We start from the raw sequence: 40,400 nt of genomic DNA, 5'->3' as shown, positions 1-40,400 counted from the left end.
CCAATAATTGTAGTTACGAATTACGAGTTACGAATTTTAAATTGATGTGTTAAATGCGCTAAAACTTATAACCTTTATGCATGTTGTGGATATGATAAAAAGTGGCTTGCACATAATCACCTTCGGCGCCGCCATTGTTTTGGTTATAAACACCCGCTTTAAAGTACATATACTGGTTACTAGCACTGTAACCACTATCTTTCATATCGTAGTACTTAGTAATATTAGGCTTACCTTCCCTGATTATAGTGACGAACAACACTTCATCTTCGACGGAAATTTTATAAGAGAATTTTTCGTTTAAGGCGATTCCGTCATCAGGGTCTGACAAAGTATGTGAACGTGAGCCAATCATATTTATCCAAATATCATCACCATCATTTATTTCATGGGCAAAATAAATAGCCCCTTTCGAGTTGGCTGGTAATTTTCGATAATATAAACGAATAGGTTCGTCATCCGTCGCGTGAATTTGCCCGATGACCACGCGTCCAACCTTTTTTTTATCACCTGTGGTAGATACTCGGTTTATTGCCAACGTCCCTTCCAAACTGCCTTCAACACCCCCAGACTTAGCTTTCGCCGAACCATGCGCATTGCTGAAAACCCAGTTATTTTTAGTCAGGCCACGAGTTTTTATTCTGCTATTACCTCTACGTAGCATTTCGCGTAGTTCGGTTCTCGCATATTTTGTATTTTTTGAGGTCTTGGCACCTACGTTTGGGCAAGCGAATACCAAACCACCATCATCTGCTGTATAAAAAAATGGCTTTAAGTTAAAGCCTTTACCTAATGATTTCTCATAGACGGTATCAGCTTTTTTATCTTTGTTGAGATCGGTTGGCAACGTTAACGACCAATCGAGTAAGTCAAAATTTTCACCTGGCTTTTTAAGCGGATCGAGTTTTGACAAATCCCCCAGTAAAACACCTTCAGCAAGACTAGTGTGTGACTTAGGAATAAGCGTATTCTCCTCAATCTCCTGAGCATTGAGTGATGCGCTAAAAACAGTTAAAGCAAAAACTAGCACAGCGAAAACGTCACACATTTTCTTTTGAATATGTCGGTAAGATTTATATGTGTTGATATTGGAATCCTTTATAATTTACGATCTCTTTGTTGAATATGATCGTGTATTGTTCGGCTTAACTATTTTCATAGCTTACTTAGAATACCTATATGCGCAGCATGAAGTGACGCACCTACACATGAACTTAACTAACCCTGAAAAACGTAATAAAAATAGGTAAGACTTTGCTTCTAATTAACACCAAAATTTATCTAATTTCGTTTTAAAAATAAGCAGAACTCTTTGTTGTATATGATCAAAGAGCTATGATTAATTGTTACGCACAGAATCACACACAACCCACCTAACACACCTACATACTTAACAACTTGTTCACACTTGTAACTTTATGTTAAACAAAATATAACCAACACAACATATCATTGTCAACCAAAATAGTGCCGCAAGCATTACCAAAAACCAGAATTGGTAGTAACAAGGGGGGTAAAAAAGACTAACGCATTGGCTTGACACATTTTTCACAAAACAAAAAGAACATGATAAACAGAAACTTATAGGAGGAACGAGCTGTTATTGTTGAATGGTTTTTATATTCACTACCAATGGATATGACAACATTACCAAATAACAGAACAAAGTTAGTCAGTGACTTAGCTGTATCCTAAATTTACAAATGTTTATTACCAATTCTCCATATGGGTATTACCAATAAATAGTGTAATGAGATTACAGTTCAGAACTAATATGCAGATTATAAGCTGTACGATAATTCGTATTGATTGTGATTTATCATTAATGCTCTTGTTGAACGAAGCTGCGCTGTCAGGCGCATTAGTGCTTATTTCGATGCATGTCCTGATAACCTTTCAATCGATGATTTGAAGCGCTACTTTGCCAGTTTGATTGAGTCACATTCATGGAGCACCGTGAAACTTGACCGTAATGGGTTGCACAATCACTTGTAAATAAGTCTATCGATATGTCCTTGACCAGCACTGGCAGTGGCTTAATATTGTTAAGCCGCCACAAGTCCATAGACTGCCTGATATTCTTACGCCCACAGAAGTCTCTATCGTTATTAGTCTTACTCATAAGCTTCGATATCAAGTGTGTTTTCACACCTAATACAGTATGGGGTTGCGCCTCGGTGAGGCTATTTCACTTCAGGTTGGTGACATCGATTCACAGGTGATGCAGGTGCACATTCGTAACGCCAAAGGTGGGCATGATATAAGGACCGTACAAGAACTACTTGGCCATAATGATTTAAAAACAACCCAAATATATACCCATGTTGCAGGCTTACACCAAACAGGTGTTTTAAGCCCTATGGATATAAAGTAATAAATGTAAAAAGTGATTAACTTTGAATGCGATTTACTTTTAATGCGCTAGTAAAGCGAATAGATTGAGCAGCTTGTTTTGCGGTTGGGTTAGATAAGTGAGGAACATAACCCATAAACTCAGAGGTCATTATTTGTTTTAACGTCGCGAGGTTTTCATCTTGATATGCCATGTCAGGGTCCACTTGATTCGCAACCCACCCCACGATGGTTAATCCATCAGCCAATATCGCTTCTTGGGTTAATAAAGCATGATTAAGGCAACCTAACTTCATGCCAACCACCAAAATAATACCGACTTGATGTTGTGTTGCTAACAATTTAACACTGTCAGATAAGTACTCGCCATTGCCTAGTGGTAAACGCCAGCCACCAGCGCCTTCGATTAATCCAAAATCAGTATTTTTGAGCTCAGTTAGTGGTAAGGAGTCCACTACACCTAGTGCCGTCAACGCTAGCCCTTGTTGCTTAGCCGCAATATGCGGTGCAATAGCTGGCTTAAATGCAACGGGGTTGATTTGCTGATAATCAAGCTTGATATTTGACTCTGCAATTAGTGCCAAGGCATCACTATTTCTCAGGCCGTTTTCGGTTTGTTCACAACCAGAAGCGATGGGTTTAACACCAATTTTAGTGCCTTCTGCCGCATGTAATAATGCTGACGACACTAAGGTTTTTCCGCTATCGGTATCAGTGCCTGTGATGAAATAAATCATTGCAATAAACCTTCTATTTTTTTGTTAACTGCAAATAGGTAACTTGGTAAGTCAGTGGAATACCTTCTGCCTGTCGCATCGTTTCAGCATGTTGCTTTAATGCTAACCAATCCTTACGGCCACGAAGTGATACCTTTTCTAATCCTGTGCGGTTTGTATGCGAGCGGCTTTTATTCGAGGCGCTTTTATCTAAGGTGCTTTTATCTGAGCAGCAGCTATGCGAGTTTTCTTGATGAGATTTTACCGAAGCACCAACACCTTTTATTGAATAAAGCATCGTTCGTAAATCATTAAAATAGAGCGATTCACTGCATTCATTAACTGAATCAACTTGCCAATATTGGCTATCGATTGCTGCTGTTATTTGTTCAACGGTTCGAAAAGCGTTGTGCCCTAACCCCAATGTTTCAAGCTCAGGTAAACTGCCACTGGTAACAATACTGATAAAACACGTGGCTTTAGGTTTAACGACTCGATGAAACTCGTTAAATACTGCCGTTAAGTCACCGCACCATTGCAATACAAGGTTTGAATATAACCCATCAAAATGCTCCTCAAATAAAGGTAAGTTAGCAGCATCGGCGCACAAGGTAAGATATGAAGGAAAAGACTGGTTTACTACTGCCAGCATTTGCTCTGATAAATCCACCGCAGTCACTTTGGTAATGTCTTGTCCGTACGCAGTGAAATCGGTGCCAGGTCCGCAGCCAATATCAATCACATCGCCAGAAAGAGTTGCTTTGCTTAATAGTTTTTCAGCGGTGATCCGCTGCAACACATCATGTTGTTTATAAGTTGTCGCTGCCTGAGAAAACTTCACTGCCACAGGGTTATTTGAGTTCATTCACGCTCTCGAAACGATACATTTATCATAAAAGTATGCTTATATCATAAAAGTATGCTTAAAAATTAAATTAAGGTGGCTAATACACAAACCAATTCAGCAATATCATGCTTACTATGCTGCGCGTTAATCGTAATGCGAAGCCTTGCTTGCCCTGCGGGTACTGTCGGTGGCCTTATCGCCCCAACTGCAAAGCCTAAATCAAAAAGTTTGCTCGCAATTAACACTGTCTTATTACTATCACCAATCAATACAGGTTGAATCGCAGTGGTTGAATCGGTGAGTTCGATATTATTTTTGCCACAAGCCTGCCTAAATTCAGCAATATTGGCATTAAGAGCTGCAAGCCTTTGTGGTTGTTCTTGGGTTAATTTTACAGCTGCTAGTGCCAAATATGCACTGGCAGGTGATAACGCTGTTGAATAGATATATTGGCGAGACTGAGCAACCATAAAATCAATCACTGCTTTGGGACCTAATATGGCTGCGCCCTGACAACCAAGTGCTTTACCAAATGTCACCACTTGGATATCGCAAAACTTACCATTGGCTTGAGTTGGCGTGACCCCAAAGCCATGGGCATCATCAACCACAAGCAAACTATTATACTGCTGACACAATAGCTGTAACGACTTTAATGGTGCTTTATCACCATCCATGCTGAAGACACTTTCGGTAATAACCACGCTATTGGGATTGCGTTCGAGTAGCTGCTTGGCATGATTTAAATCGTTATGTTTAAAGCGTTTAAAGACTGCCCCGCTATCTCTAACTCCATCAATGATTGATGCGTGAATAAGCTTATCGGCGATCACCACATTGTTTGAGTCAAATAGGGTTTTAACTAACGCTTGATTTGCACTGAAGCCTGAACAAAAAAGTAGCCCAGCTTCATGTCCTGTGAGTTCACATAAACTCTGTTCTAATTGAAAATGTGCTTGGCTATAACCTGATACTAACGGTGAGGCTTTACTGCCTACGCCATAGATTGTTGCCCCTTGTGTAAGGGCATCAACCATTTCATTGGCACTCGCTAATCCTAGGTAATCATTATGGCTAAAATCGATAACGCTTGGATTGCTATTGTCGTGAGACAATTTACGCTTTCTGAGTAAGCCATCATTATTCAGTTGCTGCATTCGCTGACTGATTTTATCTAAGATTGGATGACTTACCATATCAAAACCTATTAACGATTAAATTGCGCCAGCATCAAAAAACTGTTGAGTTGCTTTATCTTTTTTGGCATTTGCTTTGGCAAGTAAAGCACTGTCTGATTCGATATCAGCAGATGGACCTTGCTCAGGATGTAACCCCAAACGTTTAAATAAAGTCATATCATCGTTTTCTTCAGGATTTGGTGTTGTCAGTAACTTACATCCGTAAAAGATCGAGTTTGCACCAGCAAAGAAACACATAGATTGCAGTTCATCGGTCATGTTCTCACGACCTGCAGATAAACGTACACGAGATTTAGGCATGATGATGCGCGCCACTGCAATCGTGCGCACAAATTCAAGTGGGTCTAAATCATCAATTTTTTCAAATGGTGTGCCTGCTACTTTAACAAGCATGTTAATAGGTACTGAATCTGGATGTTGTTCAAGGTTAGCCAGTTGCTGTAATAACCCTGCACGGTCGGTGGCTTTCTCGCCCATGCCTACAATCCCCCCTGAACACACTTTCATGCCAGATGCGCGAACATTTGATAGGGTATCAATACGGTTTTGGTATGTACGAGTCGTGATAACGTCGCCGTAGTACTCAGGCGATGTATCTAAATTATGGTTGTAGTAATCAAGGCCTGCACTGGCTAATTCATCAGCTTGATCAGGTGACAACATGCCTAAGGTCATGCAGGTTTCCATGCCTAACGCACGAACATCTTTCACCATTTGAGTTAAATAAGGCATGTCACGTTCACGCGGGTTACGCCAAGCTGCTCCCATACAAAAACGTGATGCCCCTGCAGCTTTGGCACTTTTCGCTTCGGTAATCACTTTTTCGATTTCCAGTAAACGTTCTTTTTCAAGACCAGTATCGTAGCGCGCACTTTGCGGGCAGTATTTACAATCTTCAGGACAAGCACCGGTTTTAATCGATAATAGGCGACTAATTTGTACTTCGTTAGGATCAAAGGTTTCACGATGAATACTGTGAGCTTTAAACAGTAAATCATTCATTGGTAAAGCAAATAGTGCTTCAATCTCTGCTTTAGTCCAGTCGTGACGGATCGCTGACGATGACATGGTTAATCCTTTTTTATTCATTTTATATTCACTTTATATTGGGTTAGGATACCTTCAGCGTTTAAACTGTCAATGCTAGCAAGCACCACACCTTGACTAACGGTTAAAATATGAACAACTTAAATTCTCAACACTCTGACTCGACAATTAATTCCGAAATCGACTTTGCTTTCGATAAGCAACACATTTGGCACCCATACACTTCAATGAGTCAAGCCGCAAAAGTCACCGGGGTTCATTCAGCCGATGGTTGTGAATTAACCTTATCAGATGGCCAAGTAGTAATTGATGGCACTAGCTCTTGGTGGGCTTGTATTCATGGCTATAACCGATCTGAAATTATTGAAGCCATGCAGCATCAATTAACCACATTAAGTCATGTCATGTTTGGCGGCATTACCCACGCACCTGCAATTAACTTGTGTAAGCGCTTAGTGGATATGACCAGTCCTAATCTGACCAAAGTGTTTCTAGCCGATTCAGGTTCGATTGCAGTAGAGGTTGCCATGAAAATGGCCATGCAATATTGGCAAGGTAAAAACCAGCCATTGAAACAACAATTACTCACTGTTAAACGTGGTTATCATGGCGATACGTTTGCAGCCATGAGTGTCTGCGATCCTGATAATGGTATGCATACTATGTTTGGTAATGCTGTCACTGAGCAATTATTTGCCCCTGCGCCGCTGTCAGACTTTAATCAGGCGTTAGTAGATGGCGATACGGACGCCTTAGAAGCAATATTAAAAGCTAATCATCAGCACATTGCCGCCATTATCATCGAGCCTATTATGCAGGCAGCTGGCGGTATGCACTTTTACTCAGCCGATTACTTAGTCGCTTTACGCGCCTTGTGTGATAAATACCAAGTGCTGTTAATTTTAGATGAAATAGCAACCGGTTTTGGCCGTATAGGTAAGCTGTTTGCCTATGAATATGCCAATATTGAAGCTGATATTTTGTGTTTAGGCAAAGCCTTAACGGGTGGTTATATTAGTCTTGCCGCCACAATTTGTTCAGATGAAGTCGCAACCGGCATAAGTGACTCACCTGCAGGAGTCTTCATGCATGGCCCTACTTTCATGGGAAATCCATTAGCTTGCGCCGCTGCTGATGCCAGTTTAGCCATATTACAAACGGGCAAGTGGCAACAACAAGTCAGCGACATCGAATCGCAAATGACACTTGAACTCGCAGAGGCTATTCATTATCAACATGTAAAAGATGTGAGAGTGCTTGGCTCTGTCGGTGTGATTGAAATGGACAGTGCAATTAATACCGGCGCACTTCAACAAGCCTTTATTCAACTTGGAGTTTGGATAAGACCGTTTGGTAATGTCATATATATCACTCCGCCTTACACCATTAGCTCAGCTCAGCTTACTAAGCTGACCACAGCAATGAAAACCATTGCTGCAGATATTACTCAAGAACAAAGCAGCGCAGATACTTTTAGTAATGGCTAGCTTTTTTAATGACAAAATTGCAGTAACGGCTGCCTTTTAACATAACACACTTGTTTTTATTCTGACTTTGAAATGCTGGCTGTGTTTAATCTCTGCAATTCATGCCAGTAAATAGTGCCTGTCAAAAGTTTAAATACGGCTAGATTAAAGACCTGTTATCAGCTTTGATAACGGGTCTTTTTCATTTAGAAGAGAAGTTATGGTTTATCGATTTAGCTGACCAATTTACGCTGAACTTATTCTGTATAAAGAGTCATTAACCCAAAAATCCTAACCTGAATCTGCGACAGTTTTAAATAATAAACAATCTAATGTGAATAACTATGATAATTGTTCTTAGGACATTAATTCCTGTGTCACGATAAAGCATATTAAAGTTCAGTTATTAAGCTGATTCGCTCTCTTGCGCATTATCATCTAGCCATTTAAGGCTGCCTAATGGGTAACCTAAAAACCACTTACTGCGCTCTAATACGATACGGGTTTTAATATTTTTAATGCTTAACTCTGGGCGATCTGATAATTCAGTACAAATTTCATTAAGCTTTTTGATATTTGGAAAACAACTAAGGGACATATAATCCACATCACCACTTAGCTGCATGCAGTCCATAAATTCTGGAATGTCTTGAATCGCACTTACAAATCGGCGGCTAGAAGGCGCACTGTTGTCACGTAAGGTAAACTCGACATATGCCATTACGTGTTCACAAATTTGTTCTAAATTCACATCAGCGTGAAAGGTTCTAAAATAACCAGCTTCTTTCAGCGCTTTGACTCTTTGAAAACACGCACTGGGTGATAAGCTGACTTTATCGGCTAATTCGATATTAGTGAGATCGCCTTCAAGGTGAAGTGTGGCCAAAATTTTCTTATTGTAACTATCAATTTTTACTTTCTTTTTCATTTTCAGAAACCTAAGCCTATATTTACCTTGCCTATAATGGATTATCTCTCATTTGGTTGCAAAATTTCGTTAGTTTTATCTCAAAGCGATAATTTTTCACTGCATTTAAATAGCATTACAAAATATTATTTTTCCATAAAGCGCCACAATGGTTGTAACGGATATCACACATGCACAATATTTACATATTTATGCATATCAGCCTATGAGGGCAAACACATGAACCACAGCCATCGTCAGTTTTTTTCAAAAACAATTTTAGCCTCTGCCATCAGTTTATCATTTATTAATATTGCTCATTCGGCAGAAGAGCAACAATTGAGCAATGCTGATACTGCAATTGAGCGAATTGAAGTAAGCGCTCGTGGCCGTGTGGAAACCCTGCAAAATGTACCTGACTCTGTTACCGCATTCAGTGGTGATATGATCCAAAATCAGCGCATCGAAAACTTTCGTGATGTTGCTGATCTGACCCCAAACTTAAGCCAATTAGATAACTTTCGCCCTGGTTTAGCGCGTATTACGATTCGAGGCCTCATCACCCCACAGGTAGGAGATGCGCCATTAGCGTTTGTCGTCGATGGCGTTACAGCCCCTGATTTAGAGTTTATCAACCAAGACTTAGTTGATATAGAACGTATCGAAGTGATGCGTGGTGCCCAAGGTGCGCTATACGGTAAAGGCGCTATCGGCGGCGCAGTCATTGTGACCACAAAAAAACCAACTGAAGAGTTGGAAGGCACGCTAAAAGGCTCATATGGTAATGGCAACACCTATAATTTAAATGGTGTCGTCTCTGGTGCATTAAATGATGACAGTAGCGCTTTCTTTCGCGTCGGTGGCTACACCAAAAATTCAGATGGTTTAATTGATAATGTATTTTTAGATGAACAAGCAGATTATTTTTCCGAAGACTCGGTTTTTGGTCAGCTAGAGTTCGAATTAACTGACGATACCAGTTTAAACCTTCGCGGCAGATACACCACCAGCGACGCGGGTTTTGCTTATTATCAAGGTGTAACAGAGGAAACTGCTGAAGATTTTGATATTCCAACCTCTCAAAATATTCGTAATAACGATCAACGTGATGTTTATGAAGTCAGTGCAAAATTAACTCAACACTACGACCTTGGTACATTCGATTTAATCACAGCCTATAGCAGCTCTGAGAACAATCACTTTTACGATGGTGATTACTCGGCTGATCCAACCTTTATTGACGAAGAAGACTTTTTCCGTGCCCCATTTGGCACTGAAGGCCTATTTGATGTGAAATCATTCACGGTGGAATCTCGATTCACTTCTCAAAGTGACCAACCATTAAGATGGGCTGTATCTGCGTTTTATCAAGACAAAAAACGTGATAACACCATTAACTTCTTCGACGATTTCTTAGGTGATGTCCCGTTAGACAGAGATGACTTTACTGACGATATGATTTATCTGACCATTGCTGATAAAAATAGCAGTAAAGCCTGGGCACTATCAGGACAAATCAACTATGACATTACCGATAAACTTGAGTTGACTGCTGCGCTTAGATACGACAATGACAAGCGAGAGTCTTACGATCCTAATTATCCAGTAGACACATTTGCTGAAGATACATTCAGTGAGTGGCAACCTAAATTCACTTTAGCTTATCAAATGAACCAAGATTTATTACTTTATACCGGTTACTCAAAAGGCTTTAGAAGTGGTGGTTTTAATGAACCAGCAGAAGGAATTAATCGCGTATTTAATCAAGAAGTATCCGATAGCTATGAAGCGGGTTTTAAAACGACATTATTTTCAAATACAGTAACCTTAAACGGTGCAATCTTTATGATTTCACAATCTGATGCGCAAATTACCCAATTTAATGTTGATAGCTTTACCCTAGAAAATCTTGCTATTGATAAAGTAGAAACCAAAGGTGCAGAAGTTGAATTAGGTTGGGCTGCGACAGAGAATCTTGATGTGCGTTTTAATGCTGGCATTATTGATTCTGAAATTAAAGAGTTCTCTGATAGGCCTGAACTTGAAGGCTACTCACAAGTGTGGGTGCCTGAATACAGTTATACACTTTCAGCTAACCACTTCTTCCCTATTGGTGCTAATTGGTCAATCGTTTCGCGAGCAGATATTCAAGTACAGGGGCCACAATATTTTGATATTGAAATTCCCGATGTCACTTCATCAACGTTCACCTCTATTAACGCTGGCGTTGGTTTACAGTCTGACGATTGGACAGTACAACTTTATGTGAATAACCTTACCGATGAACGCACAATTGAAGATATCTTCTTTTATGGGGATGGCGTAACTGACTTAGCACGTATGCCAAACAAACCTCGTACCTATGGTATTGAAGCCATATATAATTTCTAATTCATTAATCATTAAATCAAAGGCCTCAATTGAGGCCTGTCGAGGGTTCATGTCAGTAAATCAGCCAGTACAACCAAATAGTCAGTCAAGCTCGGCACCATCAAATGCTGATAAATCAAATTATGATGGATTACTTGACGACTATGCCACCAGCCCAGTTCCTTTACATAAAACCGTAGGTGGCATCCGTATTGGAATGATTAATGGCGGCCTTGCCTTTGCTGTTCCTGGACTCATTACTGGCTTAGAATTAGGCGGCGCACTCGGTATAACACAAAGTATTTATGCATTCTTAATAGGTGGTGTCATTCTATCTGTGCTCGGTGCGATAACGGGCTTAGTAGGCATGCATAACCGCTTAGCATCATGTATGACGATGAAGTTTGTGTTTGGTACAAAAGGCGCCAACCTGCTTACTTTGGCATTTGTCTTGTCTTTACTTGGCTGGTACGGCGTTAACATCAATTTGTTTAGCGAAGTATCGCAAAGCTTAATACTGCAAATGTTTAATTTTACCTTTCCTATCTGGGCGTTAGAGATCTCTGCAGGGGTCCTTATTACGCTGACCACTATCTGGGGCTTTTCGCTTATTGAAAAAGTATCCAGTTTGTTTGTTCCCGTACTGTTTATATTGACCGCATATATGCTTTACAAGAGTTTTGGCTACGTGCTCCCCGCGACAGAAACTGCAGCACAGACTAACCAAATGGACACTATTTCAATTAGTTTTGGTGAGGCTGTATCCGCCGTGGTCGGAAGTTTTATCGTCAGTGTGGTACTGATGCCTGACTTTACTCGATTCGCTAAAACCAAAACCGATACTGTTGTCGCCTCATTCCTGCCCTTTTTACTGCTCAATACATTTGTGTATATTGCTGCGGCAATGGCTGGCTTAGCAGTTCAGCAAAATGACATTTTACAAGTGATGCTTACGCTTGGAATTGGTACATTAGCCTTTATATTATTAATAATGTCCAGCTGGGTCACTAATGTAGTTAACCTTTATAGTGCAGCATTAGGATTTAATGCCATTAATGCTAACTGGGAAGAATGGAAAATTATCGTAGTGGCTGGTGTACTGGGTACTATCGTTGCTTCATTCAATCTATTAGCAAACTTTACCGACTTTTTATTTAGTTTATCGATCATTTTCACGCCTGTTGCTGCTATTTATGTCGTCGATTTTTTTATCCTTCGCAGACAAAAAACTTATCAATTAGCACAAATTTCTCATTTACCTGCAATAAATTATTTAGCCGTTATAGCTTGGGGAATTGGTATTTCGACCTCGCTACTCGTCAATAACGGTTATTTCACTTTTACTGGAATTGAAGTGTGCGATGCAATCATCATCACAATGCCGAGTTATTACCTATTGATGAAAGTTTGGCAAAAAAATCGTTTGTCTCGCTCAAACTAAACCATCAATTGTTTTGTGTAGTCGCCATTTTTGAAAACATATTTTTTAGCTAGTCTCTAACATTAACGCGGTTAGCCCCTTTTGACTTTCCCTTAACCTATAGCTTAAGAGATGTATACGATGAAAACACTGACTCGATTAGACTTATCAGACATATTGCACGGTTGTGCTATTTTAGGAACTGGTGGGGGTGGTGAGCTTGACGAGGGCTTCTATTATATTGATAAAGCACTAGCAGAAGGTAAAACCTTTAACTTAGTCAGTGTTGATGATGTGCCAACAGGTAAAAAAATCTGCACTCCTTATATGCTTGGTGCATTATCACCACTCACAGTAGAGGAAGAGCAAGAATATACGCGTCTACCTAAGTCAAATAGCAGCTCAATCATGACCGCTTTCAGGCGCTTAGAAAAATACACGGGCGATGAATTCTACGGCACCATTTGTTGTGAATTAGGCGGTTCAAATACCGCTATCTCATTCTACGTTGCTGCAATGGCAAATGGCTATATTATTGATGCTGATGTAGCAGGACGAGCAGTGCCAGAGATAACCCATTCAACTTACTATTTTAATAATATTCCAGCAGCACCAATAGTCACAGCTAATGAGTTTGGTGAGTGTTTTATCTGTGAAAATGTCATAGATGATTTACGCGCTGAAAGCGTTGTCCGTGCTTTATCTATGATAAGTCGCAATGACATTGCCGCGATTGATCATGCTATGCCCATTGAGCAAGTAAAAAATGCCGTCATTAAAGGAACAATTTCTAAATCATTAGCGATTGGTCAGGCTTATCGTCTAGCCAAAGAACAAAGCGAAGATATTGCAACTGCGATAGCAAGTCACGGTGAAGGTTATGTGGCATTCAGAGGTGTGGTCACTGATTTTAACTTTAAAACCCAAGATGGCTTTACTATAGGCGAAGTATTTATTGACGGAACGGGTGAATTTAAGAATAACCGTTACCATATCGAAGTAAAAAATGAGAACCTTGTGGTTAGGGTCAATGACAAGGTTGATATCACTATTCCTGACTTAATTTGCTGCTTAGATATGGATAACTTAACCCCTATTACCAATCCTAATTATCATAAACAGATGAACGTGGCCATTGTAGTACTTCCTGCACCTAAAGAGTTCACCACTGAGCGCGGACTTTCAGCTTTTGGACCTGCTTACGTCGGGATTGATACCCCTTACCAACCTGCCGTTACACGTTATTTTGCTAACAAATGAGACTGCATTAACTAAAAACTAATCTCATCAACTAAATTGCTGAACTTGATATTGAGTTCCGCAATTAATCCCTCTGCCAATGTTTAACAACTATTTATATTGAGCATCAATATGTTAATTTTTCACAGGTTTGTTACATTATTACAAGTTTGAAGAATCCTCGCCTGAAATTGCAAATTTTTAAATAAGAGTTTAACTCCTGTTTTATATGTACTTTTTAAAACATCACCTAATTTAAACTTGATTTTTTCAATTAAAATCTAGAACTACGTCAATAAGTTCTGTAATAAAAACAACACCGACTGGTATTACCAATACGTAGATTGATACATTACCAAAATTTAGACAACTGTATTTAAACCATCAAAGCCCCACATCTACAACACGACCGTCGATACAGATTAAACCCGATAAAAACAGATAGATAAATCAGAATACAGCTCAGAGCAGGCCCCTGTCTTAGCACTACTAAAGAACAGCCAGTATCGTTCATAAATAGCGACAAACCAAGAAAGATTAGACCTTGGTATACCAATGTGAACATTTTGGTAATAATAGGTTGCATTCGAATTACCCTTGTTATATAAATGTTACTGTTGATAAAAACAACAACAATTGGTCATACCAAAGGGTAATGTATGACCTGATACCATTCTTGGGGGAATTATGAAGCTGAATAAAATAAGTGCCATGTTTAGTGACACTAAAAGTAAAGCGACTAATATATCGATTTTCGGTGCTGCATTAACAGCACTGTTAACACTACCAGCTTACGCTGCAGAACCAACTGAACAAGCAGATACTGATGACATCGAAGTGATTGCTGTTAAAGGTATCTTCGGTAGTTTGAAAGCGGCAAACTTAATGAAACGAACTGATGATCGTATCGTTGACGCTATTGTTGCTGAAGACATAGGTAAGCTACCAGATAACAACATTGCAGAAGCATTACAACGTATTACAGGTGTTTCAATTGGCACTGACTTTGGTGTTGGTGAATCTGTCACAATTCGTGGTGTATCAGAAAACCTTGTACTACTTAATGGCCGTTCAACTGCTGGCGCTGGCCGTGGCGGTATCGGGTTAGATGACTTCCCATCAAGTTTCTTAAAAACAGTAGAAGTGATTAAGTCACCGACTCCTGACATGATTGAAGGTGCCTTGGGGGGTACTGTCAACATGAAAACGATTCGTCCATTAGAACTTTCAGAGCCTCTAGTAGCGATAACGTTAGACGGTGAATACGCAGACAAAACAGAAAATACAGCACCTAATTTCTCTATGGGTATTGGTAATAACTGGGACCTCGGTGATGCGGGTTCATTTGGTGCGTCAGCTAACTTAGCTTATCTAGATCGTGAATTACGCCGTGATGAGTTTTTTAGCAAAGTAGATTTACAAGACAATATTGACATTGATGGTGACGGTATTGTTGATGATTCTGGTGGACCAAATGGTAAATACCTGCGTCGTACTCAGAATACAGTAGAGCAAAAAACAGAAGAACGTGAACGTACTGCTTATGGTATCTCGCTACAATGGGAACCTGTGAGCGCAGAAGCTAATATTTATCTTGATTTGAATGCCACAAAGCTTGACGGTGGTCAATCAGCGTACTCTATTCTTGATGTGGGCGGTTCTAGTGTCGCTAGAAGTGATTCATACTATGATAGTAATGGTGAGTTACATAACTACGATTTAGATGGCGTATTAGTGATTCCAAAAACATGGAGTGACTTCACTACATCGGATACCACTTCACACGCTATTGGCGGTGAATGGTTCTTAACTGATTCAATTGAAATTTCTGCTGAGTACTCTTTATCAAAATCTGAAGAAAAACAAACAGCAAACGAATTCAACCTACGTCCTATCGAACGTACCGATCCTACAACTGATTTAGTGACTCACACCAGTACGAGTAGCTCTTATTCAGGTGGCGGCATTCCTGGTTATATGTATGCCGACTCGGGTATGTTAACTAACCCTGATAACTTAGTGTTCCGTGAATTTTTCCACAAAACACTTGAAACAGACAATGAAGAACAAGCACTTCGCTTTGACTTTAAAATGTCTGATATCGGTGTAGATTGGGTATCAGCGGTTAAAGCTGGTGTTCGCTTTACTGATAGAGACTACACAGCTAATCGTTATGATCTTAAGCCAATTAATGGCAATACCACGCTAAAAGATTCATACAAGAAAGCCGTTGATGATAATGGTAATTTTGCGCCAATCTGGATTGATAATGCGCTTCTTAGCGACAGCATGAACATTGTCAATTTAAATAACTCATTTGATCAAACAGGTGTGAACGGTCAAAACGATTTATTAACATACAATGTTTACGATGCTGATCAGTTGCAAAATACTGAAGCAACTTATGAACTTGTTAAGCAAATGCTTGCAGGCACGTCTTATGCTATGAACGGCTCTTTAGCTGACAACATGGTAGAAGATAATGGTGCATATAAAGAAATTAATGAGAAAACCAGCGCGATTTATGCTCAATTCCATTTGGATTTCGACGACCTAACAGCGGTATTCGGTGGTCGTTATATTCAAACAGAACTTGAATCAAGTGTTGTTGCATCGGTTGATGCTGATGGTAATAAAGTTTTAGATACAGGTAAAAATGATTATTCGGATTTCCTACCTAGCTTAAACGTAACTTATACGTTAACTGACGAAACCTTAATGCGTTTCGCAGCTGCTAAAGTAATGCGACGTGCAGACTTTGATGAATTAAGCCCTGCATTATCAATTGATAACTCGTTAGTGACTGGTACTCAAGGTTCTTACCAACTTGAGCCATACCGTGTAACGCAATATGATTTCTCGGTTGAGCATTACTTTGGAGACGGTGGTCTAGTTTCTGCTGCACTTTTCTATAAAGATGTTAACTCATTTACCCAAACTGACAGCAGCTGTTTAGCAGATGCAAGCACTGTCTCAGGTCAAAACACCACTGAGTGGGGCAACATTTGTTTACTCGACACAGCAGGACAAAGCCAAGGCGATGTTAACTTTGCTACAGAAGATCAAGGTTTAGCTTACGTTGACCAACAAAAAGCGGCTGGCCAAACGGGTATCGTAATCGATACTGACGTTAATGGCGGTAGCGGTGAAGTAAAAGGTATTGAATTAGCTTATCAACAGCAGTTTACCTTCTTACCTGGTTTCTGGTCTGGTTTTGGTGTTAATGCCAACTATACCTATGCAGATAGTGCACAGCCTGACGGTAACCCTCTTCTAAATATTTCAGAAAATACGGCTAACGGTCAAATTTACTGGGAAAATGAAGATCTTCAGTTCCGTTTAGCATACAACTGGCGTGACCGTTACTTATATTCACAAGCTGAAAAACGTGTTCAAACAGTGGGTGCTTTAGGTTATAACGTCTTTAACCAAAATGACCCTACTGCAGACAACTTTGATGCAACTGTGGGTAACAACTACCGTGAAGCGCGTGGTCAGTTTGATTTCTCTGCTAGCTGGGATATTAATGAACACTTTGCTGTTGTCGGTAACGTTGTGAACTTAACAGGTGAACCAATTGAGTACACAACTGAGCTAGGTTCAGTATGGAAATACAGTGAATCAGATCGTCGTTACACTCTAGGTCTACGCGCTAGATTCTAATTTAGCCACACCTTCGAAGAGAGCCTATTAAACATTAATGGGCTCTCTTAAATAAATACAAATAGCCACACCACTTTGTTTACTTCAAAAAACAACCAACATCACAAAATCACAAATTGGTAAACCAATTAAGATAATTGGTCAGTAATAGTTTGGCTTTACAGTCTTATTGTAATACAATTAAAAATCAGAAGTAAGTAAAGAATTCGAATCATTAATTGAATATATAAAGCCAACACTGAAATTCAGTCATCGCTTTATAAAAATAACTTAGCACGCCTATTCTAGATGCTAGATTTTATTAGCATTCGGATAGCATTTACCAATATATTTAGGAGTTAGATATGACAAAGCCTGTCATTGGTTTCATCGGACTTGGCCTTATGGGCGGCAACATGGTTGAGAACCTTCAAAAGAGAGGTTATCAAGTCAATGTAATGGATCTTAGTGCAGAAGCTGTTGCTCGTGTTATTGACCGTGGTAACGCAACTGCCTTTACTTCAGCAAAAGAACTAGCAGCAGCGAGTGACGTTGTTCAATTCTGTTTAACAACTTCAGCTGTTGTTGAAAAAATTGTTTACGGTGATGACGGTGTTTTAGCCGGTATTAAAGAAGGATCTGTATTAGTTGATTTCGGTACTTCTATCCCTGCTTCTACTAAGAAAATCGGTGCTGCACTAGCAGAAAAAGGCGCTGGCATGATTGATGCACCTTTAGGTCGTACTCCTGCACACGCTAAAGATGGTCTGTTAAACATCATGGCTGCTGGCGAAATGGAAACATTCAACAAAGTTAAAGCGCTTTTAGAAGAGCAAGGCGAGAATGTATTCCACCTAGGTGCATTAGGTGCTGGTCATACTACGAAGTTAATTAACAACTTCATGGGCATGACAACCGTTGCAACTATGTCTCAAGCATTTGCTGTAGCAAAACTTGCTGGTGTTGACGGACAACAACTGTTTGACATTATGTCAGCTGGTCCTTCTAACTCACCTTTCATGCAGTTCTGTAAGTTCTACGCTGTAGACGGTGAAGAAAAATTAGGTTTCTCTGTTGCTAACGCAAACAAAGATCTTGGTTACTTCCTTGCAATGTGTGAAGACTTAGGTACTAAGTCTTTAATCGCTCAAGGTACTTCAACAAGCTTACAAGAAGCGGTTGATGCAGGTATGGGTCAGAATGACGTACCAGTAATTTTTGATTACTTCACTAAACTAGCAAAGTAATTTAAAACTGACTCAAAAAACCTTACTAGGGTGTCACTGTTTGAACAGTCACACTCGGTAAGGTTTTTTTTATGCCTGTAATATCCCTTAGTCTATCATTGCCACATACCTAATTTGCTCAGTGATTCTAAATAACCAGTTTTGAATATTGGGATATACTGACAAGTCAAAACCGCCTTCATGAGCAACATGAGTGTATGCATAAAGGGCAATATCAGCCAAAGTAAATTGCTCCCCTATCATAAACGGCTTAGCTAGAAGCTCTTTATCGAGCAAACTTAATATCTGCTCACCTTTCTCATGTAACACAATATATTCAGATTGACGTTCAGCAGGCATATTTTGATAAAACTGAATAAAACGCGCCACTGCGATGCAAGGTTCGTGTGTGTATTGCTCATAAAACATCCATTGATACATTAATGCCTTGTCGAATGTATCATGAGGGATCAACTGCGAACCTTCAGCTAAGTAACCAATGATTGCGTTTGATTCAGCCAATATTTTGCCATCAGGCAGTTCAATAATGGGGACTTTACCTTGTGGGCTTTTAGTTAAAAACTCAGAGGTTTGCGTCTCCCCTTTAAGTAAGTCTACGTTTTTCCACTGATAGTCTATGTTGAGTAAACTTAGAGTTAACTTAATTTTGTAACAGTTACCTGACTTTTCATCCCCAAAGACTGTAATCATTCTTCATCCTTTCAATTTGTTTTTTCAATACTTAAGTCTGTGACTTAATATCTAAAAATTTTATTTTACTAGGCTTGAAATAAGTGCCCTCAGCGCTGCGGGTTTTACCATTTTCGCCATATAGTGATAGCCACGTTTTTGAACATCATCAACGAGATCTTTATTAGTATTGGCTGTAATCAAAATGCCAGGTAGATGCTCACCATAACGAGAGCGAATACCGTCCATCGCATCCACGCCATTTTGGTCATTATCTAAGTGATAATCCGCTAACACAATATCTGGTGCCACGCCTTTTAAGCCCAGCTTAATACGTGCATCGGCTAAATCAGAGGCGCAAACCACTTCACATTTCCAGCGGGTTAATAAACTTTCAAGCCCTGCTAAAATAGCTTCTTCATTATCAATACATAACACTTTCACCCCCGCTAACGGTTGAGTTAATGTTGGTACTGGCTTTATCACTTTCTCGCTAATCGTTTCTCCAAGGGGCACAATTATCGAAAATACAGAGCCCTGGCCGAGCTTTGAGCTCACTTGAATTTGATGGTCGAGTACTTTGCTTATTCTATCTGCAATCGCCAACCCTAACCCCAATCCGCTGACATTGCGGCTACTAGGATGGTTTAGCCGTTTAAATTCTTTAAAGATTTCTTCGGTTTCGTTTTCGTCAATGCCACAGCCTGTATCCAATACTTGGATCTCAACAAAATCACCACGGCGGCGACAACCAAGCAATACTTGACCACCTTTGGCGTAACGATAAGCATTGGTTAAGAAGTTTTGTAAAATACGTCTTAATAAGGATAAATCAGAATTAATCGTGGCATTACAAGGCATCATGTTAAATCGAATTTGATTATCTTTCGCCATCGCCTCAAACTCTACAGCTAAACCATTTAACAGTTCACCCAATGCGAAATCTCGGCGATTAACTTCGACCATGCCTGAATCAAGCTTAGAAATATCGAGTAAATCCGTTAATAGCTCACCAGCTGTGCGCAAAGAGTTATTAATATGCGAAATGGTGGTTTTACCTTCCAAATCCAAATTTGGATATTGAGCAAGCGAAGCGGTAAATAATCGAGCGGCATTTAAAGGTTGCATCAAGTCATGACCAACTGCTGCTAAGAAACGACTTTTCGAGGCATTAGCAAGCTCTTCTTGGGCTTTAGCCTCAAGCAGTTCACTGTTAAGCATCGCCAATTCATAAGTACGCTCTTGCACACGAGTTTCTAAGGTTTCATTCGCTTCAATTAATGCTTTTTCTTGCAGGCGATATTGCGTAATGTCAGTAAAGGTCATTACAAAGCCACCATCAGGCATTGGATTACCTTGTATCTTAATGACTTTGCCATCACGGCGCTGACGCTCAGAAGTATGCTCTGTGCCATTACGCATGTGTTGCACCCGAATATCAACTTGAGTTTCGATATCTCCTTCACCGCAATAACCTCTAGCAGCATTAAAGCGAACCACTTCACTAATCGGCATACCTTGCTGTAAAAAACCTTCAGGATAATCATACAGCTCAGCATATTTAAAGTTCCATGCAACAAGGTTTAAGTCTTTATCGACAACACTCATACCTTCATATGCATGCTCAATCGCACCACGAAGCATGTCTTGGCTTAAAATGATTTTTGAAGAGGCTTCATCCACTAAGCTGAACACTTCATCAAGGGCTAAGTCACGCCCTTGTAGAACAGAATCCATGACCAATGAGGCGCTTGAAGCACCTAACACACCTGCCAGCATATGTTCTGTGTGAGAAATAAGCGGCTCCCCTGCCACTTTATGCCACGAGTCACTGCGCACTGCGTCGGGTGAAAATTTACTAAAGCTCTCATAAGCCCGAGTAGGACTGACAAATCGACTCGCAAGGATTAATAAATCTTGCTGTGAAATAGCACCATGTTTACGGTTAGCATCTTTTTTATCGCCCTGCTTATTAACCCCTGGATTAATAAAGTGACTTGCTTGAATACGTTCAGCGACACCGGCTCTAAACCATAAAGAACCTAAAACATAACAAATTACATTGGCTAAAAGTGCAATCAAGGTATCAGCAACTTCAGGGCTGATTGAAGCTAATAATCCTGTTTCTCCGCCAAGTCCGACACTACCTTCAAATAAAATATAACACCAAAGCGAAAAGCCAACCGCTAAACCAAGAAACACCCCAGAACGGTTACCATACTTCCAATACATTCCGCCTAATAAAGCCGGTGCTAATTGCGCAAATGCACCAAAAGATAACTGACCAAGATGTGATAATGACTCACTATTACCAAACAATAGGTAACTCAAGTAACCTAACGCCAGAATGATAACGATGGCTAAACGGCGCGCGTTTAATAAGAATCTAGCAAACTGATTAAAATTGGTACCGTTAACGCGCCCAGTACGTAGCATAAATGGGACTAACCATTCATTACTTATCATTACACTAATGGTCACAACCGCTACGATGACCATCCCTGTAGCGGCAGATAAGGTACCCAGTAGTGCAATAACCGCAAGCACGGGTTGATCGAGTGCTAACGGCAGATTAATCACATAAGTGTCAGCAGCAACGTTATCTCCTAGCAATAAGGTGCCAGCTAGAGCAAGCGGAGCAACAAACAAACCAAACATGGCGAGGTATAGCGGAAATATCCATCGCGCTTTATTCAGTACATTTTCTTCAGCACACTCTACGACCATCACGTGGAACTGACGTGGCATACACATAAAGGCCGCAATACCCACCAACATTTCGGGTAAAAATGAAACAATATTCAAATTACCTTTTTTAATAATGTCTTTTTCTGATGCTTGTTGCCAAATGTCGCCAAAGCCATCAAAAAATCCATAGGTAATCACAAAACCAACAATCAAAAAAGCGGCTAATTTGACTAATGACTCAAATGCAATAGCCACCATCATGCCAGGATTATGCTCGGTAGCATCTAGCTTTCTTGTGCCAAATAAAATCGCAAAAATGGCTAAAACGAAGGTGATTAATAAAGGGACACTCACAGGACTGAGTGGCTGATTATCGGGTTGAAAAAGATTTAAACTAAATACCATCGCTTTAAGTTGTAAGGCGATGTAAGGCATTATTCCAAATAAAGCAATTAAGGTAACGATGGCGGCTAAGGTCTGAGATTTACCATATCGCGCAGCTATAAAATCAGCAACAGAGGTAATATTTTGCGCTTTTGAGATGATAACCATCTTGCGCAGTACCCCAAAACCTAGGGTAAAGACCAGTATCGGACCTAAATATATTGGTAAAAATGACCATAAATCGTTTGCAGATTGACCTACTGTGCCCAAAAAACTCCATGACGAACAATAAACCGCTAGACTTAAGCCGTATATCCAAACCTGCACCTTTTTGGTGATCTTGCTAAACCACCGCTCAGCACCCCATGCCAAGATGAACAGTAAAGAAACATAGCAAATTGCAATGACAGCAACGACTAAGGTTAAATTCATGGCTTTCTCTTCTTATTATATTTGCTTAATAATTGGGCAATAATTCTGTATCAATTTGATGCCATGCTAACATGCGCAACAGGTTAAATATTAAGGATATTTTAAAACTAGACCAAGGTCTAATAGTGTTAACCTCACCTTGCAGACGATACTTTCGTAACGCTAAATTCGACAAAGGGAAGCCATATGAGCTCGCAGTCTCTCTATAAAGTACCAGCAGATTTTGCAACCAACGCACTGGTAGACAATGATACCTATAAGAAAATGTACCAAGAATCTGTGGTAAATCCAGAAGGTTTTTGGAGAGAACACGGTAAGCGTATTGATTGGATCAAACCCTACACCAAAATTAAGAAAACATCATTTGATGATCATAACCTTTCCATCAATTGGTTTTATGACGGTACATTAAACGCATCAGCGAACTGTTTAGATCGCCACCTTGAAAAGAATGGCGACCGTGTTGCTATCATTTGGGAAGGCGATGATGCCACTGAACAACGTAAAATAACTTACCGTGAATTGCACACTGATGTGTGTAAGTTTGCTAACGCCCTTCGTAGCCAAGGTGTTTGTAAAGGTGATGTCGTTACAATCTACATGCCTATGGTCCCTGAAGCGGCTGTAGCAATGTTAGCTTGTGCTCGCATTGGTGCGGTCCATTCAGTAGTGTTTGGTGGCTTCTCACCAGACTCTATCGCCTCTCGTGTAATTGATGGTAATTCAAAAGTTCTTATTACTGCCGATGAAGGTGTTCGTGGTGGACGAAAAATCCCATTAAAACGCAGCATTGATGATGCGCTGAATAATCCTGATGTGGATTGTGTGGAAAAAGTCATTGTACTTAATCGTACTGGTGGCGACATCGATTGGGTTGAGGGTCGTGACGTTTGGTGGAGCGATGTGATGGCAACAGCATCAGAACATTGCCAAGCAGAAGAAATGGGCGCAGAAGACCCGCTATTTCTACTTTACACTTCCGGTTCAACTGGTAACCCTAAAGGCGTTTTACATACGACCGGTGGATACATGGTCTACGCTTCAATGACTCACGAATACGTCTTTGATTACAAAGAAGGTGAAGTCTACTGGTGTACTGCTGATGTAGGCTGGATTACAGGTCACTCGTACATGGTTTATGGCCCATTAGCTAACGGGGCAACAGTACTTATTCATGAAGGTGTTCCTAACTCCCCAGGCCCTTCTCGTTTAGGTGAAATGATTGACCGTCATAAAGTTAATATCCTTTACACTGCACCGACATTAATCCGTGCATTAATGGCTGAAGGTAAAGAACAGTTTGAAGGTTTCGATGGTAGTTCGTTACGCGTCATGGGCTCAGTAGGCGAACCAATCAACCCGGAAGCATGGCGTTGGTACCATGAAGTCATCGGGCATGAGTCTTGTCCTATTGTCGATACCTGGTGGCAAACAGAAACTGGCGGGATTTTGATTAGCCCGTTACCTGGCGCAACTGATGCAAAACCAGGCTCTGCGACTCGTCCTTTCTTTGGCGTGCAGCCAGCTCTAGTGGATAACATGGGCAACATTTTAGATGGCGCTGTCGATGGAAACCTAGTCATTCTTGACTCATGGCCTGGACAAATGCGCACGGTTTATGGCGATCATGACCGATTTGCACTGACATATTTTAAAACCTTTAGAGGTATGTATTTCACTGGCGACGGTGCACGTCGTGACGAAGATGGATATTACTGGATTACCGGACGTGTGGATGATGTTATCAATGTTTCTGGTCACCGTTTAGGTACTGCTGAAGTTGAGAGTGCCCTAGTTTCACATGAGCTAGTTGCTGAAGCCGCTGTAGTTGGTTACCCCCATGACATCAAAGGTCAAGGCATCTACGCTTATGTGACTCTGACCAAAGGTGTTGAAGAAACCGAGGAGCTACGTCAAGGGCTTCGCCAATGGGTAAGAAAAGAAATTGGTGCCCTCGCGACCCCTGATTTAATTCAATGGGCTGGCGGTCTACCTAAAACACGTTCAGGCAAGATTATGCGTCGATTCTTACGTAAAATTGCCGCTAATGAAGTCACTAACTTAGGTGATTCGTCGACATTGGCAGATCCAGCCGTTATCGATACCCTAATTGAATCACGTTTGAATAAAACAGAATAACGCTAACAATATTTGTTAGCGGTTATTCAAAACCTTTTACGTCCTACCCACCTAGAGAATCTTGACCAGATTCTCATTGCCCCCTCAATTGAGGGGGCTTTTTTATGTCACATAACCATTTTAGCAATCTCATTGTTCCTGATTTAGCGGGCTTCCATGCTAAAGTAGCTATTCAGTCATGAGTCATGCTCATATTTCTAATTATTGAATTATTATTAAACAACGAGTTTATGTCAGTAACCATTTCGCTTCGTGATTATCAGCAAGATTCAGTCAATGCGGCTATTACTCACTTTAAGAAAAGTAATGATTCAGCAGTATTAGTTTTACCTACCGGTGCAGGAAAAAGCATTGTTATTGCAGAGCTTGCACGGATCGCTCGCGGTAATGTTCTAGTACTCACTCATGTAAAAGAGTTAGTGGCACAAAATGCTGAAAAAGTGGCTCTGCTCACCGAAGAGGCCAGTATCTATTCTGCGGGTCTAAATCAAAAGAAAGCCGTTGGTAAAACCGTTGTTGCCAGTGTGCAATCTGCAGCTCGGGCACCTGAAAAATTTACTCAAGTGTTTTCATTAGTCATCATCGATGAGTGTCATCGAGTCAGTAACGATGAAAATAGTCAATACTGGCAACTACTTGAACATTTAAAAAAACAAAACCCACAACTTAAACTGCTAGGTTTAACCGCCACGCCCTATCGATTAGGATTAGGATGGATTTTTCGCCACCACTATCACGGTAAAGTCGGCAATACTGAAAAGCCTATATTTGAGCAATGTATTTTTGAATTGCCTATGCGTCCGCTAATCAAGCAAGGGTATTTAACCGCCCCGAAAATCTTTGATGGCTTAAGTGCACAATATGATTTTAGCCAAGTCACGCCTTCTGAAACAGGGGAATTCCCCCAAAAAGAAGTTGATGACTTGCTCAATCATCAAGGTCGTGCAACCACAGCAATTATCAAACAAGTTCTACAACTTGCAGAGCAGCGTAAAGGCGTGCTTATTTTTGCAGCTACGGTTAGGCATGCAAAAGAAATCATTAAATTGCTGGCAGATGATGCCGCTTTAATTACTGCTGATACACCTCATATTGAACGCGATGAAATCATTTCCCGCTTTAAACAGCAGCAACTTAAATTCATAGTTAACGTTGCGGTATTAACTACAGGGTTTGACGCGCCTCACGTTGATTTAATCGCGATATTAAGACCAACTGCATCAGTGAGCTTATTTCAACAGATGATTGGCAGAGGATTACGTTTAGCGCCTAATAAAGCTGATTGCTTAGTCATAGATTACGCTGCAAATGGCTATGATTTATATTTCCCAGAAGTCGGCCAAATAAAAACTAACAGCAAGTCGGTTCCAGTTCAGGTTCATTGTCCTGTATGTCAATTTGCCAATACCTTTTGGGGGCTAGTTGATGGCGACGGTGATATCGTTGAACATTTTGGTAGGCGCTGCCAAGGGCTTATCGAAAATGCTCACGATACTCAAAAACATCAATGCGATTTTCGTTTTCGCTCTAAATCGTGCCCAGACTGCGGCGCTGAAAATGATATTGCTGCGCGTATTTGTCAAACTTGCCAATCAACCTTGATTGATCCCGACAAACGCTTAAAACAAGTGCTTTCATCACAGCATCATCATTTATTTAAATGCCAAGAAATGCAGTTAGTCGCTGAAGGCAATAAATTAATAGTCCAGTATTTTGATATTGACGCCAATGACTTTAAACAAACGTTCAGAATGGAAACACCCGCTCAACGTCGCGCCCTATTCGCCATTTTTATTGCACCTCATTCTCGCACTCCAGGAATGAAACACCCACAATATAAATCACCTCAGGAATTAGTCGTGTCGTCTGAAAACTTTAAAACTCCTGATTTGCTATTATTAAAAAAACACAAGAATAAATGGGATTTAGTTGAAAAGTTTTTTGACTACAAAGGCCGTTATAAAACAATCAATGAGAACAGTTTTTAATTGGGTAAGGTATAAATTATCAATTCAATAAAACTTATGGTATAAATCGTCAAATCAAAAAAAGGAGTCACTATGTTTGTTGTAATTTTTGGCCGTCCAGGCTGCCCATATTGTGTTCGTGCTGTTGAATTATCAGAAAAATTAACTGCGCAGCGTGACGATTTTAAATTCAAATACGTAGATATTCATGCTGAAGGCATTTCTAAAGCAGATTTAGAAAAAACAGTAGGCAAGCCTGTTGAAACTGTACCGCAAATCTTTGTCGATGAAACTCACGTAGGTGGTTACACTGAATTCGAACAGTATGTTCGTTCAAACAACTTGTTAGGCTAATTAGCAACTTAAAAGTTGATAATTCACCTCATTAAAAAAGGGTTAATTCAATTGAATTAACCCTTTTTGATGTAACAAAGCTCATGGGGGGAGAAGTTACACGTAAACTGTTTTACAGAACGTATTTAGCTGAGAACATAATTCGGCTTAAATCACCATCACTACCATCTTCTCTTTCGTTCATTGCATACATATATTCAACACCAAAAGTTAATGGCTTAGTTGGAGAATAAAGTAAGTTAATATAGCTTGAGTAAGACTCGGCATTCACTTGATCGCTTGATAACATTGTGTCGTTATCTGCTTTAAATGCTGATACGGTTAAACTTGAACGCCATTTATCATTCCACCAGTGGCGATAAGCAGCATAACCACCATAAGAACTGATGGTCTGGATTTCACCTGAAGCATCAAGGTTACCAGCGTTAGCATAGTTAAGCGCCATATAACGCCCTAAACCTTCACCGTATGTCGCTGAAAATTTAAAATCGTCTCCACCTACAGGAATGATGCCTGCGATGCTAGCGCCGTAGCCCATTTCAGTTGAGTCAACAGCTTGTGTACCAACATTTTGTTCTACGTTTAACTGACGTAAAATACCTGCAACAGAAATCGCTGTACCACCTTCAGTCTTAAAGTTATAGCGCGCAACCACATCAGGTACGATACCACTGCCACTGGTTAATCGAGAGGATGTTTGATATTGGTTAACTGTTGTTTCAGGGTTTTCAATCGCTAATTGGAATCCACCATTGGTATAACGAATCATTGCTTGACGCACGAACGGCGTACCTTCTGCTGCGCCAACAAAATCTAAGTTTTCTGGTAATGCACCTGGATTTTGGAAGGTCGTCCATGTTTGGCCCACGGTCCAATTATCGTAACTAATAAATGCCTGGCGAATTCGAGGTGAATAACTATTAGAAACACGCTCATTACCATCGCTGTGTGTCATAAAATCTAATTCAATAAAACCCGTTAATTTATGGCCGTCAAAATCAGACACGGTTTTGAAATTAAATCGAGTTTCACGGGCTTGAAAGTCGACGACTTGATTACCATTGCCGGCTTCCCCATAAATAGTACCTGGAACATAAAACTGACGAGATAAACTTCCTGAGTCTGGAGCTCCGTTACCATAATCACTGAACATCACATCAGCTTTAACATAACCACCAAACTGCATGTCAGTATCCGCATAACTCACATTACTTAATGCCAGCATCGAAATACCTATTATTAAACCAATTTTTGCTTGTTTCATCATGCTCTCCCTGTTCTTATCATCCATAGCAATATGACCCAGTTAACAACTAATCAACATTAGCAATAGGTCTATTAGACAAAAGTAGATGAGGAGCCACTTAAATTATCAGAGAAGAATGACACGAGTTATGGGTAAATATTTAAATTAAAAAGGTTTAGCAATAAAAGTGAAGATAAGAAAAAGAATGCTTAAAAGCTGTAGATACTAATTTAGTTTTATAGAAGAGTGTAACTTTTAATATCACGGTAGTAAGTGTAAAGCGAAGTTAAATATTGAGAGGAGGAACTGAATTAAAGCCAAACGGGCAATCTCACTTTCAGAAAAGTGGTGGGTCGTGAAGGATTCGAACCTTCGACCAATTGGTTAAAAGCCAACTGCTCTACCAACTGAGCTAACGACCCATCTATATTTCATTAAAACTTATGTCTTAATTGGAGAGAAAGCCAACTGTCTATTCTTGTTAACAAGAGCACGAACAACTGAGCTAACGCCCCATCTAGTTTTACGTAATGATTTATTACGTCTGAATTAAAGCCAAACTGGCAATCTCACTTTCAGAAAAGTGGTGGGTCGTGAAGGATTCGAACCTTCGACCAATTGGTTAAAAGCCAACTGCTCTACCAACTGAGCTAACGACCCATCTATGTTTCACTAAAACTTATGTCTTAATTGGAGAGAAAGCCAACTGTCTGATTGAACGAACAACTGAGCTAACGACCCATCTAGTTTTACGTAACGATTCATTACGTCTAAATCTATGCCTAACTGGCAACACCTTTAGAAAGTGGTGGGTCGTGAAGGATTCGAACCTTCGACCAATTGGTTAAAAGCCAACTGCTCTACCAACTGAGCTAACGACCCATCTAGTTTTACGTAATGATTCATTACGTCTGAATTAAAGCCAAACTGGCAATCTCACTTTCAGAAAAGTGGTGGGTCGTGAAGGATTCGAACCTTCGACCAATTGGTTAAAAGCCAACTGCTCTACCAACTGAGCTAACGACCCATCTTTGTTAATTAGATTAAGTGAAGACTATAAATAGAGTTCAATCAATCTGTCATCAAAATAAGTTAATCTAACCTGTTTAATGACCCCAGAACGTCGCTCCGTTCTGAGGGCGCCTATAATACCTTTTTCATCTTCTCATGCAAGCGCAATTTATGGTTTTTTTGCCGTTTGCACTAAAAATAAACTAAGAGGCTGTTTTTTAGTTAAATTAGGCTTATAAAGCCGACAGTTGTTGTTGTGCTAGTCGAGCGGAGGCACTATTGGCATATTCTTTTAATACACGGTTATAGAAAGTCTTTGCTGTAGCACTATCACCTTCTTTCTCTGCGATCATGCCTAGCTTGACTAAACTATCACCACGTTTATTAGAATTAGGGTATTTTGTCACTACAGTATCAAAAGCTTGCTTAGCTTCAGCAAACGTTCCTTTATTAAATAATAACTGACCAAGCCAATAATTAGCATTCGCTGCATAAGTGGAATCTGGGTATTGTTTAATAAAACCACTGAAGGCAGGAATCGCTTCATCGTACTTTCTTTCTTTCAATACTAAATTAACCGCTTGCTCATAGCTTGCCGTTTCACCTAGCGTCGAGTTTGATGAAGAACCTGCACTTGAATCTGCAACAGTAACTGTTGTTGACGCTGCACTTGCTGATAAATTGGCAATTTCTTCGTAGAGCTGACGTTGACGTTGAAGCATTTGACTAATTTGGTAATCTTGCTGCTCATTAATGCCACGCAAATCGAGAACTTCACGTTGTAATGCATCTAAACGTTGTTGTGCTTCAAATTCAGTTTGTTGTTTCGCTTTAATAATACGCTCTAAACGAGAAATTCGATCATCATTTGACCCACTAGCAATATCTTGTACTGGTGCAGGTGCCGCTGTGGCGCCTGCAGCTACAAACATTGCAGCAACTAAAACAGCATGTTTCATCAATAAACTCCTAAACTGGCCAGCTAGGCTGGCCTTCCGTAAACGTCAGTTCTTTTAACGTTATTAATAAACTAAAACACCACGACGGTTTTTAGCAAAACCACTCTCTGAGCGAGAAAAATCTAATGGCTTTTCTTCACCATAGCTCACTACGCTCATTTGGCTTGCTTGAACGCCCATGCTTTGTAAGTACTTAGCAATGGCTTTGGCACGGCGCTCGCCTAAAGCGATGTTGTACTCAGGCGTACCACGCTCATCTGCATGACCCTCAATAAGTACTCGAACGTTTGGGTGTTCAACTAAGTAGTTACCGTGTGCTTGGATAATTGCAGCATTTTCGCTTTGCACTTCACTGCGGTCGAAGTCAAAGTAAATAATGTTTTGAGCGCGTAATTCTTCTTGCTCAACACGTTGCTGCTCTTCAGGGGTTAAAATAGGTGCAACGCCACCAGTTTCAACACCACCAGAACCATATTCACCGCCAGTTGTCGTGGTAGTAGTACCACTTGTAGAACCACTCGCGTCAGTTTCAGATTCTGAAGTTGTGCTACATGCACCTAATGTCATAACAGGTACAACAACTAACATAGCTTTAAACAACTTATTCAGATTCATGGGTAATCCTTAATTAATTTTATAGAAATGGAGACCAGGCAGGCGATTTCACTTCGCCTTGGCCCGCTGGTAGTCTTGCTTTAAATCGTCCATCCATAGATACCGCTGCTAACACTTGTTTACCGCGGTAAGTAGTACCATAGATAACCATGGTTCCATTTGGTGCAATACTCGGTGATTCATCAAGTTGAGTCGAAGTCAGCACTTGCATAAAGCGAGTTTTAAGATCCATTCTCGCAATATTGTATTTACCATTAGTACGGTTAACAAAAATCATACTACGACCATCTGGAGTAATAGTACCACCTAGGTTCCACTCTCCTTCAAATGTGACGCGTGATATTTTACCTGTGCTTAATTTTACTTGATATATTTGTGGTTTGCCGCCACGTTCAGACGTAAAAATTAACGATTGACCATCAGGCATCCAAGAAGCTTCGGTATCAATGGCATAATGATTAGTCACACGTTTTAATGCTCTCGTGGCAATATCAATAACATAGATTTCTGGCTGACCATCTTTAGATAAGGTAACAGCAAGTTTTTTACCATCTGGAGAAAAGCTAGGTGCACCATTAATGCCATTATGAGAGCTAACTTTTACTCGCTCTTGGGTATAAATATCCTGAACAAAAATTTCCGCTTTACGGTTTTCAAAACTCACATAAGCTAAACGACGGCCATCAGGTGACCAAGCAGGTGACATTAAAGGTTCAGGAGAACGTAGCAACATTTGCTCGTTATACCCGTCGTAATCGGAAATCATCAAATGATATGGTGATTTTTCACCTTGTTTGACAACAACGTAAGCAACTCGACTTAAGAAGGCACCACGAATGCCTGTGAGTTTCTCATAAACGATGTCGCTGATACGGTGACCATATTGTCTAAACTGTGCTTCACTAATGACAGTTTCACGACTTTCCAGCAATAAATCGCTTGATGGCATTGGACCTTTATCAGTTTGCAGTTGAGCTTTCACTAAATCAATCAGATCGAAGCTAACTAAATATTGATTAGTACCATATGGTTTTATCGAGCCGACTAATAACGCTTCTGATTCAGTATCGCCCCAACCTGTCGCAACAAACTCTTTAACAGTACTAATATTGGCCTGTGGTAACCCACGTGCATCAAGTGGGCTAAAAGTACCACTTCTAGCTAAATCGCTATTAACGACATCACTGATCTGCTCTGGTGCTGGCCCTGTTCCCTGCCAAACAAAAGGCATAATCGCGATGGGTCTTGCGGCGTCAACCCCTTCAGTAATAACAATATCTAATGCTGCGTTAGCGGTAGTACTGGTGAAAAGTACCAATATCGTTAACCATTTTGCCAAAATCTTCATGTGACTCCTTTAATTAAATTCCGGTGATACGGTTAAATTAATTTCTTTCATTTTTTCATAGACATCTGGTTCAGAAGAAACCGGTAAACGTCCAGCGTTGTTAATTGCAGCCTTCGCCGCACGGCAAACCACAGGATCACCGCTTACAGTTTTACTCGAAGTAACAAAGCCATCTTTAGCCAAGCGAACATTGACTACGCAACTTTTTCCTCGCATTGACTCATCAACAATTAATCGTCGCTGTATCGCAGATGTAATCATAGCGGTATATTTATTGACTTCACTTACAACCTGTCTGCTACGAGCAGCTGATACCGCCACTTGCTCGGCAGCCATCGCTTCCGCCATTTCACGCTCTTGACGAGCACGTTCCGCTTCTTCAGCTTTACGCTTTCTTTCAGCTTCTTCTTTACGTTTACGCTCATCTTCACGTTTTTTAGCCGCAGCAGCTTCTTCCGCTTTACGTTTTTCAGCGGCTTTTTTCTCAGCAGCTTGACGTTCAGCTTCTTGCTTTTTACGTAAATCTGCAGCTTTTTGTGCCTTAGCTTTTTCGTCTGCTTCTTTAAGCTTGGCTGCTTTGGCTGCGTTATTAGCTTTGAGTGTTTCTTGCTCTTTTAACTTTCGCTGATTTTCAAGCTGTTTAATACGCTCTTGCTCTTTACGTACTTCATCTTTCGCTTTGCGGGCTTGTCTATCTAGCTCTGCTTGACGCTCTCGCTCCAATTGCTGAGCATCAGCGCGTTGCTTCTTCAATTTTTCGGCATGTTCGTTAATACGTTGCTGATCAACCACCACTGCTTGCACTATTGGCTCAGATTGCTGTGCTTGTGGTAAATGCTTTGGTTTATCATCAAAGCTAATGCCTAATGCTAACGCCACAATCACACCGACATGAACACCAGCAGAAATGGTAATGGGTAAGGTTAATTTAGATTTAGCAGTCACTAAATTACTCCTTAGGTGAATCAGTCATTAAGCCAACAGCTGGCACACCTGCGCCTTGCAAACTGACCATTAACTGAATCACATTTTCATATGGAATGCGGCGATCTGCTTTAACAACCACAGGTCTTTCAGGTTCAAGCAATATCATTGCCCCAACTTGAATTGATATTTCATCCAATGAAAGTGGATCGTCATTTGAGCCACTGCCCACATTTAAGAAGTATTCACCAAATTCGTCTATCGACGCGACAATCGGTGGCTTACTTTCAGCAGGCAAAGGCTCTGCTTCACCTTGAGGTAATTCAACTTTGACACCTTGAGAAACAATAGGCGCGGTAACCATAAATATGATCAGCAGCACCAACATGACATCAATATAAGGTACAACATTGATTTCGGCGACCGGACGACGGCGCTTACGTTGATACATTACACCGCTTCCTTCTCACTGTAGGCTTGGCGTTGCAATATGTTAGAGAACTCTTCCATAAAGTTAACGTGTGCCATTTCAATCTTTTCAACTTGTGTAGAGAAACGGTTATAACCAATTACTGCAGGAATAGCAGCAAACAAGCCCATGGCTGTCGCAATCAAAGCTTCAGCAATACCTGGAGCAACCATTGTTAAGGTCGCGTTTTCAACAGCGCCAAGTGCAATGAATGAGTTCATGATGCCCCATACTGTTCCAAACAAGCCAATGTATGGGCTAGTAGAACCAATGGTAGCGAGTAAAGGAAGGTGGGTTTCTAAGCGCTCAACTTCACGGGATAAACTCACTCGCATAGCGCGCGTTGTTCCGTCCATGACAGCTTCGGGTGATTTACTATTAGCCTGACTTAAACGAGAATACTCTTTAAAGCCTGCGACAAATAAAGCTTCAAGACCTGAAACGCCTTCATTTCGAGCTGACAATTCTTTATACAATTTATTTAAATCTACACCAGACCAAAATGTATCTTCAAACTTCACTGATTTAGCGCGTGCACTATTAAGTAACTTGCGGCGCTGAATAATCACAGCCCATGAGGCGATAGATAAGCATAATAAAGTTAGCATCACTAACTTAACGAGAACACTTGCCTCTAAAAAAAGACCGATAAAAGAAATTTCAGCTTGCACGATTAAACTCCTGCACAATATTTAATGGGATAGCTCTTGGTCGCATACGTGATAACGCGATACAAGCGACAATAATAGTGCCTTCACAATAACAGTCGCCTTTATCATCAAGCAAACGCTGCTTAAATACCAAAGAGGCTTTTTTCAATTCTATGACCTTAGACTCAACAAATAAGTTCTGTTCAAACCTTGCTGCAATGCGAAAATCTAATTCAGCATGCTTAACAACAAAAGCAATATCTTCTGCTAACAGTTTACTTTGTACGATTCCCATGGACTTAAGCCACTCTGTACGGGCACGTTCAAAGAAATTTAAGTAGTTAGAATGATAAACTACCCCACCAGCATCGGTGTCTTCATAATAAATAGAAATAGGCCATGTAAACATAATAAGCGATTGTGAATTTTGCGTAATAAAAGATGGCTTACTATACCGAGTACCACAACGCTTGTGAACAAAATGACTGGGTAAAGCAGGCTTTATTTTATGGTTCGATGCTTAATTTGCCATTAAAAAACCCCTTTTGCAGGCATAAGCGTAAGAAATGAAGAAACTTTAATGTTAACCCTTGATATATTTACATTCTATTAACTTATATTGAAGCAAGCTTGATTCAAGAATGGACAAATTATCAGCAACACATTAATTAATCTATCGCTCTATCTCAATCTCCTGCGCCATTCAGCCCAGCCAAATATCCATGGGTATACTTATAAATACTAATCATGACAACAAGGCTGATCTTTAGACCATGTTTTCGTTGGCGATTTATACAGGTTTTCATACATTAGAAACTGGGGGTTCCAGCAAGCTTGAGCTTTCAGGTGACGTAATCAATATTGGTATTTAGCAAAATCAGCTTCGAGTTCTCTATACTTATATTGAAAGTAGCTTTTTTAAAGTCGCTTTGTATTTAAGTCGCTTTATATTTAAGTAGCTTTCTTTAAGTAGCTTTCTTTAAGTAGCTTTCTATTTAAGAAGCATTCTATTTAACAAGCTTCGAATATAAGCAACTCTGCGTGTAAGTCGCTTGGAGTAGAAGTAACTTTATATGTACCTAGCTTTGGATATATAGAATATCAGTTTGGATAAGTTAATTTATTGCTTTTATCGATAATAAACTCGTGCTTCCTCGTAAATAGAGATGCTACCAACACAGATAAAATCAGTCCTGTGAATCAAGAATTAACCGCAACTGAATATTTAGTAAGCAAATTCATTGTTAAACAGTCAAAACGAACTGACATTATTCGCTTTGATAACTTATCCAATATTGAACAGCCTAATCAATTAGTGATCTCTATCACCATTTCAACCAACGCCCCTAATTACACAGGCTTTTAAAGTAAATTAAATATCAAAAAATATTATCAATCATGCTTGGCATGCTGATATTTAACAATTGTATATCATAGCTAAAAAGGCAGAATCCGACTAAATATGCACTCAGTACGCTTATAAAGTTTATTTTATTCCATTTTGAACACTTTAATGTGATTACGGTAAAAACCCCCTTTAAAAGTTATATTAGTTTTACTAATGATAAACTGAAATTTTTCTAGTTTGTCAGACTAGAGTAAAATCTCTAATATACATCTTGTTTTCAGGACATAGCTAATTTAGTTATTGAAAACCAAGAACTCCAAGATGATGTACCCCAATACCTCATCTTATCCCTGGTTCTTATGCTTGACTTCCTTCCTTGAATTTGTGAATACAAATTGTTTGGCCCGCTTATTTTAAGCGGGCTTTTTTTTATCTAAAATTTAGCATTTACAAAATCTCAAATAATCACTTTTTGATAGGCATAAAAAATGGCTTAGCTGGGTTTGCTAAACCATGATCAATACGTAGATATTTTATATTGTTTTTTTAAGTAAAGTGACTTGGGGAACTTTCAAATAATAAATCAGCCAAATCTCGCCAGCAAGATTAAATGCTTTTTGATATTTTTATCACAACACGGCGATTTCGCGCTCTTTCTTCAACAAGGTTATTTGAAGCGACATGTCGCCTTTCGCCATGGCCTGTTTTATGAATACGGCTTTCTTCAATGCCGCTGGCAACGAGTAAGTCGGCAACAGAGTCTGCACGACGCTCAGATACTCTTTGGTTTATTGAGCGTCCACCATAACTATCTGTATATGCATCAACAAAGATTAATTCAACATCAGAGTCATAGGATAAGTACTCTTGGACACGATTAAGTTGCTGTTTAGAAAAACGGGTTAAGTTAGTTCCGCCTTCCTCGTAATTTAACACGGTAAAAGCGATATCATCAAAACCATAAGGTAATAAGGTTGATAGGCATGAACGAAATTGTCTGTATTGACCACCAAAATTTGCAGCCGACAAGCCGACAGCGACTTTATCATTTTGATTATACCAATCAGCATAGTAAAACGTCGGTTGCATACCTTTACTTAGCTCAGACAGCATAGACCAAGCTGCTTGTTTAGGTACTTCACCATTAAACTGCTTTTGATACTTAAGTTTGGTAATAGCTTTCTCATTAACCCCTGGACGCCATTGAGGCGCTTTGCTGATTAATTCAGCATTTGTCACTTGATCAGGCTTGTTCCACATATCGAGGGTAAAGTTAAGGTTTAAGTCTTTACCTGCTCGACTCGTAAACACAGCCTTACCATAATCAGGAATATCATGCTCTAAGCGGCATTCAATTGGGCTGTTTTGGCTGATGCGCCACATTGAGTCGTCTAGAGACGCAACATAGTGTTGTAGATCAGCTTGTGCTGAACATACAAAGCCTAAGCTCGATAAAAGAATTGCTTTACGCCACATAAAAACACCCTGTTTGATGGTCACAATTCTATATCGGCATAGTTTTATTATTCTTTAGCAGAGAAATCACACAATCAAACATGACACTTGGCCACAGTTTTAGCATAATAGCCGACATATTAGAGAATGAGGTTTTTAATGAGCGATATCTGCGACGCAAACAAATTCAAACACCGCTTTAGAGGCTACTTTCCAGTTGTTATCGATGTCGAAACAGCAGGATTCAATGCCGCAACTGATGCGTTGCTAGAAATAGCGGTCACCACCCTTAAAATGAATGCCGATGGCTTTATCGAGTTAGATAAAACCCAGCACTTTCATATTGAGCCATTTGAAGGGGCAAACCTTGAGCCTGAAGCATTAGCATTTAATGGCATTGATCCAACTAACCCATTACGCGGTGCGGTTGATGAAAAACAAGCATTCCTAGAAATCTTCAAAAATGTCAAAAAGGCTCAAAAAGCCGCTGATTGCCACCGCTGTATCATCGTTGCGCATAACGCAGCATTCGATATTGGCTTTATAAATAAAGCGATTGAGCGAAATGATTTGAAACGTTCTCCGTTTCACCCTTTCGCCACTTTCGATACCGCAACGTTAGCAGGTCTCGCTATCGGACATACTGTACTTGCTAAGGCATGTAAAATGGCAGGTATAGATTTCGATAATAAAGAAGCTCACTCAGCTTTATACGATACCGAACGTACCGCTGAATTATTCTGTTATATCGTCAATAAATGGAAAACATTGGGTGGTTGGCCAATGGTGAGTGAAGAAGCTGACGAAGTTGAAGTAAAAGAAGACTCAGAAAGCTAATCACAATCTAAAGACACAAAAAAAGCTGCCTAGGCAGCTTTTTTGATTTCTAACTATCGCTATTAAAGCTTGTCAGAATTGTCTTTTAAGTAAGAAGCAACACCTTCAGTTGTTGCAGTCATACCTTTATCGCCTTTTTCCCAACCTGCAGGACAAACTTCACCGTGCTCTTCGTGGAATTGTAGCGCGTCAATCATACGTAGCATTTCATCAACGTTACGACCTAGTGGTAAGTCGTTCACTACTTGGTGACGAACTTGGCCTTCTTTGTCGATTAAGAAAGAGGCACGGAAAGCAACACCAGCTTCTGGATGCTCAACATCGTATGCTTTACAAATTTCGTGCTTAACGTCAGCAACTAATGTGTAGTTAACTTCACCGATACCGCCTTTATCTACAGCAGTATTTCTCCAAGCGTGATGCGAGAACTGAGAATCGATTGAAACACCGATAACTTCAACGCCACGTTTAGTGAACTCTTCAATACGATGATCAAATGCGATCAACTCTGAAGGACACACAAAAGTGAAATCTAGTGGGTAGAAGAAAACAACTGCTGACTTACCTTTAATCGCGGTAGATAGATTGAAACTATCAACGATTTCACCAGTACCAAGAACCGCTGCGGCAGTAAAATCTGGGGCCGGACGGCCTACTAATACGCTCATTTTATATCTCCATCTATGGATTGAAAAAAACTTAAAAACAATGCCTGTTAAACTGAGTAGCATTATACCCAAACAAAAGCATTATGCGAGGTTGCTCACACATTTGCTTTTGCCTGATAAAAAAATGTACCTTGCATATTTGCGGTATACCTTACCCCTAATTGCTTAAAGAAATAAGTCTTTTAAGATGAAATTTGGTTTACATGCTGAAAAAACACGCCAGAACGATATTGGCCAGAGACAAAAGATTAATTTCAACATAGTGACAGGCCTTGTTACATCAATGAAAAAACCTCCTTACATGCCTACACTTTTTGTAAACTCATTAGAGATAAACTGGACATGGCCTTTGATACAGACAAGAATAACTTCACTATGTCTATCAAATAACAAAACTTAATAAGAATAAATTAATATGAATGCGGTCGTAATTGCTGTCACCTTAATGCTTGCATTAAGTCTCATGCGTGTGAATGTTGTCATCGCGCTTACTGTAAGTGCACTTGTTGCAGGTCTCGTTGGAGGCTTAGATATCCATCAGACAATCGCAGCTTTTAATGACGGTCTTGGAGGCGGAGCGCAAATTGCGTTAAGTTACGCCTTACTTGGCGCGTTTGCAGCCGCTTTATCACATTCTGGTTTAACGACCTTGATATCGCACAACATCATTAAAAAAGTAGGTAAAGAGCCAAACAGCACAAATACTCTAGTAGTGCGCTGGCTATTACTTGCATCAATATTGTTAATGGCCATAAGTTCTCAAAATATTTTGCCGATTCATATCGCATTCATTCCAATTTTAATTCCGCCATTACTGCATGTATTAAGCAAGCTACAAATAGATAGACGTCTGGTTGCGTGTATTATCACTTTTGGCCTTGTTACAACTTATATGATCCTACCTGTTGGTTTTGGTGGCATTTTCTTAAATGACATCTTACTTGCCAATTTAAACAACAACGGTCTAGATGCGGTTAAAGAACAAATCCCAGCAGCTATGTTACTGCCTGCTTTAGGTATGATAACTGGTCTACTTACTGCAGTATTTATTACCTACCGTAAGCCGCGCGTTTATAAAGCCACTGACATCACAGTAGAGCAAGAAGTGGTAGGCATTAATAAAAAGACCATCATCATTTCTTTAATTGCAATTTTGGCTACCTTAGTTGTTCAGCTACAAACAGATTCAATGATTTTTGGTGCACTAACCGGTTTTATCATCTTCCGCTTCTCAGGCATTATAAAACCTGATGTAAGACAAGATATGTTCAACCAAGGTGTATTAATGATGGCCAACATTGGCTTCATTATGATTGCAGCTGCCGGTTTTGCTGCTGTGGTTAAATCAACCGGTGAAGTCAGTACTTTAGTCACCTCGCTTGGTGACATCATTGGTGACAACAAAGCCTTAGCCGCATTACTAATGTTGGTTGTCGGTTTGTTGATTACCATGGGGATTGGCTCGTCTTTCTCAACCATTCCAATTATCGCCACGATTTATGTACCTTTAGCATTAACCTTCGGTTTCTCTGTGGCGGCAACTATTGCATTAGTGGGAACAGCTGCAGCATTGGGTGATGCAGGCTCACCAGCGTCAGATTCAACCTTAGGACCAACAGCCGGCCTTAATGCTGACGGCCAGCACGATCATATTCGTGACAGTGTTATCCCGACCTTTATTCACTACAACATTCCGCTAATCGGTTTTGGCTGGATTGCTGCCATGGTGCTGTAGTCGGATAAGAAATTGAAACACAGCCCAACAAAAAAGGAGCCATATGGCTC

Annotated in this window: 30 protein-coding genes, 4 tRNA genes and 1 pseudogene; 13 read left to right on the top strand and 22 right to left on the bottom strand. The window is 40.1% G+C overall.

The features are described from left to right. Positions 1-58: 58 nt before the first annotated feature. A complete protein-coding gene (locus tag BCU84_RS12335; RefSeq protein ID WP_241906423.1) occupies positions 59-1,030 on the bottom strand; it encodes a polysaccharide lyase family 7 protein in 972 nt (323 codons plus the stop codon). A gap of 812 nt (positions 1,031-1,842) precedes the next feature. On the opposite strand from BCU84_RS12335, the pseudogene BCU84_RS21130 reads away from it, so the two are divergent. Next, positions 1,843-2,374: pseudogene (locus BCU84_RS21130) on the top strand (tyrosine-type recombinase/integrase); the annotation flags it as partial. A gap of 16 nt (positions 2,375-2,390) precedes the next feature. On the opposite strand, the gene bioD reads toward BCU84_RS21130, so the two are convergent. The 4 genes from bioD to bioB form a co-directional block, all read right to left on the bottom strand. After that, positions 2,391-3,086 (bottom strand): dethiobiotin synthase, encoded by a 696-nt coding sequence (gene bioD, locus BCU84_RS12325; protein WP_198589575.1) that lies wholly within the window; start codon positions 3,084-3,086, stop codon positions 2,391-2,393. Positions 3,087-3,102: 16 nt separating this feature from the next. Then, positions 3,103-3,933, bottom strand: coding sequence for a methyltransferase domain-containing protein (locus BCU84_RS12320; RefSeq protein ID WP_102528382.1), 831 nt, complete (start codon positions 3,931-3,933; stop codon positions 3,103-3,105). A gap of 65 nt (positions 3,934-3,998) precedes the next feature. Beyond that, on the bottom strand, positions 3,999-5,111 hold the full coding sequence (locus tag BCU84_RS12315; protein ID WP_102528381.1) for an 8-amino-7-oxononanoate synthase: 1,113 nt from the start codon (positions 5,109-5,111) through the stop codon (positions 3,999-4,001). Positions 5,112-5,129: 18 nt separating this feature from the next. Beyond that, positions 5,130-6,182 (bottom strand): biotin synthase BioB, encoded by a 1,053-nt coding sequence (gene bioB / locus BCU84_RS12310; RefSeq protein ID WP_102528380.1) that lies wholly within the window; start codon positions 6,180-6,182, stop codon positions 5,130-5,132. Between the two features lie 110 nt (positions 6,183-6,292). Between bioB and bioA the strand changes: the two genes are divergently transcribed. Next, complete coding sequence (gene bioA / locus BCU84_RS12305) at positions 6,293-7,648, top strand: adenosylmethionine--8-amino-7-oxononanoate transaminase (RefSeq protein WP_241906422.1); 1,356 nt, start codon at positions 6,293-6,295, stop codon at positions 7,646-7,648. Between the two features lie 385 nt (positions 7,649-8,033). Here the strand turns inward: bioA and BCU84_RS12300 are convergent, their stop codons facing one another. Then, a complete protein-coding gene (locus BCU84_RS12300) occupies positions 8,034-8,555 on the bottom strand; it encodes an Lrp/AsnC family transcriptional regulator (protein WP_102528379.1) in 522 nt (173 codons plus the stop codon). Positions 8,556-8,774: 219 nt separating this feature from the next. Between BCU84_RS12300 and BCU84_RS12295 the strand changes: the two genes are divergently transcribed. From BCU84_RS12295 to BCU84_RS12275, 5 genes are all read left to right on the top strand, one after another. Further along, complete coding sequence (locus BCU84_RS12295; RefSeq protein WP_102528378.1) at positions 8,775-10,925, top strand: TonB-dependent receptor; 2,151 nt, start codon at positions 8,775-8,777, stop codon at positions 10,923-10,925. A 49-nt stretch (positions 10,926-10,974) separates the two neighbouring features. Further along, positions 10,975-12,345: a cytosine permease gene (locus tag BCU84_RS12290; RefSeq protein WP_102528377.1), complete on the top strand. Its 1,371-nt coding sequence runs from the start codon at positions 10,975-10,977 to the stop codon at positions 12,343-12,345. Positions 12,346-12,465: 120 nt separating this feature from the next. After that, positions 12,466-13,584, top strand: a complete 1,119-nt coding sequence (locus BCU84_RS12285) for a DUF917 domain-containing protein (protein ID WP_102528376.1) — start codon at positions 12,466-12,468, stop codon at positions 13,582-13,584. A 666-nt stretch (positions 13,585-14,250) separates the two neighbouring features. After that, positions 14,251-17,226 (top strand): TonB-dependent receptor, encoded by a 2,976-nt coding sequence (locus BCU84_RS12280; protein ID WP_102528375.1) that lies wholly within the window; start codon positions 14,251-14,253, stop codon positions 17,224-17,226. Positions 17,227-17,570: 344 nt separating this feature from the next. Continuing rightward, positions 17,571-18,452 carry an NAD(P)-dependent oxidoreductase gene (locus tag BCU84_RS12275; RefSeq protein WP_102528374.1) on the top strand — a complete coding sequence of 294 codons (882 nt, stop codon included), beginning with the start codon at positions 17,571-17,573 and terminating at the stop codon, positions 18,450-18,452. A gap of 87 nt (positions 18,453-18,539) precedes the next feature. Here the strand turns inward: BCU84_RS12275 and BCU84_RS12270 are convergent, their stop codons facing one another. Continuing rightward, the gene (locus tag BCU84_RS12270; protein WP_347231193.1) at positions 18,540-19,142 is read right to left on the bottom strand and encodes a glutathione S-transferase family protein; all 603 of its coding nucleotides are present in this window, start codon (positions 19,140-19,142) and stop codon (positions 18,540-18,542) included. 60 nt (positions 19,143-19,202) lie between these two features. Beyond that, on the bottom strand, positions 19,203-22,625 hold the full coding sequence (locus BCU84_RS12265; protein WP_102528373.1) for a PAS domain-containing hybrid sensor histidine kinase/response regulator: 3,423 nt from the start codon (positions 22,623-22,625) through the stop codon (positions 19,203-19,205). A gap of 186 nt (positions 22,626-22,811) precedes the next feature. Here BCU84_RS12265 and acs point away from each other — a divergent pair, with 186 nt between their 5' ends. The 3 genes from acs (at position 22,812) to BCU84_RS12250 (ending at position 27,085) form a co-directional block, all read left to right on the top strand. Further along, a complete protein-coding gene (gene acs / locus BCU84_RS12260) occupies positions 22,812-24,764 on the top strand; it encodes an acetate--CoA ligase (RefSeq protein WP_102528372.1) in 1,953 nt (650 codons plus the stop codon). Between the two features lie 230 nt (positions 24,765-24,994). Continuing rightward, entirely contained in the window at positions 24,995-26,752 is a 1,758-nt protein-coding gene (locus tag BCU84_RS12255) for a DEAD/DEAH box helicase (RefSeq protein ID WP_102528387.1), read from the top strand. 72 nt (positions 26,753-26,824) lie between these two features. Then, positions 26,825-27,085 carry a GrxA family glutaredoxin gene (locus BCU84_RS12250; RefSeq protein ID WP_102528371.1) on the top strand — a complete coding sequence of 87 codons (261 nt, stop codon included), beginning with the start codon at positions 26,825-26,827 and terminating at the stop codon, positions 27,083-27,085. Between the two features lie 112 nt (positions 27,086-27,197). Here the strand turns inward: BCU84_RS12250 and BCU84_RS12245 are convergent, their stop codons facing one another. The 12 genes from BCU84_RS12245 to ybgC all read right to left on the bottom strand — a co-directional run bounded on the left by BCU84_RS12245 (position 27,198) and on the right by ybgC (position 34,719). Then, positions 27,198-28,349: a DcaP family trimeric outer membrane transporter gene (locus BCU84_RS12245; RefSeq protein WP_102528370.1), complete on the bottom strand. Its 1,152-nt coding sequence runs from the start codon at positions 28,347-28,349 to the stop codon at positions 27,198-27,200. A 328-nt stretch (positions 28,350-28,677) separates the two neighbouring features. After that, positions 28,678-28,753 (bottom strand) — tRNA-Lys (locus BCU84_RS12240). Positions 28,754-28,915: 162 nt separating this feature from the next. Then, a tRNA-Lys gene (locus BCU84_RS12235) sits at positions 28,916-28,991 on the bottom strand. Between the two features lie 146 nt (positions 28,992-29,137). Next, positions 29,138-29,213 (bottom strand) — tRNA-Lys (locus BCU84_RS12230). 69 nt (positions 29,214-29,282) lie between these two features. Further along, a tRNA-Lys gene (locus BCU84_RS12225) sits at positions 29,283-29,358 on the bottom strand. A 217-nt stretch (positions 29,359-29,575) separates the two neighbouring features. Continuing rightward, positions 29,576-30,301 carry a tol-pal system protein YbgF gene (ybgF, locus tag BCU84_RS12220; RefSeq protein ID WP_102528369.1) on the bottom strand — a complete coding sequence of 242 codons (726 nt, stop codon included), beginning with the start codon at positions 30,299-30,301 and terminating at the stop codon, positions 29,576-29,578. A gap of 63 nt (positions 30,302-30,364) precedes the next feature. Next, positions 30,365-30,916, bottom strand: a complete 552-nt coding sequence (gene pal / locus BCU84_RS12215) for a peptidoglycan-associated lipoprotein Pal (protein WP_102528368.1) — start codon at positions 30,914-30,916, stop codon at positions 30,365-30,367. A gap of 19 nt (positions 30,917-30,935) precedes the next feature. Further along, entirely contained in the window at positions 30,936-32,264 is a 1,329-nt protein-coding gene (gene tolB, locus BCU84_RS12210; RefSeq protein ID WP_102528367.1) for a Tol-Pal system beta propeller repeat protein TolB, read from the bottom strand. A gap of 9 nt (positions 32,265-32,273) precedes the next feature. Further along, on the bottom strand, positions 32,274-33,209 hold the full coding sequence (gene tolA, locus BCU84_RS12205; protein WP_102528366.1) for a cell envelope integrity protein TolA: 936 nt from the start codon (positions 33,207-33,209) through the stop codon (positions 32,274-32,276). A 4-nt stretch (positions 33,210-33,213) separates the two neighbouring features. Continuing rightward, on the bottom strand, positions 33,214-33,639 hold the full coding sequence (gene tolR / locus BCU84_RS12200; RefSeq protein ID WP_102528365.1) for a protein TolR: 426 nt from the start codon (positions 33,637-33,639) through the stop codon (positions 33,214-33,216). Further along, positions 33,639-34,328 carry a protein TolQ gene (tolQ, locus tag BCU84_RS12195; RefSeq protein ID WP_102528364.1) on the bottom strand — a complete coding sequence of 230 codons (690 nt, stop codon included), beginning with the start codon at positions 34,326-34,328 and terminating at the stop codon, positions 33,639-33,641. Before tolQ ends, tolR begins: the two co-directional genes overlap by 1 nt. Next, positions 34,318-34,719, bottom strand: coding sequence for a tol-pal system-associated acyl-CoA thioesterase (ybgC, locus tag BCU84_RS12190; RefSeq protein WP_102528363.1), 402 nt, complete (start codon positions 34,717-34,719; stop codon positions 34,318-34,320). Before ybgC ends, tolQ begins: the two co-directional genes overlap by 11 nt. Positions 34,720-35,502: 783 nt before the next feature. On the opposite strand from ybgC, the gene BCU84_RS20725 reads away from it, so the two are divergent. After that, positions 35,503-35,673 (top strand): hypothetical protein, encoded by a 171-nt coding sequence (locus BCU84_RS20725; RefSeq protein ID WP_157936220.1) that lies wholly within the window; start codon positions 35,503-35,505, stop codon positions 35,671-35,673. 588 nt (positions 35,674-36,261) lie between these two features. Here BCU84_RS20725 and BCU84_RS12185 read toward each other — a convergent pair. After that, positions 36,262-37,131, bottom strand: a complete 870-nt coding sequence (locus tag BCU84_RS12185; RefSeq protein WP_102528362.1) for an OmpA family protein — start codon at positions 37,129-37,131, stop codon at positions 36,262-36,264. A 138-nt stretch (positions 37,132-37,269) separates the two neighbouring features. Here BCU84_RS12185 and rnt point away from each other — a divergent pair, with 138 nt between their 5' ends. Beyond that, positions 37,270-37,947, top strand: coding sequence for a ribonuclease T (rnt, locus tag BCU84_RS12180; protein ID WP_102528361.1), 678 nt, complete (start codon positions 37,270-37,272; stop codon positions 37,945-37,947). A 62-nt stretch (positions 37,948-38,009) separates the two neighbouring features. Here rnt and BCU84_RS12175 read toward each other — a convergent pair whose 3' ends face one another. Then, the gene (locus BCU84_RS12175; RefSeq protein ID WP_102528360.1) at positions 38,010-38,615 is read right to left on the bottom strand and encodes a peroxiredoxin C; all 606 of its coding nucleotides are present in this window, start codon (positions 38,613-38,615) and stop codon (positions 38,010-38,012) included. Between the two features lie 415 nt (positions 38,616-39,030). Between BCU84_RS12175 and BCU84_RS12170 the strand changes: the two genes are divergently transcribed. Then, positions 39,031-40,350 (top strand): Na+/H+ antiporter NhaC family protein, encoded by a 1,320-nt coding sequence (locus BCU84_RS12170; RefSeq protein ID WP_102528359.1) that lies wholly within the window; start codon positions 39,031-39,033, stop codon positions 40,348-40,350. Positions 40,351-40,400: the final 50 nt, after the last annotated feature.

It is taken from the genome of Shewanella sp. 10N.286.51.B7, assembly GCF_002873615.1.
GTDB classification, from domain to species: Bacteria; Pseudomonadota; Gammaproteobacteria; order Enterobacterales; family Shewanellaceae; genus Shewanella; species Shewanella electrodiphila.
Note: the sequence above shows the minus strand (reverse complement) of the source record. Positions and strands in the feature narration are given on the sequence as shown.

Coding starts and splice junctions, on each gene's coding strand:
- BCU84_RS12320 (WP_102528382.1), bottom strand. CDS start 3,933: ATGAACTCAAATAACCCTGTGGCAGTGAAGTTTTCTCAGGCAGCGACA.
- BCU84_RS12315 (WP_102528381.1), bottom strand. CDS start 5,111: ATGGTAAGTCATCCAATCTTAGATAAAATCAGTCAGCGAATGCAGCAA.
- bioB (WP_102528380.1), bottom strand. CDS start 6,182: ATGTCATCGTCAGCGATCCGTCACGACTGGACTAAAGCAGAGATTGAA.
- bioA (WP_241906422.1), top strand. CDS start 6,293: ATGAACAACTTAAATTCTCAACACTCTGACTCGACAATTAATTCCGAA.
- BCU84_RS12300 (WP_102528379.1), bottom strand. CDS start 8,555: ATGAAAAAGAAAGTAAAAATTGATAGTTACAATAAGAAAATTTTGGCC.
- BCU84_RS12295 (WP_102528378.1), top strand. CDS start 8,775: ATGAACCACAGCCATCGTCAGTTTTTTTCAAAAACAATTTTAGCCTCT.
- BCU84_RS12290 (WP_102528377.1), top strand. CDS start 10,975: ATGTCAGTAAATCAGCCAGTACAACCAAATAGTCAGTCAAGCTCGGCA.
- BCU84_RS12285 (WP_102528376.1), top strand. CDS start 12,466: ATGAAAACACTGACTCGATTAGACTTATCAGACATATTGCACGGTTGT.
- BCU84_RS12280 (WP_102528375.1), top strand. CDS start 14,251: ATGAAGCTGAATAAAATAAGTGCCATGTTTAGTGACACTAAAAGTAAA.
- BCU84_RS12275 (WP_102528374.1), top strand. CDS start 17,571: ATGACAAAGCCTGTCATTGGTTTCATCGGACTTGGCCTTATGGGCGGC.
- BCU84_RS12270 (WP_347231193.1), bottom strand. CDS start 19,142: ATGATTACAGTCTTTGGGGATGAAAAGTCAGGTAACTGTTACAAAATT.
- BCU84_RS12265 (WP_102528373.1), bottom strand. CDS start 22,625: ATGAATTTAACCTTAGTCGTTGCTGTCATTGCAATTTGCTATGTTTCT.
- acs (WP_102528372.1), top strand. CDS start 22,812: ATGAGCTCGCAGTCTCTCTATAAAGTACCAGCAGATTTTGCAACCAAC.
- BCU84_RS12255 (WP_102528387.1), top strand. CDS start 24,995: ATGTCAGTAACCATTTCGCTTCGTGATTATCAGCAAGATTCAGTCAAT.
- BCU84_RS12250 (WP_102528371.1), top strand. CDS start 26,825: ATGTTTGTTGTAATTTTTGGCCGTCCAGGCTGCCCATATTGTGTTCGT.
- BCU84_RS12245 (WP_102528370.1), bottom strand. CDS start 28,349: ATGAAACAAGCAAAAATTGGTTTAATAATAGGTATTTCGATGCTGGCA.
- ybgF (WP_102528369.1), bottom strand. CDS start 30,301: ATGAAACATGCTGTTTTAGTTGCTGCAATGTTTGTAGCTGCAGGCGCC.
- pal (WP_102528368.1), bottom strand. CDS start 30,916: ATGAATCTGAATAAGTTGTTTAAAGCTATGTTAGTTGTTGTACCTGTT.
- tolB (WP_102528367.1), bottom strand. CDS start 32,264: ATGAAGATTTTGGCAAAATGGTTAACGATATTGGTACTTTTCACCAGT.
- tolR (WP_102528365.1), bottom strand. CDS start 33,639: ATGTATCAACGTAAGCGCCGTCGTCCGGTCGCCGAAATCAATGTTGTA.
- BCU84_RS12185 (WP_102528362.1), bottom strand. CDS start 37,131: ATGTGGCGTAAAGCAATTCTTTTATCGAGCTTAGGCTTTGTATGTTCA.
- rnt (WP_102528361.1), top strand. CDS start 37,270: ATGAGCGATATCTGCGACGCAAACAAATTCAAACACCGCTTTAGAGGC.
- BCU84_RS12175 (WP_102528360.1), bottom strand. CDS start 38,615: ATGAGCGTATTAGTAGGCCGTCCGGCCCCAGATTTTACTGCCGCAGCG.
- BCU84_RS12170 (WP_102528359.1), top strand. CDS start 39,031: ATGAATGCGGTCGTAATTGCTGTCACCTTAATGCTTGCATTAAGTCTC.